We start from the raw sequence: 53,352 nt of genomic DNA, 5'->3' as shown, positions 1-53,352 counted from the left end.
AGCATATCGCCGAAGCGATCGAGAAGCTGAGCGCCGGCGCGCGCAGCTACGCACCGCCCAGCGACGACTGACCGTCACGGCCTGCCGGGGCGAGGGCGCTCCGGCGGGCCGCCGACAGGGGACTGCATGTCATGACCTATCGCAATTTCCTCGACCTTTCGGATGCGGGCCCGGACGGGATCGCCGCGATGCTGACCGACGCGCTCGACCGCAAGGCGGCGCGCGCGGGCTTTCCCAAGGGCAAGGCCGATACCGATGCGCCGCTGGCCGGCCACACGCTGGCGATGGTGTTCGAGAAGAATTCGACTCGCACCCGCGTGTCGTTCGACATGGCGATCCGCCAGCTGGGCGGCAGCTCGGTCGTGCTCGATTCCGGGACGACGCAGCTCGGCCGCGGCGAGACGGTGGCGGATACCGCCCGCGTCCTGTCGGGCTATTGCGACGCGATCATGGTGCGCACCGACGATCATGCCAAGCTGATCGAGATGGCCGAATATGCCAGCGTCCCGGTGATCAACGGCCTGACCGATGCATCGCATCCGTGCCAGATCATGGCCGACCTGCTGACGATCATCGAGAGCGGCCGGTCACTGCCCGGATTGAAGGTGGCGTGGCTGGGCGACGGCAACAACGTCCTCGCCTCGATCATCGAGGCCGGCGCGCTGATGCAGTTCGACGTGGTCGCCGCATGTCCCCAGGGGTTCCAGCCGAGCGACGCCGATTTGGCCCGCGGTCAGGGCCGGGCGCGCGTGGTCGGCGATCCGCGCGAGGCGGTCGAGGGGGCGGACATCATTGTCACCGACACCTGGATCTCGATGGGCCAGGCGCATGCCGAGACGAAGCTGGCGGCGATGATGCCCTATCAGGTGACCAGCGACCTGATGGCGGCGGCAAAGCCCGATGCGAAGTTCCTCCACTGCCTGCCCGCGCATCGCGGCGAGGAAGTGACCGACGAGGTGATCGACGGGCCGCAATCGCTGATCTGGCCGGAGGCGGAGAACCGCCTTCACGCCCAGAAATCGGTGTTGCGCTGGTGCTTCGGCCAGATCGGCTGACCCCGGCTTTCGCGCCGCAGTTGTCTGCGCGCGCCTGATCCCTACATAAGGGGTGCCGGTGACTGCCGGCGCCCCCATTCACCTGTGCTGCCCGAACGGGCCACCAGACTCCGGCGTGCGCCTGGATGACGAGGAAGTTGTTGTGACCGACACCGCGAACCTGCCCACTCCCGCCGGCGACGATCTGGACCGGGCGATCGGCTTCACCCTGCCGGCGCGCCATGCTCGCGGTCGGATGGCGCGGCTCGGCCCGGTGCTTGACCAGATCCTGTCGGCGCATTCCTATCCCGCATGCATCGAGCGCGTCCTGGCGGAGGCGCTGACGCTGACCGCGCTGCTCGGCTCGACGATGAAGGGCGGCGAGGGCCAGATGACGATGCAGGTCCAGGCGGCGCGCGGTGTCGTGAGCCTGCTGGTCGCCGACTATAAGGCGGGCGAACTGCGTGGCTATGTCCAATATGATGCCGAGAAGCTGTCATGGCTCGGCAAGAACCCGACGCTGTCGGCGCTGTTCAACCAGGCCTATCTGGCGATCACCTTCGATCAGGCGGTCACCGGCGAGCGCTATCAGGGCATTGTCCCGCTCGACGGAGACTCGCTCGCGGCTGCTGCCGAGAGCTATTTCGATCAGTCCGAACAGATCCCCAGTCTGGTGCGGCTTGGCACGACGCGGAGCGAGGACGGCAAGCTGATCGCCGGTGGCATGCTGCTGCAGTATCTTCCCGAAGGCGAGGAGGGGCGCCAGCGGCTCCATGCGCGCGAGGAGCAATATCCCGAATGGGACCATGTCGAGGCGCTGGGCTCGACCATGGGGATCGACGAACTCGCCGATCCGGCACTGCCGCTGGAGACGTTGGTGTGGCGCCTCTTCAACGAGGAGGACGAGGTGCGTGTCGTCAGCGACGCGCTGCTGGTGCGCGGCTGCCGGTGCGACGTCGACTACATTACTCAGGTGATCGCGAAGTTCCCGGAGGAGGACCGCGCGGAAATGGCGGACGAGAACGGCATCATCACCGTCGACTGCGCCTTCTGCTCCACCAAATTCCCTGTGAGCTTGTCGGATTTCACATCGCCGTCATTGTAATGCCCCGTTTCTGCGCCATATCGTGCGTCACGAACGACGAAATGGGAAGGCTGCGCAAGGGTGCAGCCGTCGCGAGGGCGAGAGACTGACACGATGAAGGTCACGAAGACGGGTTTTGCGGTGCTGGCCGGCCTTGCGACTCTCGCCGGCGCGGGCGCGGGCGCGGGCGGTGCGTATGCGCAGCAGCGCAGCGGCCTGACCGCGCTCAACGGTATCGAGGGCGGGCAATGGGTGTTCCGCGAGGGCGGCCGGGAGGTCCAGAAGATGTGCCTGCGCAATCCGACGGCCCTCATCCAGATCAATCATCCGGGCGTTCAGTGCAATCAGGTGGTGCTGGAGAATGGCAAGGACAGCGCAGCGGTTCACTATACCTGCCCGAGCCATGGCTGGGGTCGCACCAGCATCGCCGTCGAGACGTCGAAACTGGTGGTCGTGACGACCGCCGGCGTCCGTGACGGCGCGCCCTTCTCGAACGAGCTGGAGGGCCGCAAGGTCGGCGCCTGCCGCTGATCGATCCCGCTTTCGAACGGCGCTCCGGCATCGGGGCGCCCTGTAACCGGGGCCGCGTCTCGCGGCCCTTTTTCTTTGGTGGTTTGACGCAATGCAAAAAATCTCTAGCCCTGCCGCGATGAGCAAGGGTTTGGCAGTGGTGCTGGTGTCGGGCGGGCTCGACTCGATGGTGTCTGCCGCGCGGGCGCGCGAGGACGGCTTCGACATTCTGGCGCTCTCGATCGACTATAATCAGCGGCATCAGGTGGAGCTTGCCGCCGCCCGCCGAATTGCGGCGACGCTGGGAGCCAAGCGTCACGTCGTCCTGCCGCTCGACCTTCGCGCTTTTGGCGGATCGGCGCTGACCGACGATATCGACGTCCCCAAGACCGGCGTGGTTGAGAACGAGATTCCGGTCACTTATGTGCCCGCGCGCAACACCATCTTCCTCAGCCTGGCGCTGGGCTGGGCAGAGGCCGCCGGCGCGCGCGATCTCTATATCGGGGTAAACGCGCTGGACTATTCGGGCTATCCCGACTGCCGTCCGGAGTTCATCTCGGGCTTCGAGAGGCTCGCCGAACTGGCGACCCGGGCCGGAGCGCAGGGCGAGGGCTTCCGTATCCAGGCGCCGCTGCAGCACATGACCAAGGCCGATATCGCGAAGGAGGCGGCGCGCCTTGGTCTCGATGCCGGGATGAGCTGGTCATGCTATGATCCCGCACCGGGCGGGCTGCATTGCGGGCTGTGCGACAGTTGCCGGCTGCGCTCGCGCGGGTTCGAGGAAGCCGGCCTGCCCGATCCCACCGCCTATGCGGTCAAGCCGTAAGGGCAGGGCGATGAGCTATGCCGTCAAGGAAATGTTCCTCACTCTGCAGGGCGAGGGCGTCAATGCCGGCGCGCGAGCGGTGTTCGTCCGCTTCGCCGGATGCAATCTGTGGAGCGGGCGCGAGCAGGATCGCGCCACCGCCGTCTGCCGCTTCTGCGACACCGATTTCGTCGGGACGGACGGGGCTGGGGGTGGCAAGTTCGCCGATGCCGCTGCCCTCGCGGCTGCGGTGGCTGGCCATTGGGGCGACGGCGTCGAGGCCCGATTCGTCGTCTTGACCGGCGGCGAGCCGATGCTTCAGATCGACGACGCGCTGATCGATGCGCTCCATGCGAACGGCTTCCGGATCGCGATCGAGAGCAATGGCACGCTGCCGGTGCATACCGGCATCGACTGGGTCTGTATCAGTCCCAAAGCGGGTAGCAGCGTCGTCCAGCGTTCCGGCGACGAGCTGAAGCTGGTCTGGCCGCAGGCGGGTACCGATGTCGCGTCGATCGAGACCTGGGACTTCCGCCATTTCCTGGTCCAGCCGATGGACGATGCGGATGCGGCGGACAATCAGGCGGCGGCGGTCGAGTTTGCGTTGGCGCGGCCGCGTTGGCGCCTGTCGCTTCAGACGCACAAGTTGCTGGGGCTGCGCTGATCGCAGCCCCGAAAGGCATCAGGATAGGCCGGGCGCCGGGCAGCGCTTCGTGACGTATACGTCCTTCTTCCAGCACTTCTTGTCGGCGAAGTTCGGGAAGCGATAGCTCTGATATTGCGGCTGGCGACGCACGTTGATGAACTGCTGCTCGCCGCGCGGGATCAGGCTGGCGCGAAGCTCACGCATGCGATCCTCGGCCAGGTTACCCAGCATACCGGGCCTCATGTACAATGCGTCATGACCGATATCGCCGGCGGTCGCACAGAAGGTGTGCTGTGCCGACACGGTCGAGAAACCCGAATAGACCCGCGTGCCGAAACGATCGAGCTCGGTCTGACCTGCCTTCTTGTTGTTCTTCGCCTGACGGACGAAATATTTCTCCAGCGTGGCGTAGGAGGTGCGCAGTTCGGCTTCGTGATCGCGCAGAAGGGCGTTGTAATTGTCCAGCGTGAGCAGGGTCGGCTCAAACTGGCACTGGAGCGCGGCGACATTCAGTGCCGCACGCAGGTTCCAGACCAGGGCGGCGCGGAGTTCTTCCCGGCTGGCGCCCGGCAGGGCGGGGCCGACCATACCGGGTTCGTCGCCCAGCGTTTTCTCGCCGGTGAGGACTACCGGCTTCATGTAGAATTGCGCCGAAGCCGGCGCGGCGGCGCATAGGGAAGCCATACCGGCAAGTGCGATGGCGAAACGCGGAACGAGCATCCTGCCCCTCTTTTTTTTAATAGGATCCGAAACTGGTTAGCCGATTCGTTACGGATTTTTTGGGGCGGCCCCAAGACCCTTTTTCGATTTATCGAGCGGTTCGCCGCAAGCAGGAAGCGCGGGCGCCATCGATACCGTCCTCACGGGCGGCTCGTATCAATGAAAAGGGCCGCCCGGTTACCCGGACGGCCCTTTATGGTCGTCACTCCGGACGCGACTTACATCGCGTTCGTGGTGCCCATGTCCATCGAGTTGGTGGTCGTCACGACCGTGCCGTTCTCGGTTGCGTTGGCGGCATCGATGCCACCGGTCATGTCGTCAGCGGCGCCGACATTCTCGACCGGGGTCGCATCGACGGTGTTGTTCACGGTTGCCGGGGTCGTGCCGCCGCAAGCGGCGACAACCAGGCCTGCGCCTGCGATCATCGAGACGGCAGCGACTTTCGAAAGAATTGCACGCATTTAGAGCTCCCTAGATAAAAGTCCGGACGGCTCATGCCGCAATCTCCCGAACCTGGCTGGGTATTAGTCGCTTGCCCGAGGGGCCTCAAGGCCAATTTCGACCAAATTGGCCAAAAAAGGCAAAAATGTGGCATTTAGGGCGGAATCAAGGCGGTCGGACGTGATCGTTTTGCCCAGCGCCTCCGCGCTAGTGACCGGATAATCCGGGATACCGCATGGCACGATGCCAGTGAAATGACTCAGATCAGGATTCAGGTTGAGCGCGAAGCCGTGCAGCGTGACCCACTGACGAATGCGTACGCCGATCGCGCCGATCTTTGCTTCCTGTCCTCGATCGAGCGTCCAGATCCCGATACGGCCAGGCGCCCGGAATGCCTCGATTTCGAGCAGGCCAAGCGCATCGATCACCCAGCCCTCCAGCGCATGAACATAGTTGCGCACGTCGCGCCGGCGATCGCGAAGGTCAAGCACGACATAGCCGATGCGTTGGCCGGGTCCGTGATACGTATAGCGGCCGCCTCGGCCCGTAGCGTGGACCGGAAAGCGCGGGTCGAGCAGCTCGGCCGGGTCGGCACTGGTTCCGGCTGTGTAGACGGGCGGATGTTCGAGCAACCAGACGAGTTCGCGCGCCTGTCGCTCGCGCACCGCGTCCGCGCGCGCCTGCATCTCCGCCAGCGCGACATCATAGGGGACGCGTTCGGGGGAGACGCGCCATTCGATCCGGTCCGGAGCCTGTGTCATCGCGGTGCGATTGCGCCCCTCGACGGATTTGCGCAAGCATTGGCAAGGGGCAAGCGGCGCGGCTAGAGGCCAGTCGACCAGGGAGGAACGCGGTCATGGCGGGGGTGAAGATGGGGACGGTCTGGGACCGGACCTCGGATTTCGTGGTCGACAATCTGTCGCGCATCCTGCCGGTTGCGCTGATCGCGTTCTTCATCCCCTTCTCGATCATCGGCAATCTTAGCCCGCTGCTGGACGAAGCGGAGCCGGGACTGAGCCTGGTGTTGCTGCTCGGCATGCTCGCCCTGTCGGTCTTCGCGCAGTGGGGCGCGCTGGCGCTGACCGCGCTGGTCCTTGATCCCCATCGCGACGCGTCCCGTACCGCGCTGCGCCGGTTGGGACCGGCGCTGCTGGTCTGGCTGCTCCTGTTCGTCCTTCTCCTGGTGCTCGCCTCCCCACTCGCAATCGGGTTCACGCTCGCCGGGGTCGATCTGACGGGCAGTCGGCCCATGCCCGACAAGCTTTCGATCGGGGCAGGCCTGGGCTGGGCGCTGGCGCTCTACACGTTCGCGCTGGCCGGGGTCAGCATCTGGTTGACCGCCCGGTTCGCGCTGATCAACGCGGCGATCGTCGGCGAGCATGTGGGGGTGGGAGCGATCGGACGCAGCTTCCACCTAACCGCCGGGCTGGCCTGGAGGCTGGTCGGCGTCGGCATCCTGTACGCCGTGGTTTCAAACGTCGCCGAGCTGGCGGCTCAGACGGTCTTCGGATCGGTGCTCGCGCTGATCATAACTGAGGCGGGTCCGTTCAGCCTAGCGAGCATTCTGACCTCGATCGCGGTCGCCGCTGTCCAAACCGGCTTCTGCGTACTCGCCCCGCTCTTCACGGCAAACCTGTACCTCGCGCGCGTCCCGGCGCATGGAGCGGCGTGACCAAACTCCGATTCGCCGCTCTGTTCGAAGATGCAGCCATTCTGTGGCGGGCCAATCGCGACCTGCTGCTCGCCATTGCCGGCGTCTTCTACCTGCTGCCAATTCTCGCTCTGCTGATGTTCGTTCCCGCGCCGAAGCTCGCGGACTTGCAGCCCGAGGCACAGCGCGACGCGATCCTCGCCTGGGCGACGAACTGGCCATGGTTTATCATTGGTTCCGCAGTGCAATTGCTCGGCACCGTAGCGATTCTGGCTTTGCTGCTGACGCCGGGGCGGATCAGCTTGGCCGACGCGCTGACTTCCGGCCTGCGGCGATTTCTGCCGTTGTTCGGCCTTTGGCTCATGGTTTCGCTCGTGTGCTTTGCCGGATTCTTTCCCCTGGTGGTCCCCGGACTTTATCTGCTGGGCCGGACATTCCTCGCGGTGCCGATTTCCGTCGCTGAGCGACGAGCGGTATTCCCGGCTTTCGTTGCCAGCATCGAACGGACACGCGGTCACGGATGGATGCTCGCCGCCGCCTATATGACGGTATTTCTCGCCAATTTCATGGCCTCCAACCTGCTGGCGCCGCTCCTGGATGCCGCCGGTGCCGGATCGCCGATCCTGTCGGGCATCGTACTGGTTCTGGTAGCTGGGGCGGGCGCTTTCGCCGCATTGGCCACGACGCTGGTTCAGGCGGCTGCCTATCGCGGACTGACCAGGCAGGGAATGTGAGGCGCCGCGTCACGCGGCAGCAAGCCTGAGATGCGCGGATCGACGAAGGTCTCGACCTCGCGCCGATAGGCAACGAAGCCGTGCCGTTGGTAGAAGCCGAGGGCGGCGGGATGGTCGAGCGTGCAGGTATGGACCCACATCCGGTCGATCCCCGGCCGCCATCCCAGATTGAGCGCATGGCCCATCAGCCAGCCGCCATGTCCCTTGCCCGCAAGCTCGGGCACCAGCCCGAAAAAGGATAGCTCGCACGCCTTCGCAACGCGGAAATCCAGTTCGAGAATGCCGATCTCGATCCCCGCGCGGTCGGCGACCGCGTAGATTTCGACCTTCGGATCGTCGAGAATGGCGCGCAAGCGTTCCTCCGCCATGACCAGTCGCGAGAACCACATCCAGGGCTGGCCGACGCGGCGGAACAGCGTGCGGTAGCGCTCCGATTCGGGCGATTCCCACCGAACCAGCCGAAACGGGGAGGGCGGGGTTGGCCGCGGCTTCGGCTTCGTCAGCATCTCCAGCGAGGTAACGACCGTCGCGATCTGGTCGTTGGCGACCGGGATCAGTCCCATGCGGCAACCGGCGGCAGGCTCATCAGGATGGCGTCGATATTGCCGCCGGTCTTGAGCCCGAACAGCGTGCCGCGGTCATAGACCAGGTTGAACTCGGCATAGCGGCCGCGCCAGACATGCATCTGGTGGAGATCGGCGTCGGTGAATGGATCGGCCATGCGACGACGGACGATCCGCGGATAGGCGTCGAGAAAGGCGCGACCGACATCCTGGGTGAAGGCGAAGTCCGCGGCCCAGTCGGTTTCGAGGTGATCGTAGAAAATCCCGCCGACCCCGCGATGCACCTTGCGGTGAGGGATGTAGAAATAGTCGTCGGCCCATTTCTTGAACCGCGGATAATGGTCGGGATCGTGCGAATCACACGCGGCTTTCAGCGTCGCATGAAAGTCCGCAGTGTCGCTCTCGACCGGCAGCGGCGGGTTCAGATCGGCGCCGCCGCCGAACCAGCGCTTGGTCGTGCACAGGAAGCGGGTGTTCATGTGGACCGCGGGGACATGCGGATTGGCCATGTGCGCAACCAGGCTGATTCCGGTGGCGAAAAATCCAGGGTTGTCGCCGGCGCCGTGAATGGTCTTGGCAAAGTCGCCTTCGAACGTGCCGCCGACCGTCGAGACGTTGACGCCCACCTTTTCGAACACGCGCCCCTTCATCACGCCGCGTACGCCGCCGCCGCCCGGTTCGCCGCTGGGATCGGTCCGGTCCCATGCGATATAGTCGAACGTCGCGTTCGATCCGGCCTCGCGCTCGATCGCCTCGAACTCGGCGCAGATCGAATTGCGCAGCGATTCGAACCAGTCTCGCGCGGCTTGCTGCTGGTCGTCGAGATCGTTCATGCGGGCCATCCGTTGGTTTGCCGAAGCGCTTCGGAAAGCCCGATGCCCGCGGAAACCGCGACGTTCAAGGACCGGAAGCCGTCGCGCAGCGGAATCCGCACTCTCATATCGGCCCGGTCGTGCACCGGATCGGGCACGCCGCTGCCCTCTGCGCCGAACAGCAGGATGTCGTCGGGTTCGAACCGCGCCGCGTCGAGACGGATGGCGGCGCGCGTGGTGAACAGCACGATGCGGCCGGTCACCGTCGCGAGGAACGCATCCCAGTCAGTGTGCCGGGCGATCTCGGCCTGGCGCGCATAGTCCATTCCCGATCTCTGCAGGGCGCGTTCCGCCCAGGGAAAGCCCATCGGCTCGATCAGATCGACCGCGGTTCCCATGCAGGCAGAAAGGCGAAGGATGGTGCCGACATTGCCGGCAATATCGGGCTGGTAAAGGGCGATGCGCATCCTGATCCCCATACAGGCTCACGCAATCGTCGCGACCCCGCTTCTCTGTGGCTCGTCACGGATGCGTCAAAATGCAGTTGGCAAAGCCGCGTTTGCCCGTCTATCAGCGCCGATGAGCCACCGGGGGCAACCGGGAAAAGGTGATGGGCGCATGTACGCGTCCGTGTCCGGTTCAGTTCGCGCGTCCGCGTCCCAGGGTTCTGAAGTGCAAGGGCTTAACGCATGGCAACGCTTGAAGATGGTGTGACTGTCGACCAGGATCATGGTCTCGAGAACCCCCGTCGTCGTGATTACCTACAATATGCTGCGGTTGCATTTGCCGGCGTCGGTGGTGCCGTCGCCGTGCTGCCGCTGATCAACCAGATGAACCCGTCGGCCGACGTGCTGGCGCTCTCAACGACCGAGGTCGATATCTCGGCGATCGAGGCGGGGCAGGCGATCAAGGCAAGCTTCCGCAAGCAGCCGCTGTTCGTGCGTCACCTGACGCAGGCCGAGATCGACGAGGCCAATGCGGTCCAGGTTTCGTCGCTGCGCGATCCGCAGACGCTCGCCGAGCGGACCAAGGAAGGCAAGGCGCAGTGGCTGGTCACGCTGGGCGTCTGCACCCATCTCGGCTGCGTGCCGCTGGGCGCCGGCGAAGGTGAGGCCAAGGGCGATTTCGGCGGGTATTTCTGCCCGTGCCACGGGTCGCACTATGACACCGCCGCCCGCATCCGAAAGGGCCCGGCGCCGAGCAATCTGGCGGTCCCCGATTATCAATTCACGTCCGATACCGTGATCGTGGTGGGTTAAGGAAAACGCGATGAGCTTCCCCTGGGCACGCCATTACGAGCCGAAGAATCCGGTGATGAAGTGGGTGGACGACCGTCTGCCGCTTCCGCGCTTCGTCTATAACGCGATCGGCGCCGGCTATCCCGTGCCGCGCAACCTCAACTATTTCTGGAACTTCGGCGTCCTCGCGGGCGCCGCGCTGGCGATCCAGATCGTCACCGGCATCGTGCTGGCGATGCACTTCCACTCGAGCGCTGCCGAGGCATTCAACTCGGTCAACATCGGCATCATGCGCGATGTGAACTCGGGCTGGCTGCTGCGCTTCGCGCACGCCAACGGCGCTTCGATGTTCTTCATCGTGGTCTATCTGCACATTTTCCGTGGTCTTTATTACGGATCGTACAAGGCGCCGCGCGAGATGGTGTGGCTGCTGGGCGTGGTCATCTTCCTGCTGATGATGGCGACCGCGTTCATGGGCTATGTTCTCCCCTGGGGCCAGATGAGCTTCTGGGGCGCACAGGTCATCACCGGCTTCTTCTCGGCCATCCCGATCGTGGGCGAATGGATCCGCGTTTGGCTGCTGGGCGGCTATGCGCCGGACGATGCCGCGCTGAACCGCTTCTTCTCGCTCCACTATCTGCTGCCGTTCGTGATCGCCGGCGTCATCGTCCTGCACATCTGGGCGCTGCACATTCCGGGGTCGAACAACCCGACCGGTGTCGAGGTGAAGGGGGAGCAGGACACGGTTCCGTTCCACCCCTATTACACCGCGAAGGACGGTTTCGGGCTGGGCATCTTCCTGTTCGTGCTCGCGGCTCTGGTGTTCTTCTTCCCCGACGCGCTGGGCCATCCCGACAACTATATCGCGGCCAACCCGCTCTCGACCCCGGCGCACATCGTCCCGGAATGGTATTTCTGGCCGTTCTACGCGATCCTGCGTGCCTTCACCTCGGACTTCATCATCCCGGCAAAGCTGTGGGGCGTGCTGGCGATGTTCGGGTCGATCCTGCTGCTGTTCTTCCTGCCGTGGCTCGACAAGTCGCCGGTCCGCTCGGGCAACTACCGTCCGATGTACCGCATCGCCTTCTGGGTGCTGGTCGTCGACGTGCTGGTCCTGGGCTGGTGTGGCGGTGCGGAGGCGACGCCCTTCTACATCGTGCTGAGCCAGATTTCGGCGGCCTATTATTTCGCGCACTTCCTGATCATCGTGCCGATCATCTCGCGGCTGGAGCGTCCGCTTCCGCTGCCGGGCTCGATCACCGAGGCTGTGCTGTCTGGCAAGGGCGGCACCCGCGTCAGCGAAACCGCTCTGAGCGCGTAAGGGGATAACCAGACATGCTTCCGCTTTTCGTTCGCTCGATCAAATTCCTGGTGGGGCTCGCCTTTGTCGGCGTGCTGATGTGGTCGCTGCTGTGGACCGTGCTGGCAGAGGCGCCGACGCCGACCGCCGAACACGAGTTCCACAAGCATCCCAAGGAAGTGCACTTCGCGTCCGACGGCCCGTTCGGCAAGTTCGACCAGGCCCAGCTGCAGCGCGGCTACAAGGTCTATGAAGAGGTCTGCGCCGCCTGCCACTCGCTGAGCATGGTGTCGTTCCGCGAGCTGGGCATGCTTGGCTACAACGAGGCGCAGGTGAAGAACCTGGCCAAGAAGTTCGACGAGAAGGCCAAGCAGCCGACCTACAACCCGGTCACCGGCGATCGCGGCGAGCGCGGCAACCTGCCGTCGGACCGGTTCCCGCACATCCCCTATGCGGGTGCGGGCACGCCGCCAGACCTGTCGCTGATGACCAAGGCGCGTCACGATGGCGGAGCCTATGTCTACTCGCTGCTGACCGGTTATACCGATCAGCCGGCGGAGCTTCTCAAGAAGTTCCCGAGCGCGAAGACGCCCGACGGGCTGCACTACAATCCGTATTTCGCCAACCTCAACCTGTCGATGCCGCCGCCCCTGGCGTCTGACGGCCAGGTGACCTATGATGACGGTACCCCGGCAACGGTCGACCAGATGGCGAAGGACGTCTCGGCCTTCCTGATCTGGAGCGCCGAGCCCCACGCCCAGTCGCGCAAGCAGACGGGCTGGGCGGTGCTGGGCTTCCTGCTGATCGCGTCGGTCCTGGCCTTTGGTGCCTATCGCAGCGTCTGGGCAGGCGTTAAGCACTAAGCTATCCAAGAGGCCCCGCGGAGGTTTCAACCTCCGCGGGGCCCTTTTTCATGTCCGACGGAGACGATCATGACCGCGCCGACCGACGATGCGAATGCGGATCTGCGTGACCGGATCCGCACCATTCCCGATTTCCCGAAGCCTGGAATCCAGTTCCGCGACATCACCACCCTGTTGCTCGACGGTGCCGCCTTTGCGGCGACGATCGACCGGATGGCCGATCAGGTCGAAGGCAAGGTCGACCTGATCGCCGTGCTGGAGGCGCGCGGCTTCCTGTTCGGGGCTGCGCTCGCGGTGAAGCTGGGCGTCGGCGTCCTTCTGGTGCGCAAGGATGGCAAGCTGCCTGGCGCGACGATCGCCGAGGATTATGCGCTGGAATATGGCAGCGATCGCATCGCGATCCACGCTGATGCCTGTGTGCCCGGCGCGAAGATACTGCTCGTCGACGACCTGATCGCGACCGGCGGCACCGCGCGGGCAGCGGTGCGGCTGCTGCGCAAGACCGGTGCCGAGGTGGATCAGGCGGTGTTCGTTATTGATCTGCCTGAACTCGGCGGCGCCGATGCGCTGCGCGGCGACGGCGTCGCGGTCAGTGCGTTGATCGACTTTGAGGGGCATTGACCGGTCCGGTCCCGACACTGCCGGGACCGATGCCAGCCCTGGTCACTGACCGGAAGCGCGGAACCGCTTGATGCGGTCGTCGATGTTCGGGAAGGTGGGACGGCCCTCCGGCTTGATGCCGTTGCACGCAAGCTCGAGCTCATAGGCGGCCGACGCGTTGCTTGCCGGGATATTCTCCCATTCCTCGTCCGGGCGCGGGATCAGCTTCAGCAGCGCATTGTCGAGGCCGCGCGCGGCGATCAGTGTCGGCCGCATCTGCGCCTTGTCGCACTGATACTCCATCACCGTGTCGAGGCGACCGACCTTGACCCCTTCGATATCGTGCTCGGTGACGAACATCACCACGCGCGTCATCGCCGCGGTCTTCCCGTCGCGCTTGGCGGTTCCCGCAGCGGCGAAGCTGTAGGCGGTCTCGTTGCCGCCGGTGTTGTAATAGGGGCCGGCAAGAGGCGGCGAATAATCCTGCGCCATGGCGGGTGCGGCGGCCGCCAGTGCGGCGATCAGGATCACGGGATTACGCATGGGAAGATACTCCTTCGCGCGCGATCCAATACCCGCGCACGCGCCGCGTCAATGGTTTCGATCAGGCGTCGCGTCAGACGGGACGGCGACGCATCAGCGCGAGGGCGGTGAAGCGCAGTACCGGCTCGTCATGCTGATTGAAGACGGTCATCCGGTTGCGCAGGCTGCCCATCTCCGGCCGGCTCTGCGACGCCTTCTTCTCCAGCACCTCGGTCTCGACGCGAAGCGTGTCGCCCGGATAGACCGGCTTCAGCCAGCGCAGCTCGTCCACGCCGGCGGCCCCGAGCCCCGCCTGAGGGTGGGCCTTCATCTCGGCGACGAACATCGCCATCGCCATCGAGCAGGTGTGCCAGCCGCTGGCGGCGAGCCGCCCGAAATGGGTTTGCGCCGCCGCTTCGTCCGAAAGGTGGAAGGGCTGGGGATCATATTTCTGCGCGAAGTCGAGCACTTCCTCGCGGGTGACTTCGTAGCGGCCGAAGCTGCGGACCGCGCCGACCTCGATATCGTCGAAATAGATCATGCGATGGGTTTCGTCCGGAAACGGAAGTTGGGCAAGTCCCTTTGCGTCACTTCGCCAATGCGCTGCGGAACACCGTGTCGCTGCCGTCCTTGCCGGCCACTGGCGGCAGGCCGATCAGGTCGCGCAGCAGCGGATAGACGTCGACATTGTCGAACGCCGGCAGCTTCGCTGCGCGGAAGGCAGGACCATTGGCGATGAACAGAGCGGTCATGTCCGGCGCGAAATTATCGTAACCGTGATTGCCGCCCGAGAAGTTCCCCGACGGCGCCTTTTCCATGATGGCCCAGCCCGTCTCCGCCAGGCACAGGATCGGCGGAATGCGCGGGTTGCGGCCGTAATGGAAGCGCTCCGGAATCTCGGCCTTGCGCCAGCATTCCATGTGCGGCCGCCTGCCGAGCAACGCCTTCTCGACCAGTGCTTCCTTCCCGGCGGCGGGTTCGATCGTCGCATAGGGACCGTTCTCGACCACGCGGTAGCTGCCGGGGGCGAGGATCGCATCCAGCGCGACCACCCGCGTGCTGCTGGTCGCGGCCATGCCGTGATCGGCGACGACGACGATATTGGCGGGCTGGTTCATCGCGGCGAGGCCATCGGCCAGCTGGCCGATCCAGCGATCCACTTCCGCCACTGCCTCGGTCGTATGCGGGTCGGCAGGACCCCAGCGATGACCGGCGGTGTCGACCGTGTCGAAATAGGTGGTGATGAATTTCGGGCGGATCGCGGCCGGCCGGCGGACCCAGTCGAGCACGCCGAGCACGCGCTGATCGCCGCTGATGACCTGGTTGAACTGTGCCCAGTCACTGGGGCGGGTGCCGCCGGAAATCTCGTAAGACCAGTCCGAAGCCTTCCGTCCGCCGACCGCGACGTTCGACCCCGGCCAGAACATCGTGCCGGTGCGGATCCCGGCTTGCTCGGCATCGACCCAGATCGGCATCGCCTCGTTCCACCAGAAGGGATCGTCGGTGGCCATGGTGAAGACCTCGCCGGGGCGGGCCTTGTCTTCCATCTTGTTCGCGGTGATGCCGTTGCGATCGGGGCGCAGACCGGTGACGATCGTCCAGTGATTGGGGAAAGTCTTGGACGGGAAGCTGGGTCGCATCGGTCCGCTGGCGCCGGTTGCGGCCAGGCGCGACAGGTTCGGCGTCACCCCGCGATCGAGATAGTCGGGGCGGAAGCCGTCGATCGAGATCAGGATCGTGATCGGCGCCCGCACCTCCGCGGGAGCTGTCGCGATCGTCTGGGCCCGGGCGGCAATCGACGGACAGGTGAGGACCGCAATGGCAGCGGCGACGAAGGAGAGAAGTGAACGCATCGCCGCCGCTTGCCAGCCTCGGGTTACCGGTTGATGTCTAGTCGCCCAGCGAGAGCCGGGCGAACAGCGTATAGGCGAACGGCGCGCGACCATAGGCGGAATCGAGCGCCGCTGGCTTGGCGAAGGTCGCGACCGATCCGCCGAGCGCGAGGTTAACGTCTTTCGTGAGACGGAAGCGATGGGCATAGCCCGCCTCGAAGCGGGTCACCCGGAACGCCGTGTCGTGCAGCGGGTCCGAATGATCGGGAAACAACTCGTCATTGGCGACATTCTCGATTCGCCCGAACAGATTGTGGCCGCCCACCGGGTTCCAGTTCGCTTCGGCCAGCCATGCGGTCAGCGTCTGGCCGGGCAAGCGGTTCTTGGCGGAGAAGGCGACGAGGCCGCTGAGCTTGGCGTCCGAATATTGGACGCTCGCGGTGGTCCGGGCCTCGTCTTGGCCGGGGTGCAGGGCCTCCGGATCCTTCAGCCGGCCATGGCTGACCTGCAGCGCCCAGTTGGGCGTCGGGGTCAGCGTGGTGCGCACGCTCCAGCTGTCGAGTTTCGGCGTCTCGATGTCCCAACGCGATTCATCGGGCTCGCGCCCGCGAAAGGCCGATCCTTCGATCTGGAACAGCGAGGACGCATAGCCTGCGGTGATCACGCCATAGGTGATGTGCGTGCTGTCGAACCAATGATGCGTGATCGGCGCCTGCGGCAGATAGCGCGACGAGCGCCGGTGCATGAAGGCGGACGGCCCGAGCGCGGGTTCGGCCACAGGTCCCCCGTACAGGAAAAGCGATGCGTTCTCGCTTACGGGGATGTCCACCCGCGCCGCCAATTCCATGAACAGGTCGTGCGGATGCTGGCGGTCGACCAGCGACTGGCCGTTGGCGGTTTCGCCGGTGGCGAACAGGTTGGGATAGCCGCGTGCGCCCATCAGCGGCTCCAGGCTGAGCATCGAGCGCAGCTGGAGCTTTGCCCCGCCGAAATCGCGATCGGCTGTGATCATCGCCATCGACTGGACGAAGGCCATGTCGTCGCCGCGCGGACCGCTCTGGTCGGTATAGGCGGCCCAGGCATATCCATGTGCCATCACCATCCAGTCACCGGATGTCAGATGGACGCCGGTCATCCGCCCATCGGCACCGGGCAGTCGCGCGGTGCCCGACCCTGCCCCATAGGCGGGCCAGGCGGGTCTGGACGCTTCAGAAGCGCCATGCCCCTGATGCTGGTTGTGATCCTCGGCCGGGCGATGGCCCTGATGGGCGCTATGGTCCTGCATCGGTGTGGAAGGCGCCGGGGTAGATGCCGGATCGGTCGGGGGCATGATGTGGCCGTCATGGCCCTGATGGTCCTGCGCCATGGCTGACGTCGCCATGAGCGCGCCCGCGGCCACGGCCGCGAGCAACTTGATTTTCGACATGTTGGTCTCCGAAGTCGTGAGGATGCGCCTGGGGCGCAGATCGTCAGGCTTCGGATCGCGGAGGGGGCGTGTCGGGGGCAGGGGCGGCGATCGTATCGCCGGTAACGCGACGCGGCGCGTCGAGGATGAGTGCATGGCGCAAAGGCGCAGCCATGATCGCGGGTCGGATCGTTGCCGGCGCGACGCAGCCGATGCACAATCCTTCGGCCGGCATCTGCTTGATCGGCTCCGGTTTGGACGGAGCGTGATCGCCACGGTCGGCGATGGCATGCATCCCCGCCATGTCGTCCATCATCTGCATCTCCGGCTGCGGCGCATCATGGCACGATGCCATGGCCGGCATCGGCAGCGCGATCAGCAGGGCAAGGAGCAGGCGAAGCAGCATCGCGGCCAATCTAGCGTGGCGGGGCCGCCGTTCCAACTCTTTGGAGCAGCGGCACCGTCAGGCGGGTGTCAGACGTTGAAGCGGAATAGCAGGACGTCGCCGTCCTGGACGACATATTCCTTGCCTTCCGAGCGCAGCTTGCCGTTGTCGCGCGCGCCGGCTTCGCCCTTGAACTGGATATAGTCGTTGAACGCGATGGTCTCGGCACGGATGAAGCCGCGCTCGAAATCGGAATGGATCGCGCCCGCCGCCTGGGGCGCCTTGGCGCCGACCTCGACGGTCCAGGCGCGCGCTTCCTTGGGGCCGACGGTGAAGAAGGTCAGAAGGTGGAGCAGCTTGTATCCGGCGCGGATCACGCGGGCGAGGCCGGTTTCCTCCAGGCCCAGTTCGGAGAGGAACTCGCCGCGTTCTTCGGTCGGCATCGTCGCGATCTCGGCCTCGATCGCGGCAGAGACCACGACGGCTTCGGCGCCCTCCGCCTTGGCCTTTTCGAACACGCGCGCGGAGAAGGCGTTGCCGTTCGCCGCATCCTCCTCGTTGACGTTGCAGACATAGAGAACGGGCTTGCCGGTCAGGAGCTGCGCCTGGGTGAACACGCGCGCTTCCTCGGCATCCTTCGGCTCGGTCAGGCGGGCGGGCTTGCCGTCGCGCAGCAGGTCGAGCGCCTGGCCCAGCACGCTGGCCGCGACCTTGGCATCCTTGTCGCCCTGAGCGGCTTTCTTCTGAAAAGCGGGGACGCGCTTTTCCAGGCTCTCCAGGTCGGCGAGCATCAGCTCGGTCTCGACCGTCTCGGCATCAGCAATCGGATCGACTTTGTTGTCGACATGCTGGATGTCGTCATTCTCGAAGCAGCGCAGGACGTGGACGATCGCATCCACCTCGCGGATGTTGCCCAGGAACTGGTTGCCCAGGCCTTCGCCCTTGCTGGCGCCGCGCACCAGTCCGGCGATATCGACGAAGCCGAGCTGGGTCTCGATGATCTTGGCCGATCCGGCGATCTCGGCGAGCTGGTTCAGACGAGGGTCGGGCACCGCGACATTCCCGACATTGGGTTCGATCGTGCAGAAGGGATAGTTGGCCGCCTGCGCCGCCGCGGTTTCGGTCAGCGCATTGAAGAGCGTGGACTTGCCGACGTTCGGAAGGCCGACGATGCCGCAGCGGAAACCCATGGGAAAATGCCTGTTCGTGAAATTCAGGAAAGGCGGTCCCGATAGAGGCTTCCCCGGCGGATTGCTAGGGACTCAGGCCCAGGAACGTCTGCGTGCGGGAGCATCGCTGCGCCCCCGCGAGAACATGAGCCCCGCAGTACCCAGGATCAGGGCAATCAACGTCTGTGTCTGGAGCATCGGCAGCAGATCGGTGACGCCTAGCGCATGATAGGCGCGGCCGAAAAACTGGCCGAGCGAGGGCACGACATTGGAAAGATAGGGAGTCAGCGCGAAGCCGGCGAGCCAGGACGGCGCAGACACGAAGCCGGCGGCCAGCATGACGAAGCCCAGCACGGCTTTCCATGCACCGCTGGCACCCTGCTGCTCATCGCCCGCAACACTAAGACACACCAGGGAGACCAGCAGGAAGAGCAGCTGGGTACCGCCATGGGTTACGCCGGCTTCGTCGAGAAAGCCCGGCTGACCGATGTCGTCCAGTGCCAGCAGCAACGGCACGGCCCCCGCTGTCGCGAGGAGCACAAACGGGAAGGTAAAGGCGAACATGCCAACCGCGAGACTGCGTCCGGCGACCGCGACCAGCAACGGGATCAGGACCAGCGCCAGCATCAGTCCGCTGCCATAATGATCGAGTGCGCCCGCCAGCAGCTCGCAGCGGCCGCTGATGCCGCTGCACCCTGACCTGGCGATGACTGCCTCGATCAGGAACGGCAGGGACACGATCAGCCCTGCGAACAGCCCGAACAGGCCTAGCCAGCGACGGATGAAGACTTCCGCGGTCATGCGCGCTCCGAAATGCGGGGCCTGGTCGAAATCGTGCCCGATCCGGACCGGTCTAGCATCTCCAGCTTGCCGGGACGTTGCCGGTCAGGGTTAATAAGCGCTTCGATAACTGCGCCGGGCCCGGGGAGGCATCGGCGTTTGCAGGGGGGATGTCATGATCATCAGAAGCGCTGCGCTTGCGGCCCTGTGCGCAATCACCGCGCTTGGCGGATGCACCGATCAACAGGCTCAGGCCAAGGCGGACGCCGACGCTCGGGCTGCCGCGGAGAAGAAGCTTGCGGCCCGCAAGATGCGCACGGCTGTCGATAACGACATCCGGTGCCTGAACGCACTCGAATGGCAGAAAAAGGCGCTTGCCGGTGCCGGGATCGGGCCGGTCGCCCTGTATGAAGGACATTATCGGGACCGGTTGGCCAAGACGCTGGGCGATCAGGTGATCAGCGAACCACCGGCCCCCGATCTCGGAAGCGGGACGATCGATCCCTATCTCGCCTGGTCCTACCCCCGACAGGTCAAGGAGGTGTTCACCGCCGGAAGCGATGTCGACCGTGACGGGATGATCTCGCCCAAGGAACGGAGCAATCGCGGCTTCTCCATCGTCCAGAGCTGCGTGCAGTTCGTGGCGGAGGCGGGGAAGGGGCCGCTGGCGGGCAAGGACAAGGTGGGGCGCATGCTCCGAATCCAGGAACTGCGCGAACGGTTGAAGGACAAGGACGCATAAGGCCGGCGCCCACGAATGCGTCGCGGGTAAACTGTGTTTCCCGCGCAACCGACAGATAGAACCGTCCGGCCTGAATGAGGCTCGACGGGGCTCGTTCATCCGCGGTACAGGCGACACGGCCTTTCGGTGCCAACAGGGATTCCTAAGGAGCAGGGTTTTTATGATTCGCCGTTCGTATGTGATGAGTGCCGCTGTACTGCCGCTCGCCTTTGCGCTTGCTGCATGCGGCGGTGGCGATGACAATGCCACGCCGTCGCCCTCTCCGACCCCCAGTGCATCGCCGACGCCGACCTCGTCGCCGAGCTATGCCAGCTTCCCGCTGAGCGGTGCCGCCGAGTTTATCACGATCACCGGGTTCACGACCTATACCGGCAATCTGGATACCGGACCGGTCACCTTGGGCGTTGCGGGCGTTGGGCCCGCTTCGCAGCGTGTGCGCGTCGGCTATGGAACCGCGGATCCCACCGCCGCGACGACTTCGCTGCCTTATGTTATCCGCGAGAACACCGAGGAGGCCCGGCTTTCGGCGGGTGATCTGACCGTCGCGCCGACGCCGACCGTGACCGAGTTCGTATTCCGTCAGACGCCGACCCCGACTCCGACTTCAACCACATCACCCACGCCGACCCCGACGCCCGTCCCCGGTCGCTACAATGAGGTGGCGTTCCTCAACAATACGGTCCCGAGCAAATTCACCAACGACAGCACGCTGGCATTGTCGCGCGTGACCTATGCGAATTGGCAGCGGGCGGACAGCCTGACCGGCGCGACGCGCATCACGAGCGCGGTTTACGGGTACCCGACCGTACTGAGCGACCTGCCCACTACGGGAAGCACGACCTATACTGCCCGTATCTCCGGTCGCATCGTACGCGTCGCTACCGGGAGCAGCGGTGCCGGCCGAAACGAGAAACTGGGCGGTACGCTGACCGTAACCTCCAATTGGGCAACCGGCGTTGTCAACGTCACCGTCAATCTTGTTACGATTGCGGCCGATGGAACGCAGACCCCCTTCGCGACCTATGCCGGTTCGGCCTCCAGGCCGGTTGGCACGACCGAGTTCAACGGTCCGTCGATCTCCGGCTCGCAACTCGCTGGCTCGATCCAGGGTAGCTTCTTCGGCAGCGCTGGCGAACAGATCGGATTTACCTTTGCCAGCTCGGGCACCTTTGGTGGGGACGACTATACGCTCAGCGCTGCAGTCGTCGGCAAGCGCAACAGCTGAGGTACCCCCCCCGGTACCGCGGTGACGATGAGACGAAGGGGCTCGGCGCGAAGGCGCCGGGCCCCTTTTCTTGGACGTCGCCTGGTAAGCGTCAATCGCGCTGCAGGCGCACCGCAATGTCGCTCATGAACCGCGCATCGTTGCCCGCCGCCAGCCACGGTGCTTCCGCCGCGATCGCGCCGAGCATGTCGGTCAGGTCCTCGATCTCCGCCTTGGCATAGTTGCCGAGCACATAACCGGTGACCCGGTCCTTATGCCCCGGATGCCCGATGCCCAGGCGAACCCGACGAAAGTCGGGGCCGATATGCTGATCGGTCGAGCGCAGGCCGTTATGACCCGCAGTGCCGCCGCCGATCTTCACCTTCACCTTGAACGGCGCCAGATCGAGCTCGTCGTGAAAGACCGTCACGTCGGCCGGGGTCAGCTTGTAGAAGTCCATCGCGGCGCGGACCGCGCGGCCGCTCTCGTTCATGAAGGTGCCCGGCTTCAGCAGGACCAGTTTCTCGGTGCCGGTGCGGCCGTCCTGGGTCCAGCCCTGGAACTGCTTCTTGGGCGGCGAGAAGTCATGGACCTCGGCAATGGCATCGATCGCCATGAAGCCGACATTGTGCCGGTGCATCGCATATTGCGGACCCGGATTGCCCAGGCCGACCCAAAGCTGCATCACATTCCCCGAAAATGAAGATCGCCCCCGCACCTAGGGCGCGGAGGCGATCTTTTGAACCGTGAAGTTCGAAGCGATTACTCGGCTTCGGCTTCGCCCGCTTCGGTCTGCGTCGTGTCGCCCTCGGTCGACTTGAGCGCCGACGGGGCAACCACGGTCGCGATGGTGAAGTCGCGGTCGGTGATCGACGGGGTTGCGCCCTTGGGCAGGGTCACGGCCGAGATGTGGATCGAGTCGCCGACTTCCAGGCCCTTGAGCGAGATGGTGATGTCGTCGGGGATCTGCGCCGCGTCGACGACCAGCTCGAGCTCGTGGCGAACGATGTTGAGAACGCCGCCGCGCTTGATGCCCGGGGCCTCTTCTTCGTCGGCGAAGATGATCGGCACCGCGACGGTGACGGTCGCGTGCTCGCTGATGCGCAGGAAATCGACATGGACCGGACGGTCGGTGACGACGTCGAAGGTGACGTCCTTCGGCAGCGTGCGCTCGCCGTTGACCATAACGACCGAATTGAAGAAGTGGCCGGTCATCAGCAGCTTGGTCAGCTCGCGCTCGTTGACATGGATGCCAACGGGGTCTGCCTTGTTGCCATAGATGACGGCGGGTACGCGGCCTTCACGACGAAGCGCACGGGAGGCTCCCTTGCCAACCCGGTCGCGCGTCTCGGCCGACAGCGTAAGCGTATCGCTCATGTGTCGAATTCCTGTTGCGCTAGATGGTTATGTGCGTCTTGCCGGACAGGCCTCCAGGGATGACCCTGCCAAGCAAGCGTGCGCCCATAACGGAAAGACCCGTAAAGGGCAAGCAGAGCGGCCGAGGCTGGGTGGCGGGTCAATAGCGGATGCGAGTGACCTTCAACCCGCGGCGCTGCAACTCGCGCTGGAGGCTGTTATCGCCTGCCAGATGGCCCGCGCCGACCGCAACGAAAACGACGCCGGGCTTGCGCAGGCGTGCTGCCACCCAACCCGCCCAATTGCGGTTGCGCTGGATTAGCAGCGCCTGGGTCAGCTCTGGAGACTTTGACAAATCCTCGTTCATAAGGGCGGCGAGCGCCTCGGTATCACCCTTGCCCCAGGCGGTAACGATCCGGTCCATCGTCGTCCCCGCAGTAGTCATGCTGTCCAGCGTCTCGCCCAGCAGTACCTGCTGCGCGGCGGGGGAAAGGGTGTCGAAATAGCCGAATTGCTGGCGCGGAGTTTCGAGGCCGGAAATCTTCTTCTTCGATTTCTTCGCGGCCGCAGTCAGCACGCTTTCCACGCCATAGGCGCTGTCATAGCCCTCGGCCCGGTTGGGCAGCACCGCAAGCTGGATCGCGGCGAGCCAAGGCTCGTATTTCTCGACCATGTCCTCGCGCTGGCCTGCGCGCTTCAACGACTCGCGCACCCGCTTGGCTAGCTCGGGCGGAAGCTGCTGGCTTAGCCGGGTGCCGGCAGGGAGCTCACCCATCTCCCGCAGCATCTCTGCGGTCTCGGCCTGGGGCGGCAAAACCACCTCGACCACCAGCTCGCGGCTGTGGTCGAACGCGTTCTTCACCGCCTCGTCGAACCAGCTCAGGCCGGGACGCAGCGCATGGACCGACCCGAACAGATAGATGGTCGTGTCCCGGTCCTTCACGACCCACAGGGCGGGGTCGACATCGCGGTCGGGTTCCTTCGCGGCGCAGGACAGAAGGGCCAGCGGGGCGAGCAGCCAGAGCAGGTTACGAAACATGGCTCTTCCCTACTGCACGCGCACGACGCGGACACCCTGTTTCTCGAGCAGATCGATCACCGATCCCGGTCCGACGAAATGACCCGCACCCGCTGCAAACAATAGCGTCCCGGGCTTGCTCAACCGCTCGCGCAGCTTCACGACCCAGGCTCGGTTGCGGTCGTCGAGCAGCGGCGCTGCCATCAACCCGGCGGGATCGAGGTCTTCCGGGCGGATCCGCAGGATCGAGTCCGGTCCGACGTCGCCCTTCGCCCAGGCATGGGCGCCGCTGTCCATCTCCTCATGGTTGCGCTCCGGCGAGAGGATCGCCGCCTCCAGCATCATTTGCTGGGCCGCCTCGGGGATTGCATCGAGCGATGCGGTCACCGCCTTCGCATCCTCGATTGCCGCGACCGGGCGCCCCGTCTCTCTAAAATGCTTTTCCAGCCAGTCGTCGGCACCCTGATCGAGGATTTCGCCGGCCTTCATGTCGCGCACCGATCCCAGGGTCATGGCCGCCAGCCAGGTCGGCATCTCGTCGAGCGACTTGGCGACGTCGGACGGCAGGTCGTTCTGCATTTGCGCAAGCTGTGCGCGGATCCGATGGGTGCTGCGATCCAGCAGCGGCCGCAATTTCTGGCCGTTGCCATCGGTGTGGGTCAGGTTGGCGGCGTCCTCGTCATCGGCCTCGGTCGATTCCAGCCAGAGCGTGTCGGCGCGGCGGATGACATCGTCCAGCCCGGGGTTGCGCCAGCGAAACCCGGGCGGCAGCGCGTGCACGGTGCCGAACAGATAGATGGTCGTATCGGCGTCGCCGATCTTCCAGATGGCGGGTTTGGGATCGTAATTCTGCGACGCGGCAACGCGCTTGCGTTCGCGCTCGAGCGCCGCCTCCCATTTGGCATCGGGCTTCGCCGCATCGCTGTTCTTGACGTCGACCTGCTTCGGCGGCGCGGCCGAGGCCTTCGGGTTCGGGCCGACCTGCGCACTCGTCGGTGCGGCAGCCAGGAACAGCGCGGCCAGTGCGCAGAGATATGGCCAGCACAGGGTACGACGCAGAAGGGCGAAGGTCATCAAGCACAGCAGGACATGTCGCCGCGTGGCTGTCAACGCCCCGCCATTGACCCCCCGTGGAGGCTGCGCCAAAGCGGGCCGAATTTTCGTCACTGGATGATAACGTGTCCGATCCTCTCAGCTTCCAGCGCATGATCCTGACGCTCCACGACTATTGGAGCGCTCGCGGCTGCCTGATCCTTCAGCCCTATGACATGCGCATGGGCGCGGGCACGTTTCATACCGCGACGACGCTGCGCGCGCTGGGCCCCGATCCGTGGAATGCCGCTTTCGTCCAGCCGTGCCGTCGCCCGACCGACGGCCGCTATGGCGAGAACCCGAACCGGTTGCAGCATTACTACCAGTATCAGGTGATCCTGAAGCCCAGCCCGCCCGACCTGCAGGAGCTTTACCTTGGCAGCCTGAAGGCGATCGGCATCGATTTCACCCAGCATGACATCCGCTTTGTCGAGGATGATTGGGAATCGCCGACGCTTGGCGCCTGGGGCCTGGGCTGGGAAGTGTGGTGCGACGGGATGGAGGTGACGCAGTTCACCTATTTCCAGCAGATGGGTGGGTTCGACTGCAAGCCGGTGGCGGGCGAGCTGACCTATGGGCTTGAGCGGCTGGCGATGTACATCCAGAACAAGGACAGCGTGTACGACCTGGCGTTCAACGATGCGCAGCCGGGTGTGCCGCAAATGACCTATGGCGATGTCTTCCTCGAGAATGAGCGCGAGATGTCGAAATGGAATTTCGAGGTCGCCGACACCGAGACGCTGTTCGACCTGTTCCGCAAGGCGGCGGCCGAGTGCGAGAACTGCCTGGAAGCGAAGCTGCCGATCCCGGCCTATGAGCAGGCGATCGAGGCGAGCCATATCTTCAACCTGCTGAACGCGCGCGGCGTGATCTCGGTCGCGGAGCGCCAGGCCTATATCGGCCGCGTCCGCGATCTGGCGAAGGGCAGCTGCGCGGCATGGATGGAAAAGAACGGGTGGGCGGCGTGAGCGATTTTCTTCTCGAACTCCGCTCGGAGGAAATCCCGGCGCGCATGCAGGAAAAGGCGCGCGAGGATCTGGCCCGCCTGTTCGCGGCTGAACTCGACAAGACCGGCCTGAAGGCAAGCGAGACGATCACCTATGCGACGCCGCGCCGACTGGCACTGATCGCGCGCGGCCTGCCGGCCGAAACCGCTGCGGTCAGCGAGGAGATCAAGGGGCCGCGCGCCGGTGCGCCGCCCCAGGCGCTGGAAGGCTTTCTGCGCAAGACCGGGCTGAGCGCCGACCAGCTGGTTGAGCGCGACGGTGTCCTCTACGCCGTGATCGACAAGCCTGGCCGTGCGACGGCTGAGGTGCTGGCCGAAGCGGTGCCGGCGGTGATCCGCGCCTTCCCCTGGCCCAAGTCGATGCGGTGGGGGGCGACGTCCACTTCGACCGAGAGCCAGCGCTGGGTCCGCCCGCTCCAGGGCATCGTCGCGATCTTCGGCGAGGATGTCGTGCCGTTCGAAGCGGCGGGACTGACCAGTGGCGCGGCGACCGTCGGCCACCGCTTCCACCATCCCGACATCATCACGATCGGCGGCGCGAACGACTATGTCGAGAAGCTGCGCGCCTGCCACGTCGTGGTCGATGGCGGCGAGCGCCGCGGCATCATCGCGCTGGGTGCGAAGCTGGCCGCGCAGAAAGCCGGCCTCGAATTGATCGAGGATGACGGCCTGCTGGCCGAGAATGCGGGCCTGACCGAATGGCCGGTGCCGCTGCTCGGCCGGTTCGACGAAGGCTTTCTGGACGTGCCGCCCGAGGTCATTCAGCTGACCGCGCGGGTGAACCAGAAATATTTCGTCTGCCGCGACCGTGACGGCAAGCTGGCCAACGCCTTTGTCTGCGTCGCCAATATCGACGCGGCCGATGGCGGCGAGAAGATCGTGGCGGGTAACCAGAAGGTTCTTGCCGCCCGCCTGAGCGATGCGCGCTTCTTCTACGAGACCGATCTGAAGGTCTCGCTGGCGGAACAGGCGCAGAAACTCGAGAAGATCGTGTTTCACGAGAAGCTGGGGACGGTCGCCGACAAGGTCGATCGCGTCGCCAAGCTGGCGCGCTGGCTCGTCGAGCAGGGTATCGTGCCCGGTGCCGACGCAGCCGAAACCGAGCGTGCGGCACGGCTGGCCAAGGCCGATCTCGTCACCGGCATGGTCGGCGAGTTTCCCGAGCTTCAAGGCCTGATGGGCGGCTATTATGCCGCCGCGCAGGGCGAACCGGCGGCAGTGGCCGAGGCGGTGCGCGACCATTACAAGCCGGCGGGGCAGGGCGACACCGTGCCGAGCGCCGGCGCAACGGTCGCGGTCAGCCTGGCTGACAAGCTGGACAGCATCACCCGCTTCTTCGCGGTCGATCTCAAGCCGAGCGGGTCTAAGGACCCGTTCGCTCTGCGGCGCTCGGCATTGGGCGTGCTTGCGCTGATCCTGGACAATGGCCTTCGCTTCCCGCTGGGCAGTGCGGTCGAGCAGGACGTGCTCGACTTCTTCGCCGACCGGCTGAAGGTGCAGCAGCGCGAGGCGGGGGTGCGCCACGACCTGATCGATGCGGTGTTTGCGCTGGGTAGCGAGGATGATTTCGTGCGCCTGCTCGCCCGCGTCCGCGCGCTCCAGGCATTTGTCGGAACTGAAGACGGGCGGAACCTGCTGGCGGGCTACAAGCGCGCGGCCAATATCCTGAAGAAGGAAGCCTTTGCGGCAGGCGCCACCAATCCGGCGCCCGAGCCGGCGGAGAAGGCGCTGTCCGATGCGCTCGACGCAGCCGAATCGCGTGCGGCTCAGGCAGTCGAGGCCGAGGATTTCGAAGGCGCGATGGCCGCCCTGTCGACGCTACGCGCGCCGATCGATTCCTTCTTCGATCAGGTGACGGTCAACGACTCCGATCCCGACAAGCGCGCTGCGCGTCTCGCCCTGCTCGCGCGGATGCGTGACGCGGTGCACAAGGTGGCGGATTTCGCTCGTATCGAGGGTTGATCCACCAGCTTTCTCGTCTGGCAAACAAAAGTTGCACCTGACAACGCGGTCAGCGGCTTTCCCCTTCTTCGCACCTGCGGTACGCGCGGCCCAAGCGCTAGCGGTGGGCGAAGGGAAGTCGAATGACGCAATATGTGTATCGCTTCGGCGGTGGGGTTTCCGACGGGGGCAATGGCGACAAGAACCTGCTGGGGGGCAAGGGCGCCAATCTGGACGGCATGGCGTCGATCGGCCTGCCGGTTCCTCCCGGCTTCACCATCGCGACGCCGATGTGCACCGTCTATTACGAGCAGGGCGGCAAGTTCCCCGACAGCCTGAAGGCCGAAGTCGCCAACGGAATCGCCCATATCGAAGGGCTGACCGGCAAGAAGTTCGGCGTTGCAGCGGATCCGCTGCTCGTCTCGGTCCGCTCGGGGGCGCGGGCGTCGATGCCCGGCATGATGGACACGGTGCTCAATCTCGGCCTGAACGACGACACGGTCGAAGGGCTGGCCGCGATCTCGGGCGACGCCCGCTTCGCCTGGGACAGCTATCGCCGCTTCATCCAGATGTATTCCGACGTCGTGCTCGAACTCGATCACGGCCGGTTCGAGGAAGCGCTGGAGATCGCCAAGGAGGATCGCGGCTATTCGCTCGACACCGAGATGACCGCCGACGACTGGCGCACGCTGGTCGCAGAGTACAAGGCGCTGGTGGTCGAACTGTGGGACGGCAAGCCGTTCCCGCAGGATGTGCACGATCAGCTGTGGGGCGCGATCGGCGCGGTGTTCGGGTCGTGGCAGTCGGAGCGGGCCAAGGTCTATCGCCGGCTGAACGATATCCCTGCCGATTGGGGTACCGCGGTCAACGTCCAGGCGATGGTCTTCGGCAACATGGGCGACACCTCGGCCACCGGCGTTGCCTTCACTCGCGATCCGGCCAAGGGCGACAATGCCTATTATGGCGAGTTCCTGATCAACGCGCAGGGCGAGGATGTCGTCGCCGGCATCCGCACGCCGCAATATCTGACCAAGGCCGCGCGCGAGGCAGCGGGTGCCAAGCCCCTGTCGATGGAAGAGGCGATGCCCGAGGTCTATGGCGAGTTGGCGCAGGTCTTCGACCTGCTCGAACGCCATTACCGCGACATGCAGGACATCGAGTTCACCGTCGAGCGCGGCAAGCTGTGGATGCTGCAGACGCGCGCGGGCAAGCGCACCGCCAAGGCCGCGTTGAAGATCGCGGTCGACATGGCGAACGAAGGGCTGATTACGCGCGAGGAAGCGATCCTGCGCGTCGATCCGCAGGCGCTCGATCAGCTGCTCCACCCCACGCTCGATCCCGACGCGGTGCGTGATGTGCTGACCAAGGGGCTGCCGGCGTCGCCCGGCGCGGCATCGGGCAAGGTCGTGTTCGATGCCGACACGGCGGAGAAGGCCAATGCCGCCGGCGAGTCAGTGATCCTGGTCAGGGTCGAGACCAGCCCCGAGGACATTCACGGCATGCACGCGGCCAAGGGCATCCTGACCGCACGCGGCGGCATGACCAGCCACGCTGCGGTCGTCGCCCGCGGCATGGGCAGGCCCTGCGTGTCGGGCGCCGGTACGCTGTCGATCATCGCCAAGGAAAAGCTGTTCCGCATCGGCAGCCGCGAGGTCCGTGAAGGCGACATCATCACGATCGACGGCGCGACCGGCGAGGTGATGCTGGGTGCGGTGCCGACGGTGCAGCCCGAACTGGCCGGCGATTTCGGCACTCTGATGGTGTGGGCGGACGAGGGCCGCCGCCTGAGGGTGCGCACCAATGCGGAGACCCCGCTCGACTGCCGCACCGCCCGCGATTTCGGCGCCGAGGGCATCGGCCTGTGCCGGACCGAGCATATGTTCTTCGATGCGGCGCGGATCACCGCGGTCCGCCAGATGATCCTGGCCGAGGACGAGGCCGGCCGCCGCGCCGCGCTCGACAAGCTGCTGCCTGAACAGCGCGGCGATTTCGTCGAGATCTTCGAGGTGATGGCGGGTCTGCCCTGCACGATCCGCCTGCTCGATCCGCCGCTGCACGAGTTCCTGCCGCACGAGGAGAGCGAGTTTGCCGAAGTCGCTCAGGCCGCCGGTCTGGACGTCGAAACGCTGAAGCGCCGCGCTGCCGAGCTGCACGAGTTCAACCCGATGCTGGGCCATCGCGGTTGCCGGCTGGGCGTGACCTATCCCGAAATCTACGAGATGCAGGCCCGCGCCATCTTCGAGGCGGCAGTGCTCGTCGCGCAGAAATCGGGCGATGCCCCGATTCCGGAGGTGATGATCCCGCTGGTGGGCACTCGGCGCGAGCTGGAGCTGATGAAGGCGGTGGTCGACAAGGCCGCTCAGGCGGTCTTCGCCGAACAGGGTCTTACGATCGAGTATCTGGTCGGTACGATGATCGAACTGCCGCGCGCCGCGCTGCGTGCGGCGGAAATTGCCGAGGTCGGCGAGTTCTTCAGCTTCGGCACCAACGACCTGACCCAGACGACGCTGGGCGTCAGCCGCGACGACGCCGCGCGGTTCCTGACGACCTATGTCGAGAAGGGAATCTACGCCAAGGACCCGTTCGTCTCGATCGATGTCGAGGGCGTCGGCGAACTGATCCAGCTGGCAGCGGAGCGCGGTCGCTCGACGCGGCCTGACATCAAGCTGGGCATCTGCGGCGAACATGGCGGCGATCCGGCCTCGATCGCCTTCTGCGAGAGCGTCGGCCTCGATTATGTGTCGGCCTCGCCCTATCGCGTGCCGATCGCCCGGCTCGCGGCCGCTCAGGCGGCGCTGCTGAAGAAGTGACAACTGCCCGCGGCCTGCCATCCGGCGGGCCGCGGGTTTTGCCTGATCCGCCGCCTCAGCGGTTGATGAAGCTGTCGTTGATCGAACAGGCTGCCGGGCCGAGAATGACAATGAACAGCACCGGCAGGATGAAGCAGATCAGCGGGATCGTCATGATCGCCGGCAGGCGCGCCGCCTTTTCCTCGGCGCGCATCATCCGCTCGTTGCGGAACTCGGCGGATAGCACGCGGAGCGCAGAGGCGAGCGGCGTGCCGTATTTCTCGGTCTGGATCATGGTGGTCACCACGCCGCGGATCGCGTCGAGATCGATGCGGGTCGCCAGATTCTCGAAAGCGTTGCGCCGATCGGTCAGGAATCCGAGCTCGATCGAGGTGAGCTGGAATTCCTCGCCCAGCTCGGGATAGGCACGCCCCAGTTCGCGCGCGACCCGGCCAAAGGCGGCATCGACGGTCAATCCGGCCTCGGCGCAGATGACGAGCAGATCGAGCGCGTCGGGCAGCCCCTTGCGGATCGCATGGCTGCGCTTCTGGATCTTGTTCTTCAGATACAGGTCGGGAAATTTGTAGGACAGGATGAAGCTGACCGCGACGAGGCCATATTGCTTCATCGGCGTCCAGTCGGCGAAGACCGGCGTGAAATAGACCAGCCAGATCATCGGGCCGCCGATCACGATCGGCAGCACGAGCCGGCCGAAGATGACCGCCGGCGCCCACTCCTTCGATCGGATGCCGGCCTGCATCAGCTTGACCTGGGCCTGCTTGACCTGGCTGTCCTGCAGCACCTTGAGCGAGGACAGGAAGGCGCGGATCTTGTCGGCATTCTCGTTGCGCTGGACCAGCTTGGCGCGTCGCTTCGAGGTCGAGGCGGTGATGCCCGCCTTCAGCTGCTCGCGGCGTTCGTTCAGCGCCTTGACCCGCTTGGTCATCGGGTCGCGCACCGTGGTCGCCGCATAGACGGCGACCATCATCGACAGCGCGGCGATCGCGGCGAGCAGGGTCGCCACCCAGAGGACGTCGACGCCAAGGATCGTTGGGCCGGATGCAGCGGTCATGTCGCCCTCAAATCTCGAAATTGACCATCTTGGCCATGATGAAGGCGCCCAGCGACATCCAGATCAGGCCGCCGCCGCCGGCCACCATCAGCCGTTCGTCGGTGAAGAATTTGAGCATGTAGCCGTTGTTGATGAACCAGATCATCCCGAACACGATGAAGGGCAGACAGCCGACGATCAGCGCCGACGCCTTGGATTCCGATGACATCGCCTTGATCTTCAGCTTCATCTGCGCGCGCTTGCGCAGCACTTCGGACAGGTTTGACAGAGTCTCGGCCAGGTTGCCGCCGGTCTCGCGCTGGATCGCGATCGTGATGGTGAAGAACTGGAATTCGGGCGTCCCCAGCCGATCGGCGGTCTCCTGAAGCGCCGCGTCCAGCGTCCGACCGATCTTCATCTTATCGGCGATCATCCGGAATTCCTCGCCGACCGGACCGTCAAGCTCCTGGGCGACGACCGTGATCGTCTCGGTGATGGGCAGGCCCGAGCGAAGGCCGCGGACCAGCAGTTCGATCGCGTCCGGAAACTTGACGGTGAACTGGTTGACGCGCCGGCCGATGAAGAAGCCGACCACGAAATGCGGCACGCCGGCACCGATGAACAATGCGATGAACAGCGCCAGCCACACCGGCGCGCCCTGAAGCAGGAGCAGCGCGGCCGGGACTGCAAACAGCCCCAGCGTCGCCAGGCCGTATTTTCCGACGGTCCACGGCTTGCCCGTCATCGCCAGCCGCTTCTGCAACTGGGCGGGATTGGGGAGCAGCCGCACCGCGAGCGTGTCCATGCGATTGGCGCGGTTGGTCGTGATCTTGCGCAGCTGCGCTTCCATCGCGTTCGCGCCGCTCGGGCTGACGGTATGACGCTCGCGCAACCCCGCCAGCCGGCGCGCGCCGGCACGCTCCGCCGAGGGGCCGGAAAAGGCGAAGACCATCAGCGCCAGCACCGTAAAGGCGCCGCCCCCGACCATGATGTACGGCAACAAGTCCATGCCGCGTCATTCTCCGATATCGATGCGGCGCGGCGGCCGGGGCGTGGGCCCCGGCCGTGCGACGATTACTTTCCCTTGCGCGGGACGCGGATCTTCAGCCGGTCGAACAGCGAGGTGCTGCCAGGCTGCTTGCCCGTGGATTTTCCGGGCACGGTCTTCGCCTTTGCCGGCGCATCGTCACGCTCGCCGGCATCGGCGATCGCGGTGATGCGATTTGCGAGCTCGGCAAGCCCGGCAAACGCCTTGGCCCCCTTGGCGGCCTCGGCGAAGGGCTTACCCAGCTTCGCCGACTGCGACGCGATCTTCGCATCGAACGGCAGGACGAAATCGACCTTGCGCTCGATCGACCCCTCGAAGTCCTTCCGGCTGATTTCCAGCACGGCAGCCGGATGGACCTTGTTCGCAACTACGATGACCTGGGTCTGCTGCGCATTGGAGCGGAACCAGCTGAGAATGCGGATCGCGTCGCGTGCTGCCGCCAGGGTGAGGTCGGTCACCAGCACCGCGATCTGAACCTCGCTGATCAGGTGTGGATGGAGCACCAGCATGTTGCGCGGCAGGTCGGTCACGCTCGTCTCGAACGCGCTGCGGATCTCTTCCTGCAACTGGTAGAAGGCAGCGCCGTCGGTGAGCACCGGCGTATTGATCGGCGCTTCGGCCGACAGGACGGCGAGCATGTCCGACGCTTTCACCATCGCCCGTTCGATGAACAGTCCGTCGATGCGGCTCGGATTCTCGATCGCGTCGGTCAGGCCGCGGCCCGGCTCCAGGTCGAGCGAAAGCGCCCCGGTGCCGAAATGCACGTCGAGGTCCAGCAGCGCGGTCGCGCGCTTGTGCTTCTCGCTCGTCAGCCAGGAGAGCGACGTCGCGATCGTCGACGCGCCGACACCGCCGCGCGCGCCGATCACCGCCACCGCGCAATGCGGCCGTTCCGATCCCGCCTCGGCCTGCTTCGGCGCGATCAGCATCGCCTGCGCATGGCCGAAGACGTCGCGCAGCGCGTCCGGGTTGAGTGGCTTGAGCAGATAGTCCTGCAGGCCGCTGGCCAGCAGGTCGCGATACAGACGGACGTCGTTGACCTGACCCGACGCGATGACGACCGTGCCGGGTTCGCACACTTCGGCCAGCGCGTTGATGTCGTTCAGCGGATCCCCGGATTCGGACAGGTCGACGAACAGGATGTGCGGGCTTGCCGAGACCGACAGGGTCTGGACCGCGTTGCGCAGGCCGCCCTTGTTGACCTTTTCCGGGCTCCAGCCGAGCTCGACCGCGATCGGACGCAGAGCCTCGGCCGTCGCCTCGTCGCACACGAAGGCAACGAAGGGTTCCCGCTGGCCGACCCGGCCCGGATTGAATGGCGCGTTCACTTGGTGCCCCCTGCCGTGCCCGAGGTTCTGAGCCCGCCCGTTCCCGTCGGCGGGGTGTCGCGATAGACCTTGATCGCCTTGCTCGCCGCCGCCGGATCGCTGGTCGTGGAGCCGGGCGCGCCACGAACGAGGTCGTTCGGGTCGGCAATCATCGCCGCCAGGTTGGAATTGACCGCGCAGCCATAGTTGGACGACGTCGTGGCGCTGAAGTCGGGCTGGCTATTGCCCGAGCGGTCGGGGCAGTTGGGCACGGAAGCGGTCATCCGCGTCACCACGACACGGACGGTACCGGGTGCAACCTCGCCGACGGTCGCCGGCGGGCGGTCGGCTACCAGCAGTCCGTAGCGACCGGCCGCCGCACGAACCTCCTCGCGGCCGACGGTGCCGTCGCCGCCATCGTCCAGCGCGACCCGGTCGCCGTAGCGCAGGTTCATCGCCTGCATCCAGCCGGCCAGGCGCTGGGTTTCGCCCGGCGCGAGCGCATAGCCCTGGGACTGAAGGTCGAGGACATAGTCGCTGCGCTGGACGACCGGCTGATACACCGACTCCACGCCGCCATTGTAGCTGCCGCAACCGCCGAGCAGCAGCGTCGGGGCGAGAAGGGCGGGAAGGGCGATACGCTTCGACATGATGATCTCCCTGAGACGCTGGTTCACTGGCTGAAGCCCGGTGCGGCAGCCGCGGCGGTCCGCGATTTACCGGAGCGGCGACGGTCCGCTCCGATGGCGGGCTGCGCCGGAGCCGGCGGGGCAGCGAGTGCCTGTTGCGGGACGCTCGTGCCTGGTGCGGGGGGCAGGCCGGTCGACCCGATCGCGCCCGCCGGAGGGGCCATGGTCGGCTTGGGCCGGTCCGGATTGGCCGACGAGCCGGTGAGTTGCCCGCCGAAAATCCGGTCGAAATCGTTCGGCGCCTGATAGCCGTCGGTCGGCAGGCGGATGTCGCTGCCGTTGACCGGCTTCACCAGATAGGGGGTGATCACGATCACCAGTTCGGTCTCGTTGCGCTGGAACGCGTTGGACCGGAACAGCGCTCCGAGCACCGGCACGTCGCCAAGACCCGGCGCCTTGTCGATCACATTATTGTGCGTGTTCTGCACCAGGCCGGCGATCATCATGCTCTCGCCCGATCCCAGTTCGATGCTGGTTTCGGTTCGGCGGGTGGTGAGGGCGGGGATCGACGTGCTGCCGATCGTGACCGCGCCCGCCTCGGACAGCTGCGACACCTCGGGGCGGACGCGCAGCGAGATGCGGCCGTCGGACATCACCGTCGGGGTGAACGCGAGGCTGACGCCATATTGCTTATACTCGACCGAGACGGCGCCGAGCCCCTGGCTGATCGGGATCGGAATCTCGCCGCCCGCCAGGAAGGTGGCGGTCTCGCCCGAGAGCGCGGTCAGGTTCGGCGTGGCCAGCGTGGTGACCTGGCCGATGCGTTCGCCAAGATCGATCGCCGAAAGCACGTCGAGGCCCAGCAGCCGCCCGGCAAGGCCGAGCGTCGAAAAATGATTTGGGCTCTTGGTGAACGTGTTGGCGACGCCACCGGGATAGACGAAATCACCGCGTGCCGGATCGAACGGCAGGGCGATCGTGCCGGCCGGAAAACCGAATTTGGACGAGGCGTCGAGGACGGGCAGGCCGCTCGTGTCGATCTTTCCGATTGTCCCGAAATTCGTCCGCGTGCCCGATCCGACGCCGAAGGAGATGCCGCTGCCGTTGTCGCGCGTCATCAGGTTGACGCCGACATTCTTCAGGAAGCTGCGGCTGACCTCGGCGAAGCGGACCTGCAGCATGACCTGCAACGGCGTCGCTGTGCGCAGACGGCTGACGATCTTGGTCTGATCGCCGACGAATGCCTGGACCAGCCGTTCGGCTTCGGCCGCGTCGCCCGGGCTGGCGACGGTACCGGTCAGCAGCACCAGTCCGTTCATCGGCGTTGCGGTGACCTCCGCCTCGGGCATGGCGAGGCGCAGCATCGAGTCGATCGAGTCGATATTGTTGCCGACCCGGACCGTCACCGAATAGATCACGCGGCCCGCCTTGTTGACGACCGACAAGGTGGTTTCGCCCGGGCCCTTGCCGAAGACATAGAGCTGGGTGGGCGAGCGAACCTGGACGTCGGCGACGGTTTCGTTGGCGACGAACACGTCGCTCATCGCCGTATCCAGCTGGATCAGGCGGCCGCGGCCGGTGTTGAGCTGGACCACCGGCGCACCGGCCGACGCGGCGATCGTCTGGGCGGCGGCGGGGGTGACGACGGCGCCGATCCCGGCGGCGGTCGCGAGCATCGCGATCGTCCACGCCAGGCGCTTGTGACTGTGCATCTTAATTCTTCCCCCCGACCGGAACGACGGTCACGTTGTTGCCGCGCGAGACCTTGACCACCGGTCCCTGTGCGATGGGTGCGGCGCCACCCGGATAGGATGCCTGGCCCGCCGCGGCCTGGGCCGTACCGCCGCGATCGTCCCGGGGCTTGCCGGGAACGGTGCGGCGCTGGAACCGGGACACGTCGGCACCGGTCGAAACGCTGGCGGCGCCGGTGCTGGGGCGTGCGGCCACCCGGGCCAGCATCGCCTTCTCGCCCTTCACATCGCCATTCTCGGGAACGTCGACATCGCCACTGGCGATTGCCTCCTCGAGTTCGCCCTGATTGTCGGCAATCGAGCGCAGCGATAGCGAGATCGAGCCGACGGTCTGGGCCACGGCAATCTCTTCGGCGATCTTGGGCGTCGCCTCGATCGTCACGGTCGAATAGGTGGTGACGACGGTGTTGCCCTTCTCGTCGGTCTGCTTGTCGGTGCGCTGGTCGGTTGCGAGCACGCGGACGTTGCGCAACACCGTCTCCGCTGCCTTCAGCGACGGCCCGTCACCGCCGCCCGCGACTTCCTGCGTCAGGATCAGGTCGACCCGGTCGCCCGGAAAGACGAAGCCTGCGACCGACCCCTTGGCATCGACCGGAACGGTGACGGCGCGCATGCCGGGTCCGAGTGCCGCTGCCAGAAAGCCTCGGTCGCCGGGCTTGACCAGCGCGCCCTGCGTCAGCGGCTGGCCGGCCGGAATGGCGAAGCGCACCACGGTGCCCTGGAGCGACTTCATGTCGACTTCGCCCTGCTGATAATAGGCGCCTTCGATCAGGTCCTTGGGCCAGGGGACGAACTTCATCGCCTCCGGATCGAGGATCGTGCCCACCGGCAGCGCGCGGGTGGCGACCAGCACCTGGACGGTGTTCTGCGCCGGCTGTGGCTGGCCGTTGACGACCGGAACCGCGCTTGCCTCGGGCGACGACGATCCGAGGACCATCGATCGCGCCATGAACGCGGTGATCGCGGCGACGATGAGCGCTCCGACGAGTAGAATGATCTTTCGTGCATCCATGACGCTTCAGTTCCCACCAGGCCGGACCGGACCTCTCCGGCGCCGACTCTCATGCAAATTGGTTAATGATCGGTTCGCGAAGTACGACGAGCGTGGCGAGGGCGATGGCCACGCCGTACGGCACCTCCAGCGGCCCCGCCTTTCGGCGCAGCCATTTCTCGCCCAGCATGACCAGGGTCAGTGCGCCGCCCAGCAGCGACATGAGGATCAGCATCCACAGCAGCGGCTGAAGCGGCAGCCACAGCGCCAGCGCCCCGATCATCTTGACGTCGCCGCCGCCCATCTGCCCGATCGCATAGGCGCCCAGAAAAAAGACGAAGACGAGCGCCGCGACGCCAAGCTGGACCGCGATGTCGGGCCACAGCGCCATGCCCTGGTGCCACCACCAGAATGGCGCGAGCAGCGCGATCGCCAGATTCTTCCAGTTTGCGATCTCACGCGTCCGGGCATCCTGAATCCCTGCGGAAACCAGGAGCAGCCCGAGCGCGATCAACAAAAAGGTGGCTGTAAATTCCCCCATGCCGCCAATTTCCTAGACGGACCTGCTTTCCAAAACGTAACCACGGCGCATGAGTGGTTCCCCGTATGACCGCCGCGCGATTCCCCCGGGCGCGAAGATCCATCAGTGGAGCGCGCCGGACGGCTGGTCGCTCCGGGTCTTCTCCTGGCCGGCCGAAGCCGCGCAGCCGCGCGGGTCGATCCTGTTCCAGGGCGGGCGCGGCGACGTGTTCGAGAAGTATCTCGAAGTGTTCGGCCATTGGCATGACCAGGGATGGTCGATCACGTCGTTCGACTGGCGCGGGCAGGGCGGCTCGGGCCGACTGAGTGCGGCGGGCAATTGCGGTCATATCGAGGATTTCGGGCTGTTCGTCAGCGACCTCGATGCGTTCTATAGCGAGTGGGCAGCGACCGCGCCGAGGCCGCACGTCGCGATGGGCCATTCGATGGGCGGACATATCCTGTTGCGCGCGCTGGTCGAGGGTGCGGTAACCCCGGACGCGGCGGTGCTGATCGCGCCGATGCTGGGCGTGAAAAGCCCGTTCGGCCAGGTGATGGGCGAGCGGCTGGCCCGGCTGATGAGCGCGGCGGGCGATGATTCGCGCCCCGCGTGGCGCGGCAATGAAAAGCCCTACACGACCGAAACGCGCGCCGCGCTGTTGACGCATGACCGCGACCGGTACGAGGATGAGCTCTTCTGGCAGAAGACAAATCCCGAAACCGTCACCGGACCGCCCAGCTGGCGCTGGGTGACCGAGGCGTTTAGGTCGATGCGTGAGTTGCGCGCCTCGCCAAAGCTGGGAGAGATGCGCGTGCCAACGCTGATGCTGGTCGCGGATGCCGACGGGCTGGTCGAGCCCAGGTCGGCGCTGTCGATCGCCCCCTCGCTGCCCGATGCCCGAGTCGTCCGTTTCGGCAAGGAAGCCGCGCACGAGTTGCTCCGCGAAGGCGACGCGGTCCGCGACCGCGCCATGGGTGAGATCGACAGCTTCCTTCAGGCGCGAGCACAGCCACGTTGAACCGCTACGACATCGCGATCATCGGTGGAGGGATCGCCGGCGCCAGCATGGCGGCCGAGCTGGCGCCGCATGCCCGCGTCGTCATCCTCGAGGCTGAAGACCAACCCGGCTATCATTCGACCGGGCGCTCGGCCGCCTATTGGTCCGAGACCTATGGCGGGCCGCATGTCCAGCCGCTGACCAGCGCATCCGGACTCGGACTGCGCCCGTTTCTCCAGCCGCTGGGCTCGCACCACATCGCCCGCCGCAACGAGCGGGGCCTGATCGACGCCTATCTCGCCGAGTTCGAGGGCAGCGGCGTGGTGCTGGAGGATGTCGATCCGCGCGAACGCATCCCCGGGCTTCGCGACGAGTGGCGATGGTGTGCGTTCGAGCCGAATGTTGCCTATATCGACGTGGCGGGACTTCACGCAGCCTATCTCGCAGAGGCCAGGCGCGCGGGTGCCGAGCTTCGACTGGGCGCCGGTGTCGAAGCGATCGGGCGCGCTGCGGGGGGCTGGCAGATCGAGACCCGCGCCGGTCCGATCGCGGCCGATATCGTGGTCGATGCCGCCGGCGCCTGGGCGGACCCGGTCGCTCGCATGGCCGGCGTCGCACCGCTCGGCATCCAGCCCTATCGCCGCACGATGGTCCAGCTGAAGACCGATCCCGCGCCGCCCGCGGACCTGACCCATGTCGGCCATATCGGCGGCGACTTCTACTTCAAGCCCGAGCCGGGCGGGCGGCTGTGGCTGAGCCCGCATGACGAGACCGCGACCGATCCGTGCGATGCGCAACCCGAGGAGATCGACGTGGCGATCGCCATCGACCGGTTCGAACGGTGTGTCGACTGGCAGGTCACGCGCGTCGAGCATCGCTGGGCTGGCCTGCGCAGCTTTGCCCCCGACCGGCTGCCGGTTTACGGGTTCGATCCGGCCGTCCCCGGCTTCTTCTGGTGTGCAGGGCAGGGCGGTTTCGGCATCCAGACCTCGGCTGCCGCGGCGATGATGGCGACGGCGTTGCTGCTGGGCCGGCAGCCTGCCGACGCCGTCGCGCATATCGACGCGGATCGCTATGCACCGGGCCGGTTCTTGCGGTAAGAACACGGCTCCGCAGCCACAGGAGTGGGTCATGGCGCACAAGTTCGTGATCGAGCAGAACAAGGCAGGCGAGTATGTCGCCAAGTTCAAATATAACAGCGAGACGATATTCTGGACCGAGGGCTATGCCTCGAAAGCCGGTGCCCAGAATGCGATCGAATCGATCTTGAAGAACGGTCCCGGCGCAGCCGTCGAGGGGTGACGCGGCGGATCGTCCGCTGACCGCCAGCGGCGGTCGGATGGTCTGACGCTACGGCAGGCGCCGTTTCGCAAACCGCGGATTTGCGCGGTTTTGCTCGCCTTGACGTGCCCGTCATGCTAGGACTGCGCACGATGACCAGCCATGCTCGACCCTATGACTTTCCGATCGACGTCGCTGCCGACGATATCGATTTCATGGGGCATGTGAACAATGCCAGCTATCTGAAATGGGTGCAGGCGGCCGTGATCAGCCACTGGCAGGCGCTGGCGCCGGTCGAGGCAGTCGCGCAGCATCTGTGGGTCGCGCTGAAGCACGAGATTACCTATCGCCGCCCGGCCTTTCTGGACGATGATGTTGTCGCCACCGTGCTGCTCGAGCGGGTGCAGGGCGCCCGCGCCTTTTACGATACGGTGATCACTCGCGGTTCCGAAGTGCTCGCCGAGGTGAAGTCGAGCTGGTGCTGCGTCGATGCGGAAACGCTGCGTCCGGCGCGACTGGCGCGCGACGTGATCGACCGCTTCTTCGTGAAATCCGCCGAGGCCTGAGCCGCCTGCGGTCGGGCGATCGTTATTGCGCGAGGGCCGCTTCGCTCGCCAGCCGGTCGGCGCGTTCATTGTCGGGATGGCCGGCATGGCCCTTGACCCATTTCCATTCGACGCGGTGCGGCTTGGCGGCGGCGAGCAATTGCTGCCAGAGATCGGCATTCTTCACCGGCTTGCGATCGGCGGTCTTCCAGCCATTCTTCAACCAGCCATGGATCCATTTGGTCAGGCCGTCCATGACATAGCGGCTGTCGGTCGACAGCGTGACGCGGCACGGCCGCTTGAGCGCGTTCAGCCCCTGAATCGCCGCCATCAGCTCCATCCGGTTGTTCGTTGTCTCGCGCTCGCCGCCGGATAACTCCTTCTCGACCCCGCCCATGCGCAACACCACGCCCCAGCCGCCACGGCCGGGGTTGCCCTTGCACGCGCCATCGGTCGCGATCTCGACATGCTGAAGTTCGGTCATGCGAAGATGGTGGTTCCGTGTTCCCGGTAGAAATCGAGCCGGCGCAGATAGGCCAGCGGGTCCTTGCGCGTTACCATCGCGTCTGCCGGCGTGTTGAGCCAGTCCCAGGCGCGGCTGAGCAGGAAGCGCAGTGCTGCGCCTTCAGCCAGGATCGGCAAGGCCGCCCGTTCGTCCTCCGACAGGCCGAAGCTGGACTGGTAACCGGCCAGCAGGGCGCCCCCGACCTCGTCGTCATAGGCGCGGCCGGTGCCGTCAAACGCCCAGGCGCCGTGCATCACCGCGACGTCATAGGCCCGGATATCCGTGCAGGCGAAGTAGAAGTCGATCAGTCCCGTGACGCGGTCGCCCAGCATCAGCACATTGTCGGGAAACAGGTCGGCATGGATCGCGCTGCTCGGCAGGTGGCGCGGCCACTGGGCGATGATCCGGTCCAGCGCAGCCGACAGCCGGTCGAACAGACCGTTATCGATGGCATCGAGGTCGCGGCCGCAGCGCGTGAGCTGTTCCGCCCAGGTGTCGATGCCCATCGAATTCGGACGGTTCAGGCTGAAGTCGGACAGGCCGGCGTGCATCCGCCCCATCGCCTCCGCCGCCGCACGGGCCTGGGCAGGGGTCGGCTGCGTCACCGAAACGCCCGAGAGGAACTGGATCAGGCAGGCGGGGCGCCCCTCAAGCTCATGGATCAGCCGGCCGTCGCGATCCGGAATCGCCGGAGGCACCGGGTTGCCCCGGCTCGCCAGATGGTCGAGCAGCGCCATGAAATAGGGCAGGTCATCCGCGGCGACGCGCTTCTCGTACAGCGTCAGGATGAACCGCGCGTCGGTGGTGTCGACCAGATAGTTCGAATTCTCGACCCCCTCGGCGATCCCCTTGGCTGAAACCAGCGCGCCGACGTCGAACCCTGCGAGAAACGCCGAAAGCGCTTCCGCCGAAACCTGCGTATAGACTGCCACGCGTCAGGCCGCTTCGAGCCCGCGTGGCAGCTTGAAGACCACCGTTTCCTCGACCGTCTCGACTTCGCGCTCGCTGATCTCGAATTGCTCGGCAATCCGCTCGACCAGTTCCCGGACCAGCAATTCGGGGGCGGATGCGCCGGCGGTGATCCCGACCGACTTGATGTTCTCCAGCCACGCGAAGTCCAGGTCGGCGGCGCGCTGGACCAGCTTCGCCGGGGTGCCGGCGCGCTTGGCGACTTCGACCAGTCGCAGCGAGTTGGACGAATTGGGCGCGCCGATCACCAGGACCAGATCGACCATCGGCGCGATTGCCTTGACCGCGCCCTGCCGGTTGGAGGTCGCGTAGCAGATGTCGTCGGGACCGGGCGCCAGGATCTCCGGGAAGCGACGCTTCAGGGCCTCGAGCACCGCGGCGGTATCGTCCACCGACAGGGTGGTCTGCGTCAGGAAAGCGAGATTCGACGGGTCGATCGGATCAAGCGTCTCGGCATCCTCGACCGTTTCGATCAGGGTCATCGCGCCTTCGGGCACCTGGCCAAAGGTGCCGATCACCTCGGGATGGCCGGCATGGCCGATGAACAGGATATGCCGGCCCTGATTGACCAGCCGCTCCGCCTGGCGATGGACCTTCGACACCAGTGGGCAGGTCGCGTCGAGATAGGACAGGCCGCGCTCGGCCGCCTTGGCCGGCACTGCCTTGGGCACGCCGTGCGCGGAGAAGACCACGGGCGCGTCGTCGGGTACCTCGTCGAGCTCGTCGACGAAGATCGCGCCCTTCGACTTCAACGTGTCGACGACGAACTTGTTATGGACGATCTCGTGCCGGACATAAACCGGCGCGCCATATTTCTCGATCGCCAGCTCGACGATGCGGATGGCGCGATCGACACCGGCGCAGAAGCCGCGCGGGGCGGCGATGAGGAGGTTCAGGGGCGGCCTTATTCCGGACATGCCCCGTCCCTACGCGATTGCTTGCACCGGCGGAAGGCGCTTCCTATGGTGCCGCGCGTTTCGGGCCGGGGCGCTATTGCCGCCGGCTCGACTGTTTTGAAAGGTTGCCCGTGTCGCCTGCAAGGATCGTCCTTCCCCTCGCCGCCATTGCCCTGCTCGCGGGCTGCAGCCGTACCGGTGAGATCGATGCCGTGGGCGGCGTTGGCATCACCTCGCTTCGTTCGCCGTGTCCGCATGTCGCGATTCCGGCAGGTACCGGCGACATCACGACCTTCAATCCGCCCGCCAGCCGTGAGGCGCAGGCGATCGATGTGGTCGCGACGATGACCAACGTCCAGTCGACCTGCGATTATGCGACCGATCAGGTCGTAACCAACGTCACCTTCGATGTACTGGCGCGTCGCGCCAGTGCCGATGGTCCGCGCGATATCACCATTCCCTATTTCATCACCGTCGTGCGCGGCGGATCGGCCGTGGTGGCGAAGCGCGTCGCCCAGGTGACCGTCCATTTCGAGGCCGGCCAGCTTCGCGCCAGCGCCAAGGGCAGCGGCAGCACCCAGATTGCCAAGGCATCCGCGACGCTTCCGGCCGATGTGCGCGAGCGGCTGACCCGCAAGCGCAAGGCGGGCCAGGAGGACGCGGCGATGGATCCGCTGGCCGATCCGGCGATTCGTCAATCGGTCCAGTCCGCCACGTTCGAGGCGCTGGTCGGCTTCCAGCTGACCGAAGATCAGCTGAAGTACAACGTCACGCGCTGATCCGAGGCGAACGACCGACGAAGGTCGTTGACTCGACTCAGGGGCGCGGCCAAGGCTGCGCCCGTCTGTAGCGGTTCGCCGCGACGGACGCGCGAGGGAGAGTGGGGCAGGCGACTGCCTCCGCCGAAGGAGCAACCGCCCCGGAATCTCTCAGGCATCAGGGACCGCGCGCGTCAGGACACTCTGGAAAGCGCCACCTCGGTGAGGTGGCCACCGAAGGGGTAAGCCCGCGCCGGTCTCCGGCAGGGGCGAAAGCTCTCAGGTTCCCGTGACAGAGGGGGCGATGGAATCGAAGGCGCAGAGGTCTGCGTGGGTCGGATCCGTCGATTTCCCTCGAGTTCCGGAGCGCCTTGAATGAGCCAGCACAATCAGGATCAGACCGCCGATAGCGGCCCCGACGACGGCGAAGGCGAGATCGCGCTTCAGACGCTGCCGCTCGACCAGTGGCACCGCGCCCGCGGCGGCCGCATGGTGCCGTTCGCCGGCTATGAGATGCCCGTCCAGTATGAAGGCATCATGGCCGAGCATCTGTGGACCCGCGAGTATGCCGGGCTGTTCGATGTCAGCCATATGGGCCAGCTGTTGTTCAGCGGCCAGGGCTTCGACGCCGGGTTGGAGACGCTGCTCCCCGGCGACATCGTCGGCCTGGGCGAGGGGCGGATGCGCTATTCGCTGCTGCTCGCCGACAATGGCGGCATTCATGACGACCTGATGATCACGCGACTGCCTGCGGACAACGCGTTCGAGATCGAGGGCGGGGCGCTCTACATGGTCGTCAACGGCGCGACGAAATGGGACGATCTGGGCGTTCTGCGCGAGGGGCTCGCCGACGAGGTCACGATCAATCATCTCGAGGATCAGGCGCTGCTGGCGCTGCAGGGCCCCGAGGCGGTGACCGCGTTGTCGCGCATCGTGCCGGGTGTCGAGAAGCTGGTCTTCATGACCGCCGCCGCATTCGAGTGGAACGGCAACCCGCTATGGGTCAGCCGCTCGGGCTATACCGGCGAGGACGGGTTCGAAATCTCGCTGCCCGGCGATGTCGCGGCCGAGTTCGCCGATGCGCTGGTCGCACAGGACGAGGTCAAGCCGATCGGCCTGGGCGCGCGCGATTCGCTGCGGCTCGAGGCCGGCCTGCCGCTCTACGGCCATGACCTCGACCTGGAGACCACCCCGGTCGCTGCCGATCTCGGCTTCGCGCTGTCGAAGCGCCGGCGGGAGGAAGGCGGCTTTCCCGGGCATGAGCGCATCATGATCGAGCGCGAGCAGGGCGCGATCCTCAAGCGCGTCGGCCTGATCGTCGAGGGGCGCCAGCCGGTCCGCGAAGGCGCCACCGTCGTCGACGACGAGGGCAGCGAGATCGGCAAGGTGACGAGCGGCGGCTTCGCCCCCACCGCGCAGAAGCCGATCGCCATGGCCTATGTCCCCGCCGCGCTGGCCGCGCCGGGCACCCGCGTCACGCTCGCGCAGCGCGGCAAGATCCATCACGCGGAGGTCACCTCGATGCCCTTCGTCCCCCACCGCTATGTCCGAAAGGGAGCCTGACATGAGCCGCTACTATACCGAAGATCACGAATGGGTCGAAGTCGATGGCGACACCGGCACGGTCGGCATCAGTGACTATGCCCAGAGCCAGCTCGGCGACATCGTGTTCGTCGAGGTGCCCGATGCGGGCCGCGACGTGACCAAGGGCGACGAAGCCGCCGTGGTCGAATCGGTCAAGGCAGCGTCGGACGTCTATTCGCCCGTCACCGGCACGGTGATCGAGGGCAATCCCGCGCTCGCGGACACGCCCGAGCTGGTGAACGAGGATCCCGAAGGCGATGGCTGGTTCTTCAAGCTGACGCTGAGCGACCCCAGCGAGGTCGAGAAGCTGATGGACGAACCCGCCTATCGCGAGTTCGTCAGCAAGTTGTGATGCCTATCTCCCCTCCCGCGCGCGGGAGGGGCCGGGGGTGGGCTCGCGCCTTCCTCCACGATACCGCCCGTTGAGATCGGGCGCCCACCCCCGGCCCCCTCCCGCATGCGGGAGGGGGTGGAGTGAAGTGAATGCGCTACCTGCCCCTTACCGATACCGATCGCCAGGAGATGCTCGGCGTCATCGGCGCGCAATCGATCGACGACCTGTTCGTCGACGTGCCCGAGTCCGCGCGCCTGACCGGGCCAGTGTCCGGACTGCCGCTCCACGCATCCGAACTTGCCGTAGAGCGCCATATGAGCGCGCTTGCCCGCAAGAATCTGGCGGCGGGCGACGCGCCTTTCTTCCTCGGGGCGGGTGCCTATCGCCATCATGTGCCGGCCTCGGTCGATCACCTGATCCAGCGCGGCGAGTTCCTGACCGCCTACACCCCCTATCAGCCCGAGATCGCTCAGGGCACGCTGCAGATGATGTTCGAGTACCAGAGCCAGGTCGCGCGCCTGCTGGGCTGCGACGTCGCCAATGCGTCAATGTATGACGGCTCGACCGCCTGCTGGGAGGCGATCACCATGGCCCGCCGCGTCACCCGCCGCGGCAAGGCGATCCTCTCGGGCGGGCTCCACCCGCATTATGTCTCGGTCTCGAAGACGATGGCGCGCTTCACCGGCGACCAACTGGTCACCAGCCTGCCGAACTTCAGCCCCGAGCCCGATACGCTCGACCTGATCAACGCGATCGACGACGACACCTCGTGCGTCGTCGTCCAGTATCCCGACATTCTCGGCCGGATCGAGGACATGAGCGCGCTGGCCGATGCGTGCCACGCGAAGAAAGCGCTGCTGGTTGCGGTCGTGACCGAGCCGGTCGCCCTGGGCGCGATCCGCTCGCCGGGCGAGATGGGCGCCGACATCGTCGTCGGCGAGGGCCAGTCGCTGGGCGTCGGCCTTCAGTTCGGCGGCCCCTATGTCGGCCTGTTCGCCTGCTCGGACAAGCTGGTCCGCCAGATGCCGGGTCGCTTGTGCGGCGAAACCGTCGATGCCGAGGGTAAGCGCGGCTTCGTGCTGACGCTGTCCACCCGCGAGCAGCATATCCGCCGCGAGAAGGCGACGTCGAACATCTGCACCAGCTCGGTGCTGTGCGCGCTCGCCATGTCGGTGCACATGACGCTGCTTGGCGAGAAGGGCCTGCGCCAGCTGGCCGAGCTCAACCATGTCGGCGCCAGCGCCGCCGCCGATCGCCTGGCCGAAGTGCCGGGCGTCGAGCTGGTCACCGACCGCTTCTTCAACGAATTCACGCTGAAGCTGTCGAAGGAAGCGCGCCCCGTCGTCCGCACGCTGGCCGACAAGGGCATCCTGGCCGGCGTCTCGCTCGGCCGCCTCTATCCGTCCGCGACCGAGCTCCAGAACGGGCTGATCGTCGCGGTCACCGAAACCACCACGGAGGAGGACGTCGAGACGCTTGCCTCCGCGCTCGAGGAGGTGCTGGCATGAGCACGATCAACCAGTCGGGCTGGCGCCCCACCACGCCGCAGGCGGGCGAGACCTCGACCGCGACCTTCACCGGCAACCGCGCGCTGATGCTCGAGGAAGCGCTGATCTTCGAAATCGGGTCAGCCGAGACCACTGGCGTCGATTTCGGCGAAGCGCCGTCGGGCAAGTCGCGCCTGGGCGGGCTGGAGCGCGGCAAGCCGATCGGCCTGCCTGGCCTGTCCGAGCCCGAAACGGTGCGTCACTACACCCGCCTCAGCCGCCAGAATTATGCGATCGATCTGGGCCTGTTCCCGCTGGGGTCGTGCACGATGAAGCATAATCCGCGTCTGAACGAGCGGATGGCGCGGCTTCCCGGCTTTGCCGACATCCACCCGCTTCAGCCGGTCGACACGGTCCAGGGCGCGCTGGAGGTCATCGATCAGCTGGCGCACTGGCTGGTGACGCTGACCGGCATGCACGCCGTGGCAATGAGCCCCAAGGCGGGCGCGCATGGCGAGTTGTGCGGCATTCTGGCGATCCGCGCCGCGCTCGACGCACAGGGTGAGGACGGCCGCCGTATCCTGCTGGTCCCGACCAGCGCACACGGTACCAATCCCGCCACCGCCGCCTTTGCCGGCTTCAGCGTCGAGGACATCCCGGCCACCGAAGAGGGACGTGTCGACCTGGAGGCACTGAAGGCGCGGCTGGGGCCGGACATTGCCGGGGTGATGATCACCAACCCCAACACCTGCGGCCTGTTCGAGCGCGACATGAAGGCGATCTCGGACGCGGTCCACGCGGCGGGCGGCTATGTCTATTGCGACGGCGCCAACTTCAACGCGATCGTCGGTCGGGTTCGCCCGGGCGATCTCGGCATCGACGCGATGCACATCAACCTGCACAAGACCTTCTCGACCCCGCATGGCGGCGGCGGCCCCGGCTCCGGCCCGGTCGTGCTGTCGGCGGCACTGGCGCCCTATGCGCCGCTGCCCTTCGTCGAGAAGACCGGCGACGGCTTCCGGCTGGTCGAGGAGGAGACCGCCGACGAGCATCATGCCGGCACGTTCGGCCGAATGACCGCCTTCCAGGGTCAGATGGGCATGTTCACCCGCGCGCTGACCTATATTCTCAGCCACGGCGCCGACGGCCTGCGCCAGGTCGCCGAGGATTCGGTGCTGAACGCCAACTATATCCTGCGCGCGATGGAGGATGTGCTCGACGCGCCCTTCGCGAAGAGCGGCCCGTGCATGCACGAGGCGATCTTCTCCGACAAGGGCCTGCCCGAGGGCTTCTCGACGATCGACATCGCCAAGGGGCTGATCGACGAGGGCTTCCACCCGATGACGGTGTACTTCCCGCTGGTGGTGCATGGCGCGATGCTGGTCGAGCCGACCGAGACCGAGTCCAAGGCAACGCTCGATCAGTTCATCGGCGCGTTCCGCTCGGTCGCGGCCCGCGCGAAGAACGGCGATCCCGAGGTGAAGACCGCGCCGCACTTCGCGCCGCGCCGCCGCCTTGACGAAACGCTTGCCGCGCGCAAGCCGGTCCTCGCCTGGAAGGATCCGGCACCCGCCGAAGCGGCCGAATAAGGCCTATCGGCGGTACAACCAGTCGTCCGGCAGCCCCAGCCGGCGACAGGCAAGGGCAGGGGGCGCGTCGGGCAGGACCAGCCGGTCCGCGGCGCGCCCCGCCAGCTTCAGCATCGCGGTGCTCGCCCGGCCCGGTCGCCAGCGCGCGAGGTCGAGCCGGTCGATCAGCGGATCGGGCAGCAGGCTGACCGACGCGCGCAGCAGCCGGCGTTGCAACGGCCGCAGGGCGGCGGGCATCGCGGGAAGCCGCTCCATGATCGCCAGGAACTCGCCGATGATGGGGGAGGGGACGAGATCCCCGTCCATCCGCGCGAACAGCGCGGTCAGCCCCGCCTCCGACGTCGGCGCGCCGGTTGCCCCGTAAAGTCGTGCGGCAACCGCGCCCTCGGCCAGCGCCGCATTCCGCTCGTCCGCGCTCAGGCGAGCGACATAGCGGTGATAGGCCTGAATGAAACCATAGGATGCGGTCGCCTGGACCCAGTCGAGCAGCACCGGGTCGTTTGCATGGTAGGAGACCCCTTCGCTGGTCGTGCCGCGAACGCGGTCATGCGCGCGGACGACGCCCGCGATCATCGCCTCCGCGCGGCTGCGGGCGCCATAGACGGTGACCATCGCGGCCAGTCCGGTTCGGCGGATCCGGGTCAGCGCATCGCTGCGGAAGTTCGAATGCTGCCACACCCCGTCGCGAACGCCGGGCTGGGCCAGTTCGAGCAGTACGGCCGTCACGCCGCCGATGAACAGCGAGACCGGATTCTTGAAGATCCGCCACGACACCGAGTCCGGCGGCACCAGCGCCGCTTCTCCCGCTGGGCTCGCAAAGTCGAAGCTCAGTCCCGGCGCACTGGCCATCATCTCGCCGGCGGAGCGGGCGGCGTCGCGCAACAGCGGGCCGGCGATGGGCAGGGTGGTCAGGGCCGTCATGCGCGGACCAACGCACGGTCCGTGATCCGGGTTTCCTGCCGGTCGGGCGGGTCAGCTACGCTCGATGAACTCCGGCGGCACCCCATCCGCCAGCCAGACCCCATTGCTCGACAGGCGGAAGACATGGCCCGCACGCGCCATCGCCCCCGCCTCGATGCGCAGGATCATCGGGTCGCCGCGCCGAGCGCCGACCCGGGACGCGGTCTCGAGGTCGGGCGACAGATGGACATGATGCCGCGCCATCGGCTTCAGCCCTTCGGACAGGATCTGCGGCAGGAACCGCTCGACCGTCCCGTGGAACAGATGCTCGGGCGGCTCGGCGACCGGCCAGTCGAGGTCCACCTCGACCGAGTGGCCCTGACGCGCGCGGATCATGCTGCCGTCGGGTGAGAGTTCGAACCGCTGCTTGTCACTCTCCGCGATCACACGATCCAGCGTTTCGCGATCGTCGTCCAGCCCCTCCCGGCGAAGTGCGGCAAGTACGGACCCGACCGGCGCCCAACCGGCGGTGTCGAGCGTCAGTCCTCCCTTCTCCGGCGCGTGCCGCAGCCAGAAGGACAATGCCTTGGAGATGGCCTTGCTCATCGCTCAGAACCAGCGCCGCGCGCTTGCCTTATAGTCGAGATAGGACCGGCCGAACCGAGCCTCCAGATAGGCTTCCTCGCGCTCGATCACCTGGCGCTGGATCACGAACAGCAGCGGGACCAGCAGGACTAGGCAGACCGCGCTGTCATTGAGCAACGCGATGCCGAGATAGATCAGCGCCATCGACAGGTACATTGGGTTGCGCGTCCAGCGATAGACGCCGGTCGTGACGATCCGGCTGGTCGATTTCCATGGCTGGGGATTGGTGCCGGCCCGGCGGAACAGCCCGATCGCGGTCAGCAGGATCGATCCGCCGGCGACCAGCGCCAGCCAGCCGAGCAGATGCTCCAGCTTGCTGCCCAGCGGAATGCCCCACCCGCCCATGGCAAGTCCCGCAATCAGAGTGCCGGCAAAGGCGAGGGGCGGTGGGAAGCCGACGCCCGGGCTGTCCTGTTCGACCTTCATTCGTCCCTCCCGCGCCTGATCCTGCCGATGCCCCGTGACGCATGTGCCGTCGCGCGCGGCGCTTGCCAAGTCGCATCCGCTGCGGAACAAGCGCGCGATGGATACTCAGTCGATGCAGGCGGGCTGGATCAGCTACGCGATCTTCTTCGTGGTGATCGCGCTGGTCATCACGCTGCGCGTACGACGGATGAGCCGTCACCGGCCGTTGAAGGTCGAGCAATTGTGGATCGTGCCGGCGATCTTCGCGCTCATCACCGGCTTTCTCTACTGGCGCTTCCCGCCCCAAGGGCTGACCATCCTGTGGTGCCTGGGCGCCCTCGCGATCGGCGCGCTTGCCGGGTGGCAGCGCGGGCGGATGATGCAGATCCTCGTCGATCCGAAGACGCATGAGATCAGCCAGAAGGCGTCGGTCTGGGCGATGCTGTTCCTGCTGGCGATGATCCTGATTCGCTACGCCGCGCGGGAGATCATCGCATTGGGCAATGCGACCTGGCATCTGGACGTGATGACCGTCACCGACGTGATGATTGCCTTCGCGCTGGGGCTGATCAGCGCCCAGCGGCTGGAAATGTATATCCGCGCGAAGCGGCTGCTCGAGACGGCGCGCGCGGCATGAGGCGTCACGCTCCCGCCACCGACCGCAATCGCGAGCCGATCGCCGCGATTCTGGCGGAGGAATTGCCCGGGGCCGGTCGGATCCTCGAGGTTGCCAGCGGCACCGGCCAGCATTGCGCCTTCTTCGCCCAGCGCTTTCCGCGGCTCGTGTGGCAGCCGACCGATCCCGACCTGGAATCGCTGGTGTCGATCGCCGACTGGTGCGCCGACATCGCCAATGTCCTGCCTCCGGTCGGGCTGGACGCTTCCGCGGACGACTGGCCGGTCGGGCGGGTCGATGCGATGCTGTGCATCAACATGGTGCATATCAGTCCCTGGGCTGCGACGCTGGGGCTGATGGCGGGGGCGGGGCAGTTGCTGGATCCCGGCGCGCCGCTGATCCTGTACGGCCCCTATCGCCAGCACGGCGTGCCGACCGCCGCGTCGAACGAGGAGTTCGACCTGTCGCTCAAGGCGCGAAACCCGGAATGGGGCCTGCGCCATGTCGAGGATGTGGCGCGGATTGCGGCCGAGCATCGGCTGACGCTGAAGCGGACCGAGCCGATGCCGGCGAACAATCTGATCCTCGTCTTCCGCCGCGACCCCTAGAGCGCGGGCTCGGCCGCCTTCTGCTGATGCCGGCGATGCTCGCGCCAGACGATGTACAGACCGCTGGCGATGATGATCGGCGCACCGATCCACGTGGCCGAGGTCGGCAGGACCGAGAAGAGCAGCCAGCCATAGAGCGTCGCCCAGATCAGGCTGGAATAATCCATCGGCACCACAGCGGAGACAGGCGCGAAGCGCAGTGATGCGGTCAGCGCCAGCTGCCCGATACCGCCGACGACGCCCAAGGCGATCAGCAGGCTCCAGGTGACCGCATCATGCGCTTGGGCGAATAGCACATAGGGAATGCCGGCAATCGGCACCGAGAGCAGCGAGAACCAGAAGACCGTCGTGCCGGAGGGCTCCGTGCGGCCCAGCGCGCGCAGCTGGATCGCGATCAGCGCGACCAGGAAGGCTGCGGTCAGGCCGACCGCCGTTCCCTGAAGCGGAAAATGGCCGCCGCCCGGCTGGGCGACGATCAGCACCCCGGCAAATCCGGTCAACACCGCCGCCCAGCGATGCAGCCCCACGCCTTCGCGCAGGATCACGGCGCCCAGGATCGTCGCAAAGATCGGGACGGTGAATTGCAGTGTCGTCGCCTCGGCCAGCGGCAGGAGAACGATCGCGCCGAAATTGAAGATCATCCCGACCAGCCCGACCAGCGTCCGGCTGACATGCGAACCGAATCGCTGGGTACGGATCGTGCCAAGCCCCGGGCCCGCCGCCAGCCACGCGACGACCACCGGTACCGCGACCAGCTGACGAAAGAAGATGATCTCGGCCAGCGCCGCCCCGCGCGCTTCGGCCAGCTTGATGATCGCCGCCATCGAGGCGAGGCAGAAGATCGCGAACAGGCGCAGCCCCACGCCGGTCAGGATTCGGTCGGTAGTCACGCGCCCCCGCTAGGGGAGCCGCGCCCGGCATACAATTGCGCGGGTCAGATCAATGCCAGGATCTGCGCGGTGATGCGTCCCGCCTGCTCGGCTTCCAGCGTGCTGATGCCCCGCCACAGATGCAGGCCGACGGCACATTGCTGCGCCGCAGGCGCTCTCGCCAGCGCTCCTGAGGCGAAGGTTTCGAGATCGGCATCGCTCATGCCCTGCTTGCGCAGCGCCTGGGCCAGCGCAAGCGAGTCCGCTTCGCGCAGCTGTCCGGTCAATTTTCGATTGGCGGGCCGATCGCGGGCGGCGGCGGAAGCCTCGAACACGGTGATCGCCGCATCGATCAGCAGCGGGCGGGTCGCCGGATCACTGACCTGATCGATGGTCAGCCCGCTCATGGTGAAACGCGCGCACAGGTTGATGTCCGTGCGCTGCAGCGATTCGATAACGGCGATCTGCCCCTCGCGATAGGCGGCAAGTTCCTTGGCCGGCGCCTGGGGCAGGGTCTTGGTCATCGCGTTGGACTTGCTTGCCATCATCGCACGGCCCTGTGCCAGGACCTCCGGCTCGGGCGTACCCAGCCTGCGCAGCTCGGACATCTTCGCCACCAGCTCGGCAAAGTCCTGCGGATGGGTCTTGCGCAGCTCGCGGAACATCCGACCGAAGGTCGGGTCGCCCAGCATCTCGCCGGTAACTGCCTCGGGCGTGGCGCGCTGCGCCACCTGCGACTGCTGCCAGAAATAGATGCCCGCACCGCCCACCAGGATCAGGAACAGGATGGCGATGCCGAGGATCGCGGATCCCGACGAAAAGCCG

General features: G+C 66.1%; 60 protein-coding genes and 2 riboswitches (2 of these 62 cut by a window edge). Of the genes, 28 read left to right on the top strand and 32 right to left on the bottom strand.

Going from position 1 to position 53,352, the window contains the following annotated elements; translation table 11 throughout:
* The 6 genes from ACZ1H8_RS03320 to queE form a co-directional block, all read left to right on the top strand.
* Window positions 1-71 carry the 3' portion of an acetylornithine transaminase gene (locus tag ACZ1H8_RS03320; RefSeq protein ID WP_465179984.1) on the top strand. It extends 1,126 nt beyond the left edge of the window, so 71 of the gene's 1,197 nt are visible here — the last part of the coding sequence; its start codon lies off the left edge, out of view; it ends in the stop codon at window positions 69-71.
* 60 nt (window positions 72-131) lie between these two features.
* Window positions 132-1,055: an ornithine carbamoyltransferase gene (gene argF, locus ACZ1H8_RS03315; protein ID WP_465179983.1), complete on the top strand. Its 924-nt coding sequence runs from the start codon at window positions 132-134 to the stop codon at window positions 1,053-1,055.
* Between the two features lie 142 nt (window positions 1,056-1,197).
* Complete coding sequence (gene hslO / locus ACZ1H8_RS03310) at window positions 1,198-2,139, top strand: Hsp33 family molecular chaperone HslO (protein ID WP_465179982.1); 942 nt, start codon at window positions 1,198-1,200, stop codon at window positions 2,137-2,139.
* Between the two features lie 93 nt (window positions 2,140-2,232).
* A complete protein-coding gene (locus tag ACZ1H8_RS03305; protein WP_465179981.1) occupies window positions 2,233-2,649 on the top strand; it encodes a hypothetical protein in 417 nt (138 codons plus the stop codon).
* A 118-nt stretch (window positions 2,650-2,767) separates the two neighbouring features.
* The gene (gene queC / locus ACZ1H8_RS03300; RefSeq protein WP_110149061.1) at window positions 2,768-3,454 is read left to right on the top strand and encodes a 7-cyano-7-deazaguanine synthase QueC; all 687 of its coding nucleotides are present in this window, start codon (window positions 2,768-2,770) and stop codon (window positions 3,452-3,454) included.
* Window positions 3,455-3,464: 10 nt separating this feature from the next.
* Window positions 3,465-4,097, top strand: coding sequence for a 7-carboxy-7-deazaguanine synthase (gene queE, locus ACZ1H8_RS03295; protein ID WP_465179980.1), 633 nt, complete (start codon window positions 3,465-3,467; stop codon window positions 4,095-4,097).
* A gap of 18 nt (window positions 4,098-4,115) precedes the next feature.
* Here the strand turns inward: queE and ACZ1H8_RS03290 are convergent, their stop codons facing one another.
* From ACZ1H8_RS03290 to lipB, 3 genes are all read right to left on the bottom strand, one after another.
* Window positions 4,116-4,799 (bottom strand): hypothetical protein, encoded by a 684-nt coding sequence (locus tag ACZ1H8_RS03290; protein WP_110149059.1) that lies wholly within the window; start codon window positions 4,797-4,799, stop codon window positions 4,116-4,118.
* 218 nt (window positions 4,800-5,017) lie between these two features.
* Window positions 5,018-5,260 carry a hypothetical protein gene (locus tag ACZ1H8_RS03285; protein ID WP_465179979.1) on the bottom strand — a complete coding sequence of 81 codons (243 nt, stop codon included), beginning with the start codon at window positions 5,258-5,260 and terminating at the stop codon, window positions 5,018-5,020.
* Between the two features lie 63 nt (window positions 5,261-5,323).
* Window positions 5,324-6,001, bottom strand: a complete 678-nt coding sequence (lipB, locus tag ACZ1H8_RS03280) for a lipoyl(octanoyl) transferase LipB (RefSeq protein ID WP_110149068.1) — start codon at window positions 5,999-6,001, stop codon at window positions 5,324-5,326.
* 95 nt (window positions 6,002-6,096) lie between these two features.
* On the opposite strand from lipB, the gene ACZ1H8_RS03275 reads away from it, so the two are divergent.
* Complete coding sequence (locus ACZ1H8_RS03275; RefSeq protein WP_465179978.1) at window positions 6,097-6,912, top strand: hypothetical protein; 816 nt, start codon at window positions 6,097-6,099, stop codon at window positions 6,910-6,912.
* Entirely contained in the window at window positions 6,909-7,625 is a 717-nt protein-coding gene (locus tag ACZ1H8_RS03270; RefSeq protein ID WP_465179977.1) for a hypothetical protein, read from the top strand. Before ACZ1H8_RS03275 ends, ACZ1H8_RS03270 begins: the two co-directional genes overlap by 4 nt.
* On the opposite strand, the gene ACZ1H8_RS03265 is transcribed toward ACZ1H8_RS03270, so the two are convergent.
* The 3 genes from ACZ1H8_RS03265 to ACZ1H8_RS03255 are packed head-to-tail and all read right to left on the bottom strand — an operon-like array spanning window position 7,595 to window position 9,467.
* A complete protein-coding gene (locus tag ACZ1H8_RS03265) occupies window positions 7,595-8,188 on the bottom strand; it encodes a GNAT family N-acetyltransferase (protein ID WP_465179976.1) in 594 nt (197 codons plus the stop codon). The two genes, ACZ1H8_RS03270 and ACZ1H8_RS03265, sit on opposite strands and share 31 nt — an antisense overlap.
* Complete coding sequence (hemF, locus tag ACZ1H8_RS03260; RefSeq protein WP_465179975.1) at window positions 8,179-9,021, bottom strand: oxygen-dependent coproporphyrinogen oxidase; 843 nt, start codon at window positions 9,019-9,021, stop codon at window positions 8,179-8,181. The genes ACZ1H8_RS03265 and hemF overlap by 10 nt, the downstream gene beginning before the upstream one ends.
* Complete coding sequence (locus ACZ1H8_RS03255) at window positions 9,018-9,467, bottom strand: tRNA (cytidine(34)-2'-O)-methyltransferase (RefSeq protein WP_465179974.1); 450 nt, start codon at window positions 9,465-9,467, stop codon at window positions 9,018-9,020. Before ACZ1H8_RS03255 ends, hemF begins: the two co-directional genes overlap by 4 nt.
* Before the next feature lie 222 nt (window positions 9,468-9,689).
* Between ACZ1H8_RS03255 and petA the strand changes: the two genes are divergently transcribed.
* From petA to ACZ1H8_RS03235, 4 genes are all read left to right on the top strand, one after another.
* Window positions 9,690-10,259 (top strand): ubiquinol-cytochrome c reductase iron-sulfur subunit, encoded by a 570-nt coding sequence (gene petA / locus ACZ1H8_RS03250; protein WP_346248353.1) that lies wholly within the window; start codon window positions 9,690-9,692, stop codon window positions 10,257-10,259.
* Between the two features lie 10 nt (window positions 10,260-10,269).
* Entirely contained in the window at window positions 10,270-11,559 is a 1,290-nt protein-coding gene (locus ACZ1H8_RS03245) for a cytochrome b (RefSeq protein ID WP_465179973.1), read from the top strand.
* A 14-nt stretch (window positions 11,560-11,573) separates the two neighbouring features.
* Entirely contained in the window at window positions 11,574-12,401 is an 828-nt protein-coding gene (locus ACZ1H8_RS03240) for a cytochrome c1 (protein ID WP_465179972.1), read from the top strand.
* 69 nt (window positions 12,402-12,470) lie between these two features.
* The gene (locus tag ACZ1H8_RS03235) at window positions 12,471-13,022 is read left to right on the top strand and encodes an adenine phosphoribosyltransferase (RefSeq protein ID WP_465179971.1); all 552 of its coding nucleotides are present in this window, start codon (window positions 12,471-12,473) and stop codon (window positions 13,020-13,022) included.
* 42 nt (window positions 13,023-13,064) lie between these two features.
* Here the strand turns inward: ACZ1H8_RS03235 and ACZ1H8_RS03230 are convergent, their stop codons facing one another.
* The 7 genes from ACZ1H8_RS03230 to ACZ1H8_RS03200 form a co-directional block, all read right to left on the bottom strand.
* Window positions 13,065-13,544 carry a hypothetical protein gene (locus tag ACZ1H8_RS03230; RefSeq protein ID WP_465179970.1) on the bottom strand — a complete coding sequence of 160 codons (480 nt, stop codon included), beginning with the start codon at window positions 13,542-13,544 and terminating at the stop codon, window positions 13,065-13,067.
* A 73-nt stretch (window positions 13,545-13,617) separates the two neighbouring features.
* Window positions 13,618-14,064 carry a MaoC family dehydratase gene (locus ACZ1H8_RS03225; protein ID WP_465179969.1) on the bottom strand — a complete coding sequence of 149 codons (447 nt, stop codon included), beginning with the start codon at window positions 14,062-14,064 and terminating at the stop codon, window positions 13,618-13,620.
* Window positions 14,065-14,110: 46 nt separating this feature from the next.
* The gene (locus tag ACZ1H8_RS03220; RefSeq protein WP_465179968.1) at window positions 14,111-15,376 is read right to left on the bottom strand and encodes a nucleotide pyrophosphatase/phosphodiesterase family protein; all 1,266 of its coding nucleotides are present in this window, start codon (window positions 15,374-15,376) and stop codon (window positions 14,111-14,113) included.
* 37 nt (window positions 15,377-15,413) lie between these two features.
* Window positions 15,414-16,781, bottom strand: coding sequence for a hypothetical protein (locus ACZ1H8_RS03215; protein WP_465179967.1), 1,368 nt, complete (start codon window positions 16,779-16,781; stop codon window positions 15,414-15,416).
* A 43-nt stretch (window positions 16,782-16,824) separates the two neighbouring features.
* Window positions 16,825-17,166, bottom strand: coding sequence for a hypothetical protein (locus tag ACZ1H8_RS03210; RefSeq protein WP_465179966.1), 342 nt, complete (start codon window positions 17,164-17,166; stop codon window positions 16,825-16,827).
* Between the two features lie 68 nt (window positions 17,167-17,234).
* The gene (gene ychF, locus ACZ1H8_RS03205) at window positions 17,235-18,335 is read right to left on the bottom strand and encodes a redox-regulated ATPase YchF (protein ID WP_465179965.1); all 1,101 of its coding nucleotides are present in this window, start codon (window positions 18,333-18,335) and stop codon (window positions 17,235-17,237) included.
* 72 nt (window positions 18,336-18,407) lie between these two features.
* Complete coding sequence (locus ACZ1H8_RS03200) at window positions 18,408-19,115, bottom strand: hypothetical protein (protein ID WP_465179964.1); 708 nt, start codon at window positions 19,113-19,115, stop codon at window positions 18,408-18,410.
* 154 nt (window positions 19,116-19,269) lie between these two features.
* Between ACZ1H8_RS03200 and ACZ1H8_RS03195 the strand changes: the two genes are divergently transcribed.
* On the top strand, window positions 19,270-19,836 hold the full coding sequence (locus ACZ1H8_RS03195; protein WP_465179963.1) for a hypothetical protein: 567 nt from the start codon (window positions 19,270-19,272) through the stop codon (window positions 19,834-19,836).
* 160 nt (window positions 19,837-19,996) lie between these two features.
* Window positions 19,997-21,061, top strand: coding sequence for a transferrin-binding protein-like solute binding protein (locus ACZ1H8_RS03190; RefSeq protein WP_465179962.1), 1,065 nt, complete (start codon window positions 19,997-19,999; stop codon window positions 21,059-21,061).
* Window positions 21,062-21,152: 91 nt separating this feature from the next.
* On the opposite strand, the gene pth is transcribed toward ACZ1H8_RS03190, so the two are convergent.
* From pth to ACZ1H8_RS03170, 4 genes are all read right to left on the bottom strand, one after another.
* Window positions 21,153-21,725, bottom strand: coding sequence for an aminoacyl-tRNA hydrolase (gene pth, locus ACZ1H8_RS03185; protein ID WP_465179961.1), 573 nt, complete (start codon window positions 21,723-21,725; stop codon window positions 21,153-21,155).
* Between the two features lie 77 nt (window positions 21,726-21,802).
* Window positions 21,803-22,417, bottom strand: a complete 615-nt coding sequence (locus ACZ1H8_RS03180; RefSeq protein WP_465179960.1) for a 50S ribosomal protein L25/general stress protein Ctc — start codon at window positions 22,415-22,417, stop codon at window positions 21,803-21,805.
* Window positions 22,418-22,556: 139 nt separating this feature from the next.
* On the bottom strand, window positions 22,557-23,435 hold the full coding sequence (locus tag ACZ1H8_RS03175; RefSeq protein ID WP_465179959.1) for a TraB/GumN family protein: 879 nt from the start codon (window positions 23,433-23,435) through the stop codon (window positions 22,557-22,559).
* Between the two features lie 9 nt (window positions 23,436-23,444).
* Complete coding sequence (locus ACZ1H8_RS03170; RefSeq protein ID WP_465179958.1) at window positions 23,445-24,488, bottom strand: TraB/GumN family protein; 1,044 nt, start codon at window positions 24,486-24,488, stop codon at window positions 23,445-23,447.
* 131 nt (window positions 24,489-24,619) lie between these two features.
* Between ACZ1H8_RS03170 and ACZ1H8_RS03165 the strand changes: the two genes are divergently transcribed.
* The 3 genes from ACZ1H8_RS03165 to ppdK all read left to right on the top strand — a co-directional run bounded on the left by ACZ1H8_RS03165 (window position 24,620) and on the right by ppdK (window position 30,263).
* Window positions 24,620-25,474, top strand: a complete 855-nt coding sequence (locus ACZ1H8_RS03165; protein WP_465181325.1) for a glycine--tRNA ligase subunit alpha — start codon at window positions 24,620-24,622, stop codon at window positions 25,472-25,474.
* Window positions 25,471-27,474 (top strand): glycine--tRNA ligase subunit beta, encoded by a 2,004-nt coding sequence (glyS, locus tag ACZ1H8_RS03160; RefSeq protein ID WP_465179957.1) that lies wholly within the window; start codon window positions 25,471-25,473, stop codon window positions 27,472-27,474. Before ACZ1H8_RS03165 ends, glyS begins: the two co-directional genes overlap by 4 nt.
* 122 nt (window positions 27,475-27,596) lie before the next feature.
* Complete coding sequence (gene ppdK, locus ACZ1H8_RS03155; protein WP_465179956.1) at window positions 27,597-30,263, top strand: pyruvate, phosphate dikinase; 2,667 nt, start codon at window positions 27,597-27,599, stop codon at window positions 30,261-30,263.
* A 55-nt stretch (window positions 30,264-30,318) separates the two neighbouring features.
* Here ppdK and ACZ1H8_RS03150 read toward each other — a convergent pair whose 3' ends face one another.
* The 7 genes from ACZ1H8_RS03150 to ACZ1H8_RS03120 all read right to left on the bottom strand — a co-directional run bounded on the left by ACZ1H8_RS03150 (window position 30,319) and on the right by ACZ1H8_RS03120 (window position 37,560).
* Window positions 30,319-31,314: a type II secretion system F family protein gene (locus tag ACZ1H8_RS03150; RefSeq protein ID WP_465179955.1), complete on the bottom strand. Its 996-nt coding sequence runs from the start codon at window positions 31,312-31,314 to the stop codon at window positions 30,319-30,321.
* 7 nt (window positions 31,315-31,321) lie between these two features.
* Window positions 31,322-32,302 (bottom strand): type II secretion system F family protein, encoded by a 981-nt coding sequence (locus ACZ1H8_RS03145; protein WP_465179954.1) that lies wholly within the window; start codon window positions 32,300-32,302, stop codon window positions 31,322-31,324.
* Window positions 32,303-32,367: 65 nt separating this feature from the next.
* Window positions 32,368-33,669 carry an AAA family ATPase gene (locus ACZ1H8_RS03140; RefSeq protein WP_465179953.1) on the bottom strand — a complete coding sequence of 434 codons (1,302 nt, stop codon included), beginning with the start codon at window positions 33,667-33,669 and terminating at the stop codon, window positions 32,368-32,370.
* On the bottom strand, window positions 33,666-34,298 hold the full coding sequence (locus ACZ1H8_RS03135) for a CpaD family pilus assembly protein (protein WP_465179952.1): 633 nt from the start codon (window positions 34,296-34,298) through the stop codon (window positions 33,666-33,668). The genes ACZ1H8_RS03140 and ACZ1H8_RS03135 overlap by 4 nt, the downstream gene beginning before the upstream one ends.
* Before the next feature lie 23 nt (window positions 34,299-34,321).
* Window positions 34,322-35,989, bottom strand: coding sequence for a type II and III secretion system protein family protein (locus tag ACZ1H8_RS03130; RefSeq protein ID WP_465179951.1), 1,668 nt, complete (start codon window positions 35,987-35,989; stop codon window positions 34,322-34,324).
* Window position 35,990: 1 nt separating this feature from the next.
* Window positions 35,991-37,040, bottom strand: coding sequence for a Flp pilus assembly protein CpaB (gene cpaB, locus ACZ1H8_RS03125; protein WP_465179950.1), 1,050 nt, complete (start codon window positions 37,038-37,040; stop codon window positions 35,991-35,993).
* 49 nt (window positions 37,041-37,089) lie between these two features.
* Complete coding sequence (locus tag ACZ1H8_RS03120) at window positions 37,090-37,560, bottom strand: A24 family peptidase (protein ID WP_465179949.1); 471 nt, start codon at window positions 37,558-37,560, stop codon at window positions 37,090-37,092.
* 49 nt (window positions 37,561-37,609) lie between these two features.
* On the opposite strand from ACZ1H8_RS03120, the gene ACZ1H8_RS03115 reads away from it, so the two are divergent.
* From ACZ1H8_RS03115 to ACZ1H8_RS03100, 4 genes are all read left to right on the top strand, one after another.
* On the top strand, window positions 37,610-38,557 hold the full coding sequence (locus tag ACZ1H8_RS03115; RefSeq protein ID WP_465179948.1) for an alpha/beta fold hydrolase: 948 nt from the start codon (window positions 37,610-37,612) through the stop codon (window positions 38,555-38,557).
* Window positions 38,554-39,636, top strand: a complete 1,083-nt coding sequence (locus ACZ1H8_RS03110) for an NAD(P)/FAD-dependent oxidoreductase (RefSeq protein ID WP_465179947.1) — start codon at window positions 38,554-38,556, stop codon at window positions 39,634-39,636. The genes ACZ1H8_RS03115 and ACZ1H8_RS03110 overlap by 4 nt, the downstream gene beginning before the upstream one ends.
* Before the next feature lie 31 nt (window positions 39,637-39,667).
* Window positions 39,668-39,838, top strand: coding sequence for a YegP family protein (locus ACZ1H8_RS03105; RefSeq protein WP_110148959.1), 171 nt, complete (start codon window positions 39,668-39,670; stop codon window positions 39,836-39,838).
* 131 nt (window positions 39,839-39,969) lie between these two features.
* Entirely contained in the window at window positions 39,970-40,383 is a 414-nt protein-coding gene (locus tag ACZ1H8_RS03100; RefSeq protein ID WP_465179946.1) for an acyl-CoA thioesterase, read from the top strand.
* Window positions 40,384-40,405: 22 nt separating this feature from the next.
* On the opposite strand, the gene rnhA is transcribed toward ACZ1H8_RS03100, so the two are convergent.
* Genes rnhA through ispH form a run of 3 tightly spaced genes read right to left on the bottom strand, consistent with a single transcriptional unit; the run spans window position 40,406 to window position 42,753 of the window.
* A complete protein-coding gene (gene rnhA, locus ACZ1H8_RS03095) occupies window positions 40,406-40,846 on the bottom strand; it encodes a ribonuclease HI (RefSeq protein WP_465179945.1) in 441 nt (146 codons plus the stop codon).
* A complete protein-coding gene (gene thrB, locus ACZ1H8_RS03090; RefSeq protein ID WP_465179944.1) occupies window positions 40,843-41,799 on the bottom strand; it encodes a homoserine kinase in 957 nt (318 codons plus the stop codon). Before thrB ends, rnhA begins: the two co-directional genes overlap by 4 nt.
* Before the next feature lie 3 nt (window positions 41,800-41,802).
* The gene (ispH, locus tag ACZ1H8_RS03085; RefSeq protein WP_465179943.1) at window positions 41,803-42,753 is read right to left on the bottom strand and encodes a 4-hydroxy-3-methylbut-2-enyl diphosphate reductase; all 951 of its coding nucleotides are present in this window, start codon (window positions 42,751-42,753) and stop codon (window positions 41,803-41,805) included.
* A gap of 110 nt (window positions 42,754-42,863) precedes the next feature.
* Between ispH and ACZ1H8_RS03080 the strand changes: the two genes are divergently transcribed.
* The 5 genes from ACZ1H8_RS03080 (at window position 42,864) to gcvPB (ending at window position 48,484) form a co-directional block, all read left to right on the top strand.
* Window positions 42,864-43,511, top strand: coding sequence for a hypothetical protein (locus ACZ1H8_RS03080; RefSeq protein WP_465179942.1), 648 nt, complete (start codon window positions 42,864-42,866; stop codon window positions 43,509-43,511).
* Between the two features lie 84 nt (window positions 43,512-43,595).
* Window positions 43,596-43,688: riboswitch (glycine riboswitch) on the top strand.
* Window positions 43,689-43,796: riboswitch (glycine riboswitch) on the top strand.
* A gap of 69 nt (window positions 43,797-43,865) precedes the next feature.
* The gene (gene gcvT / locus ACZ1H8_RS03075; RefSeq protein WP_465179941.1) at window positions 43,866-45,053 is read left to right on the top strand and encodes a glycine cleavage system aminomethyltransferase GcvT; all 1,188 of its coding nucleotides are present in this window, start codon (window positions 43,866-43,868) and stop codon (window positions 45,051-45,053) included.
* Window position 45,054: 1 nt separating this feature from the next.
* Window positions 45,055-45,426, top strand: a complete 372-nt coding sequence (gcvH, locus tag ACZ1H8_RS03070) for a glycine cleavage system protein GcvH (protein ID WP_110148954.1) — start codon at window positions 45,055-45,057, stop codon at window positions 45,424-45,426.
* Between the two features lie 131 nt (window positions 45,427-45,557).
* Window positions 45,558-46,916, top strand: a complete 1,359-nt coding sequence (gene gcvPA / locus ACZ1H8_RS03065) for an aminomethyl-transferring glycine dehydrogenase subunit GcvPA (RefSeq protein WP_465179940.1) — start codon at window positions 45,558-45,560, stop codon at window positions 46,914-46,916.
* Complete coding sequence (gene gcvPB, locus ACZ1H8_RS03060) at window positions 46,913-48,484, top strand: aminomethyl-transferring glycine dehydrogenase subunit GcvPB (RefSeq protein ID WP_465179939.1); 1,572 nt, start codon at window positions 46,913-46,915, stop codon at window positions 48,482-48,484. The genes gcvPA and gcvPB overlap by 4 nt, the downstream gene beginning before the upstream one ends.
* A gap of 3 nt (window positions 48,485-48,487) precedes the next feature.
* Here the strand turns inward: gcvPB and ACZ1H8_RS03055 are convergent, their stop codons facing one another.
* Genes ACZ1H8_RS03055 through ACZ1H8_RS03045 form a run of 3 tightly spaced genes read right to left on the bottom strand, consistent with a single transcriptional unit; the run spans window position 48,488 to window position 50,455 of the window.
* Window positions 48,488-49,405, bottom strand: coding sequence for an oxygenase MpaB family protein (locus ACZ1H8_RS03055; protein ID WP_465179938.1), 918 nt, complete (start codon window positions 49,403-49,405; stop codon window positions 48,488-48,490).
* A gap of 51 nt (window positions 49,406-49,456) precedes the next feature.
* Window positions 49,457-49,990 carry an RNA 2'-phosphotransferase gene (locus tag ACZ1H8_RS03050; protein ID WP_465179937.1) on the bottom strand — a complete coding sequence of 178 codons (534 nt, stop codon included), beginning with the start codon at window positions 49,988-49,990 and terminating at the stop codon, window positions 49,457-49,459.
* 3 nt (window positions 49,991-49,993) lie between these two features.
* A complete protein-coding gene (locus ACZ1H8_RS03045; protein WP_465179936.1) occupies window positions 49,994-50,455 on the bottom strand; it encodes a methyltransferase family protein in 462 nt (153 codons plus the stop codon).
* A gap of 97 nt (window positions 50,456-50,552) precedes the next feature.
* Here ACZ1H8_RS03045 and ACZ1H8_RS03040 point away from each other — a divergent pair, with 97 nt between their 5' ends.
* Entirely contained in the window at window positions 50,553-51,071 is a 519-nt protein-coding gene (locus ACZ1H8_RS03040; RefSeq protein WP_465179935.1) for a CcdC protein domain-containing protein, read from the top strand.
* A complete protein-coding gene (locus ACZ1H8_RS03035) occupies window positions 51,068-51,658 on the top strand; it encodes a DUF938 domain-containing protein (RefSeq protein WP_465179934.1) in 591 nt (196 codons plus the stop codon). The genes ACZ1H8_RS03040 and ACZ1H8_RS03035 overlap by 4 nt, the downstream gene beginning before the upstream one ends.
* On the opposite strand, the gene ACZ1H8_RS03030 is transcribed toward ACZ1H8_RS03035, so the two are convergent.
* On the bottom strand, window positions 51,655-52,548 hold the full coding sequence (locus tag ACZ1H8_RS03030) for a DMT family transporter (protein WP_465179933.1): 894 nt from the start codon (window positions 52,546-52,548) through the stop codon (window positions 51,655-51,657). The genes ACZ1H8_RS03035 and ACZ1H8_RS03030 overlap by 4 nt on opposite strands.
* A 44-nt stretch (window positions 52,549-52,592) precedes the next feature.
* Window positions 52,593-53,352: the 3' portion of a hypothetical protein gene (locus ACZ1H8_RS03025; RefSeq protein WP_465179932.1), read on the bottom strand. The gene runs 23 nt beyond the window's last position; 760 of the gene's 783 nt are visible here — the last part of the coding sequence; its start codon lies off the right edge, out of view; its stop codon occupies window positions 52,593-52,595.

Source organism: Sphingomonas sp. BL-S-25 (genome assembly GCF_055521555.1).
Note: the sequence above shows the minus strand (reverse complement) of the source record. Positions and strands in the feature narration are given on the sequence as shown.

Excerpts from the sequence above, each read along its gene's own strand:
- ispH (WP_465179943.1), bottom strand. The coding sequence starts at position 42,753 with ATGTCCGGAATAAGGCCGCCCCTGAACCTCCTCATCGCCGCCCCGCGC.
- queE (WP_465179980.1), top strand. The coding sequence starts at position 3,465 with ATGAGCTATGCCGTCAAGGAAATGTTCCTCACTCTGCAGGGCGAGGGC.
- ychF (WP_465179965.1), bottom strand. The coding sequence starts at position 18,335 with ATGGGTTTCCGCTGCGGCATCGTCGGCCTTCCGAACGTCGGCAAGTCC.
- rnhA (WP_465179945.1), bottom strand. The coding sequence starts at position 40,846 with ATGACCGAACTTCAGCATGTCGAGATCGCGACCGATGGCGCGTGCAAG.
- ACZ1H8_RS03210 (WP_465179966.1), bottom strand. The coding sequence starts at position 17,166 with ATGCTGCTTCGCCTGCTCCTTGCCCTGCTGATCGCGCTGCCGATGCCG.
- ACZ1H8_RS03135 (WP_465179952.1), bottom strand. The coding sequence starts at position 34,298 with ATGTCGAAGCGTATCGCCCTTCCCGCCCTTCTCGCCCCGACGCTGCTG.
- gcvPA (WP_465179940.1), top strand. The coding sequence starts at position 45,558 with ATGCGCTACCTGCCCCTTACCGATACCGATCGCCAGGAGATGCTCGGC.
- ACZ1H8_RS03285 (WP_465179979.1), bottom strand. The coding sequence starts at position 5,260 with ATGCGTGCAATTCTTTCGAAAGTCGCTGCCGTCTCGATGATCGCAGGC.
- gcvT (WP_465179941.1), top strand. The coding sequence starts at position 43,866 with ATGAGCCAGCACAATCAGGATCAGACCGCCGATAGCGGCCCCGACGAC.
- ACZ1H8_RS03215 (WP_465179967.1), bottom strand. The coding sequence starts at position 16,781 with ATGTCGAAAATCAAGTTGCTCGCGGCCGTGGCCGCGGGCGCGCTCATG.
- ACZ1H8_RS03175 (WP_465179959.1), bottom strand. The coding sequence starts at position 23,435 with ATGTTTCGTAACCTGCTCTGGCTGCTCGCCCCGCTGGCCCTTCTGTCC.
- ACZ1H8_RS03290 (WP_110149059.1), bottom strand. The coding sequence starts at position 4,799 with ATGCTCGTTCCGCGTTTCGCCATCGCACTTGCCGGTATGGCTTCCCTA.
- ACZ1H8_RS03200 (WP_465179964.1), bottom strand. The coding sequence starts at position 19,115 with ATGACCGCGGAAGTCTTCATCCGTCGCTGGCTAGGCCTGTTCGGGCTG.
- ACZ1H8_RS03170 (WP_465179958.1), bottom strand. The coding sequence starts at position 24,488 with ATGACCTTCGCCCTTCTGCGTCGTACCCTGTGCTGGCCATATCTCTGC.
- ACZ1H8_RS03165 (WP_465181325.1), top strand. The coding sequence starts at position 24,620 with ATGATCCTGACGCTCCACGACTATTGGAGCGCTCGCGGCTGCCTGATC.
- ACZ1H8_RS03255 (WP_465179974.1), bottom strand. The coding sequence starts at position 9,467 with ATGCGCATCGCCCTTTACCAGCCCGATATTGCCGGCAATGTCGGCACC.
- cpaB (WP_465179950.1), bottom strand. The coding sequence starts at position 37,040 with ATGGATGCACGAAAGATCATTCTACTCGTCGGAGCGCTCATCGTCGCC.
- lipB (WP_110149068.1), bottom strand. The coding sequence starts at position 6,001 with ATGACACAGGCTCCGGACCGGATCGAATGGCGCGTCTCCCCCGAACGC.
- ACZ1H8_RS03040 (WP_465179935.1), top strand. The coding sequence starts at position 50,553 with ATGGATACTCAGTCGATGCAGGCGGGCTGGATCAGCTACGCGATCTTC.
- ACZ1H8_RS03190 (WP_465179962.1), top strand. The coding sequence starts at position 19,997 with ATGATTCGCCGTTCGTATGTGATGAGTGCCGCTGTACTGCCGCTCGCC.
- ACZ1H8_RS03305 (WP_465179981.1), top strand. The coding sequence starts at position 2,233 with ATGAAGGTCACGAAGACGGGTTTTGCGGTGCTGGCCGGCCTTGCGACT.
- ACZ1H8_RS03130 (WP_465179951.1), bottom strand. The coding sequence starts at position 35,989 with ATGCACAGTCACAAGCGCCTGGCGTGGACGATCGCGATGCTCGCGACC.
- pth (WP_465179961.1), bottom strand. The coding sequence starts at position 21,725 with ATGCAGCTTTGGGTCGGCCTGGGCAATCCGGGTCCGCAATATGCGATG.
- ACZ1H8_RS03035 (WP_465179934.1), top strand. The coding sequence starts at position 51,068 with ATGAGGCGTCACGCTCCCGCCACCGACCGCAATCGCGAGCCGATCGCC.
- ACZ1H8_RS03275 (WP_465179978.1), top strand. The coding sequence starts at position 6,097 with ATGGCGGGGGTGAAGATGGGGACGGTCTGGGACCGGACCTCGGATTTC.
- argF (WP_465179983.1), top strand. The coding sequence starts at position 132 with ATGACCTATCGCAATTTCCTCGACCTTTCGGATGCGGGCCCGGACGGG.
- ACZ1H8_RS03235 (WP_465179971.1), top strand. The coding sequence starts at position 12,471 with ATGACCGCGCCGACCGACGATGCGAATGCGGATCTGCGTGACCGGATC.
- ACZ1H8_RS03230 (WP_465179970.1), bottom strand. The coding sequence starts at position 13,544 with ATGCGTAATCCCGTGATCCTGATCGCCGCACTGGCGGCCGCCGCACCC.
- ACZ1H8_RS03050 (WP_465179937.1), bottom strand. The coding sequence starts at position 49,990 with ATGAGCAAGGCCATCTCCAAGGCATTGTCCTTCTGGCTGCGGCACGCG.
- gcvPB (WP_465179939.1), top strand. The coding sequence starts at position 46,913 with ATGAGCACGATCAACCAGTCGGGCTGGCGCCCCACCACGCCGCAGGCG.
- ACZ1H8_RS03195 (WP_465179963.1), top strand. The coding sequence starts at position 19,270 with ATGATCATCAGAAGCGCTGCGCTTGCGGCCCTGTGCGCAATCACCGCG.
- hemF (WP_465179975.1), bottom strand. The coding sequence starts at position 9,021 with ATGAACGATCTCGACGACCAGCAGCAAGCCGCGCGAGACTGGTTCGAA.
- petA (WP_346248353.1), top strand. The coding sequence starts at position 9,690 with ATGGCAACGCTTGAAGATGGTGTGACTGTCGACCAGGATCATGGTCTC.
- ACZ1H8_RS03220 (WP_465179968.1), bottom strand. The coding sequence starts at position 15,376 with ATGCGTTCACTTCTCTCCTTCGTCGCCGCTGCCATTGCGGTCCTCACC.
- ACZ1H8_RS03055 (WP_465179938.1), bottom strand. The coding sequence starts at position 49,405 with ATGACGGCCCTGACCACCCTGCCCATCGCCGGCCCGCTGTTGCGCGAC.
- ACZ1H8_RS03120 (WP_465179949.1), bottom strand. The coding sequence starts at position 37,560 with ATGGGGGAATTTACAGCCACCTTTTTGTTGATCGCGCTCGGGCTGCTC.
- ACZ1H8_RS03145 (WP_465179954.1), bottom strand. The coding sequence starts at position 32,302 with ATGGACTTGTTGCCGTACATCATGGTCGGGGGCGGCGCCTTTACGGTG.
- gcvH (WP_110148954.1), top strand. The coding sequence starts at position 45,055 with ATGAGCCGCTACTATACCGAAGATCACGAATGGGTCGAAGTCGATGGC.
- ACZ1H8_RS03265 (WP_465179976.1), bottom strand. The coding sequence starts at position 8,188 with ATGGGACTGATCCCGGTCGCCAACGACCAGATCGCGACGGTCGTTACC.
- ACZ1H8_RS03245 (WP_465179973.1), top strand. The coding sequence starts at position 10,270 with ATGAGCTTCCCCTGGGCACGCCATTACGAGCCGAAGAATCCGGTGATG.
- ACZ1H8_RS03045 (WP_465179936.1), bottom strand. The coding sequence starts at position 50,455 with ATGAAGGTCGAACAGGACAGCCCGGGCGTCGGCTTCCCACCGCCCCTC.
- queC (WP_110149061.1), top strand. The coding sequence starts at position 2,768 with ATGAGCAAGGGTTTGGCAGTGGTGCTGGTGTCGGGCGGGCTCGACTCG.
- ppdK (WP_465179956.1), top strand. The coding sequence starts at position 27,597 with ATGACGCAATATGTGTATCGCTTCGGCGGTGGGGTTTCCGACGGGGGC.
- ACZ1H8_RS03225 (WP_465179969.1), bottom strand. The coding sequence starts at position 14,064 with ATGATCTATTTCGACGATATCGAGGTCGGCGCGGTCCGCAGCTTCGGC.
- ACZ1H8_RS03240 (WP_465179972.1), top strand. The coding sequence starts at position 11,574 with ATGCTTCCGCTTTTCGTTCGCTCGATCAAATTCCTGGTGGGGCTCGCC.
- ACZ1H8_RS03150 (WP_465179955.1), bottom strand. The coding sequence starts at position 31,314 with ATGACCGCTGCATCCGGCCCAACGATCCTTGGCGTCGACGTCCTCTGG.
- ACZ1H8_RS03100 (WP_465179946.1), top strand. The coding sequence starts at position 39,970 with ATGACCAGCCATGCTCGACCCTATGACTTTCCGATCGACGTCGCTGCC.
- ACZ1H8_RS03105 (WP_110148959.1), top strand. The coding sequence starts at position 39,668 with ATGGCGCACAAGTTCGTGATCGAGCAGAACAAGGCAGGCGAGTATGTC.
- ACZ1H8_RS03115 (WP_465179948.1), top strand. The coding sequence starts at position 37,610 with ATGAGTGGTTCCCCGTATGACCGCCGCGCGATTCCCCCGGGCGCGAAG.
- ACZ1H8_RS03180 (WP_465179960.1), bottom strand. The coding sequence starts at position 22,417 with ATGAGCGATACGCTTACGCTGTCGGCCGAGACGCGCGACCGGGTTGGC.